The organism is Clostridium sp. AF32-12BH (genome assembly GCF_003477935.1).
GTDB lineage: Bacteria > Bacillota > Clostridia > Lachnospirales > Lachnospiraceae > Brotaphodocola.
Window position 1 is genome coordinate 1 of sequence record NZ_QUEH01000023.1, and the last position, 41,698, is coordinate 41,698.

A 41,698-nucleotide genomic window follows, 5' to 3' on the forward strand; every position below is an offset into this window, starting at 1 on the left:
CATTTTCAAGGTTCATATTGTTGCTGTTCTCAGCGGCAACGGATAATACTTTATCACATTGTTTTCGCTTTGTCAACAACTTTTTCCATCTTTTTTCGAAGATGAAGCGCAGAAGGAGGGATTTGAACCCTCGCGCCGCTATTAACGACCTGCACCCTTTCCAGGGGTGTCCCTTCAGCCTCTTGGGTACTTCTGCAAAGTCCCGATGCCTGAACATCAGTAAATATTATATTGTCATCGGCAAGCCTTTCGCTTGTCCAACGGAGAGAGTGGGATTCGAACCCACGCGCCCTTGCGGACAAACGGTTTTCAAGACCGCCTCGTTATGACCACTTCGATATCTCTCCTCAAACGTGCTTTACTATATTACCAAAAGCTTTCGTTTTTGTCAAGAACTTTTTTAAGTTTTTTATCGGTGTTTCGTTTTATCTTGCTCGTCACACGCGACTTGATGAATTTTAGCATACCTTATTGTTCCTGTCAACCCTATTTTTTACATTTTTTTACTTTTTTCGTTTTCACGCTTTTCACGTTTATATTCCAGTCTATATCAGACCCTTGAACAACAAAAGTTTCACCGGACGCAATTTCCTATGAAATAAAAATATGGCATGCCAGATACTTGCACCGAAATGCATCTGACATGCCATTGATCCTCTAAATATACCAGAGTTCCTGCCTGGTCGTAGAGATTGCGTCCGCTCCTGCTTCAAACAGTTCCATGACTTCTTTCTTTTCTGAGATCAGTCCGCCTGCGATCAGCGGGATACTGGTGCTGCCACGAAGACTTTTTATGATCTTCGGCATAACCCCGGGCATGATCTCAATCATATCCGGGCGAAAGCTCTCCAGCATCTTTCTGGTGTTGTCTACCGCCATGGAATCAATGATAAAAGCACGCAAAATGCCGAACATCTTCAGTTCCTGTGCCCTGCGTACCAGCATCGGCTTCGTGCTGATGATGCCATCGGCCCCTGTCTGCTCTTTTAAAAAGTCGATTGCTACTTCCTTTGAACCAAGTCCCTGGACCAGATCTGCATGTACCATGGCGTACTTTCCATGGCTTTTCAATTCAGAAACAATGTTTTTGATACTGCAGATATTTCCATACAGGATAAATACGACCTGGCATTCCGTATCCAGGCATTTCTTCAGACCGGCATCATCCTTAATCGCTGCGATCACCGGTGATATTTCTAATAAATCGATTGCTTTTATCATTTTTTACTGTCAATCCATCCTTTGCACACACCCGGGTAGTTGCTGATCACGCCTTCAACGCCCCATTCATCCATCTGCTCCAGGGTTCCCATATCGTTGATGGTCCATACATTCAGCGGAATATGGTGTTCCTTACAGCTGAGTACCATATCTTCTGTTAAAGCCTTTACGCCCGGATGATAATACTGAAAATCGAACTTCTCGCAGTAATATCCAGGATTTCCGAGATCATCATACTCTACCAGGGCTCCGCAAGGGATATCTGGTGCCAGCTTCCGGAGCAGGGTAATGGAGGAATGCAGGAAAGAAGAAAATACGATCCGTTTCTCCAGTCCGTACTTTTTCACCAGCTCCAGTGTTTTTTCTTCCAGATTCTCATAATAATAAACACCTGACTTGATTTCAATGTTTGTCACAAGATTCGTGTTCTTTACCCACTGGCAGTATTCTTCCAGGGTCGGGATCGGTTCGAATCCATACTTACCGCTCCAGACTGCTGCCGCATTCAGTTTCTTTAACTCAGCCAGCGTGTAGTCTCTTACCCAGCCGGTTCCGTCCGTGGTACGGTCTACCCGCTCATCATGGATGATCACAACCTCTCCGTCCTTTGTGAGCTGTACGTCCAGTTCAATTCCATAACAGCCGGTTTCTTCTGCCTTTTTGAATGCCAGCATGGTATTCTCCGGGTATCTGCCGCTGTAACCTCTGTGCGCATATACTTTCATCTTCCTGTCCTCCTGTCTGTTTGCTGCTGTGTGACTGGCAGCAAGCCTTTGCCGGTACATCACATTCCAGACCGGCAAAATCTCTCTATCTGTAATTTTGAAGATGCGCATACCGTTTGCGCAAATCACCTGCAAACTGATGTATCATCATCTTCCCGTATCATAGCACAGCCCCACCCGCATGTCTATACGGGCGGGGCCTGTGAAAACATTTTATGTCAAACCAGTTACGCTCTTTCCACGTTTTTGGTCGCAATGACCGGCACTCCGGTACCAGCACAGTCTTCGATCACAATATCTCCGATATGGACCGGCGCTGCAACAAAAACCCTGCGGATTTCCTCCATGCAGGCAAAGATTTTGTCTTTTGGGATATCTTCCTTCGTCTTTACAGATACCATAGGAATCACACCGTCATTTACATGGACAGAAGATGTCACCACGCGGGTCGGGTTCGTCACTTCTTTTTTTGCATAAATTTCTCCACGTTTACAGGTATTTCCGGTTACCGTGATCCCGTTTTCTTCCATCGTTACCGTCAAAGGGCACCCAAGCGGACATCCGATACAGATCAGCTCTCTCTTCTCCATCTTACTCCACCTCCGTACAAATCACGATTTCTTTCAGGTCCGGATACTTCTGCAGTTCTTCCTTCTTCAGGATCACCTGCTCCATCTCGCCCGGTGCCAGAACCTTTTTCTTTCTTGCCTGGACGCGCTCTCCGTCGAGATAAACACAGATGCTGCGATCACGATATACATCGGCTACGCGGAACCGCACAACTACCTGTTCCTTCATGTTGTTCATATCGATTGTCTGTGGAACGGTATAACGTACACCATTCTCGGCCTTTAAGACTGCCTTATGCGGCTTAGCCTGCTCTGCTTTCTCCCCGCGCTGCTTTTCCACATATGCAGCTGCATTGCTTCCTGCAAGCGTTGCCTCCTCGGATACATAGTCAACCAGATCATGCACATGCAGGACATTGCCACACGCAAATACACCCTCCACGCTGGTTTCCAGCTGGTCGTTGACATTCGGTCCGGATGTAACCGGGTTCATTTTTACGCCTGCCTCTTTGGTCAGCTCGTTTTCCGGGATCAGACCAACAGACAGAAGCAGGGTATCGCAGCTGTAATGCTCTTCGGTTCCAGGAATTGGCTTGCGGTCCGGACCCACCTGGGCCAGGGTAATGCCGGTCACACGCTCTTTGCCCTGGATATCCACGACCGTATGGCTGAGCTTTAATGGAATTCCGTAATCATCCAGACACTGGACGATGTTTCTCTTTAACCCGCCGGAATACGGCATCAGCTCTGCTACAACCTTGACTTTTGCGCCTTCCAGGGTCATACGGCGGGCCATGATCAGTCCGATATCACCAGAGCCAAGGATCACAACCTCTTTTCCCACACTATAGCCTTCGATGTTCATCAGACGCTGTGCAGTTCCGGCAGAATAAATACCGGCCGGACGGTATCCAGGAATGTTCAGGGCACCTCTCGGGCGTTCCCGGCAGCCCATGGCAAGGATCACAGCCCCTGCTTCTATGGTTTCCATGCCGTGTTCACGGCTGATCACGGTTACCTCTCGTTTTTCGTTGATATCAATGACCATGGTATTTAAACGGTACGGGATTTTCTTCTCCTCCACCATGGCAATATAGCGCGCTGCGTACTCCGGTCCGGTCAGCTCCTCTTTAAAGGTATGAAGACCGAATCCGTTGTGGATACACTGGTTTAAAATACCTCCAAGACTGCTGTCACGCTCTAAAATGAGGATATCCTGAATGCCGGCTTTTCTTGCTGCTATAGCCGCAGCCAGACCTGCCGGACCGCCTCCGATGATTACAATGTCATGTCTCATGATCGCTCCCCCTTATTTCTGACCGGTCAGCATCTCAGATCCCGGTGCATTCTTGCATACTTCTTCCATACGGATGCCAAGCTCCCTGGAAAGGATTTCCATGGTACGCGGCGTGCAGAACCCTGCCTGGCAGCGTCCCATGCCCTGACGCACGCGGCGCTTGATACCGTCTAAGGACTTCGCCCCCAGCGTTCTGGTAATGGCATCCACGATCTCACCCTCACTGACGCTCTCGCAGCGACAGATGATGGTGCCGTATGCCGGATTTTTGCGGATCAGCTCTGCCCGCTCTTCTTTGCTCAAAAGTTCCGGCCGTACAATGCCCTTTCTGGTTCCATTCCAATCCTCTTTCTGTTTGGCATTCAGTTTCTCTGCTACTTTTTCAGCCAGCCACTGGCCAATTGCCGGTGCGCTGGAAAGTCCCGGTGACTCAATTCCTGCTGCATCGAAAAAGCCTGGTGCATCCGAAACCTCTCCGATCACAAAATCATCTCCGTCCTCATGGGCACGAAGTCCCGCAAAAGAAGTGATAACCTGGCGGAACGGAATTCCTTTCACGCTGAGCGCTGCACGGCTCATCAGGGAATCCAGCTCCTTAGCGTCTGTTGCCGTCTGTTCTTTATCTTCAATGTCGGTTGCCGTTGGTCCGGTCAGCAAATTACCATGTACGGTCGGACTGACCAAAACGCCCTTGCCCATCTTCGTCGGCAACTGGAAAATCGTATGGCTTACCAGGCTTCCTGCCTCTTTGTCTAACAGGCAGTAATCGCCCTTTCTTGCAGTAATATGAAGCTTCTTTTCACTCACAAAATTATGAATCTGATCGGAATAAACACCGGCTGCATTCACCACGCAGGCTGTGTGGATCTCGCCCTTACTAGTTTTCAGCACATAGCCCTCCGCTTCTTTTTCAATCGTTTCCACCTCTGTCAGAAATTGGAATTCCACTCCATTGTCACAGGCATTCTCTGCCAGCGCAATCGTCAGACCGAACGGGCAGACAATGCCGCCGCTCGGAACATCCAGCGCTGCTACCACGGTATCTTCGATATTCGGCTCTCTTTTCCTTACTTCGTCCCCGCTGATGATCGACATACCTTTTACACCGTTCTTTACACCTTTTTCATAAAGCGCCTCCAAGGCAGGCTTATCCTCCTCTGCAAAGCAAAGGACCAGGGAACCATTTCGTTTATAATCGAAATCCAGCTCTTTCGAAAGCTCCTCCATCATCTGACTTCCCAGAATGTTGAACTTTGCCTTTAAAGAACCCGGCTCCGCATCAAATCCGCCATGTACGATGGCACTGTTCGCCTTGGAAGTCCCAGAACACACATCTTCTTCCCGCTCTACGACACAGGCCTTTACCTGATACCGAGAAAGTTCTCTGGCCACCGCACAGCCGATGACTCCGCCGCCGATAACCACTACATCATACTTCATACTGTTCATACTCCTGTCTCCTCTATTTCAAACCTGAGACCAGCATTCCTGCTGTCTTCATATACCAGATTTGTTTGCTGCGTTTCTGTTTTTGAAACACCTTAGTTCTTTCATTACTCGCTGACTGCCAGAACCTCATCCATTTCTACCAGTCTGGCAAGCAATTTTGTTTTCTGATAACCCGGCGGGAATACCACATCGAACTCCAGCTTTACCTCATCCTTTTTGGTCTTGTTGATTTTTACAGAAACTACACTAAGTTTCTCATGCTGGAGATAATTCTCCATAGACTGCACGATTCCTTCCTGTTTTACCAGGGTCATGCGGATCAGCCCCCCGGATGCCACATCAGCGAAATAGGCGATCCGGTGCATCACGAACTGAATCATCAGCACCAGCAGGGCACTGCAGATTCCTACTACATACATGCCTGCACCGAGTGCCAGACCTACCCCCGCAGTCGCCCAGATTCCAGCCGCCGTCGTCAGTCCATTTACGAGATTGTTGCGGACAAAGATAACACCGGCCCCCAGAAAGCCAACACCACTTACAACCTGTGCTGCCACACGGGCGGAATCCACCTTTTCCACATCATTGAATCCGTACTTGGAAACCACCATAATCAAAGCTGCCCCAAGCGCTACAATCACGTGGGTTCGAATCCCCGCTGATTTATTGCGGTTTTTCCGCTCGTTTCCAATCAAAAGTCCAAGAAAAGCTGCTACCACAATACGCATCAGATATTCCGTCTGAACCCAAATTTCCGGAGTTGAAAACTGTTCCAGTACCGGCCAAATCTTCATCATTCCAGACACCCCTTTTTCTCCTGTCAGTCCGCAAATTTTTTCCATGAACTGCAGCTTTTGATTCCCGATCCATACACACTGCGTTTTCCTAAATTACATATTGTCAGATCTGCAGATGCGCCACTGGCATATTCCAGGCTGCAATACAACAAAAAAAGCGTACCCAAAGCAGCACAGATCGGTTCTGTGCCCTTATGGTTACGCTTCCTCTTATGCTCTCGCGCGTATGGATGAAATTGTCATAAAATCATTCTTAAAGTTCGTTTATCCTGGTGCAGGCAACAAAGTGTCCTGGTTCGATCTCACGCAGCTGCGGATTTCCATGCTTACAGCACTCTGCCGCACAGTCACACCGTTTCATAAAACGGCACTCATCCGGCAAATTAACCGGGGAAGTAATTTCGCCGCGGATCAGCTGACGGACTGGTTTCTCCTTTCCAACGATTGGAAGCGGGATTGCAGACAGCAGCGCCTTGGTATACGGATGTGCCGGATTCTGGAACAGTACATCGGACGGTGCTTTTTCCACCATCTGTCCCAGGTACATAACTGCAATGTCGTCAGAGAAATATTTTACAACCGACAGGTCGTGCGTGATAAAAATGTAAGTCAGTCCCAGGTCAGCCTGCAGCTTTTTCAACAGGTTTAAGATCTGTGCCTGAATGGATACGTCCAGTGCAGATACCGGCTCATCGCAGACGATCAGCTTCGGTCTTACAGCCAGTGCACGGGCGATGCCGATACGCTGGCGGCGTCCGCCATCCAGCTCATGCGGATATACGTTCATGTAACGTTCTGCCAGACCTACGGTCCGCATCAGCTCCAGGGTTCTTTCCTCAATGTCGCTCTTGGACTTTAACAGCTTGTGTTCGATGATCGGCTCACTGATGAGCTGCATCACGGTCTGTCTCGGATCAAGCGAGGAGAACGGATCCTGGAATACCATCTGCATCTCCTGACGCAGCGGACGCATCTGTTTGCGGCTGTAATTGGTGATATCCTGTCCGTCGAAAATGATCTTTCCTCCGGTCGGCTCAAGCAGCTTTAAAATGGTTCGTCCGGTGGTGGACTTGCCGCATCCGGATTCTCCTACGATACCAAGAGTCCTTCCTTCTTCGATTTTGAAGCTGACTCCGTCTACTGCATGAAGCTGTCCGCCCGGGGTATTGAAAAATTTTGTGAGGTTATCTACCTCAAGAATTGTCTTACCTGCCATCTTGGTTCCCCCTTAATCTGAATTCCGGATCTTTGTAAGCACTGCAGGCAACAAAATGTGTCTCGCTGCCTTCCACGGATGTCAGCTCCGGAACTGCCTTTGTACATGCTTCGGTCGCATAAGGACAACGCGGTGCAAACGCACATCCTGGCGGCAGATCCGACGGATCCGGCATCAGTCCCTTGATCGGCACCAGTTCCTCGCCGCGCTGCTTTAAGTTCGGCAGGGAATCAAACAGTCCTTCCGTATACGGATGACGCATGTGATTGAACACATCGTCTGCCGTTCCTTTTTCTACGATACGACCGGCGTACATAACTGCCACATCCTCACAGACCTCTGCCACAACACCAAGATCATGCGTGATCATCAGCATGGACATTTCTTTGTCACGAATCAGCTGTTTCATCAATTCCAGCACCTGAGCCTGAATCGTCACATCCAATGCCGTGGTCGGTTCATCTGCGATCAGAAGCTGCGGACTGCAGGCTAAGGCGATCGCAATGACAACACGCTGTTTCATACCGCCAGAGAACTGATGCGGGTAATCGTAGGCACGGGTTTCCGCGATACCTACCATTTTTAACATTTCTTTTGCCTTCTCAAAAGCTTCTTTCTTGGAAATATTCTGATGGAGTGCAATACTCTCACCAATCTGATCTCCAACTGTCATAACCGGATTTAACGCAGTCATCGGATCCTGGAAGATCATGGCAACCTCGTTGCCGCGCATTTTTTCCAGTTCTGCCGGTGTCATTTTTAATACATCTTTTCCATCCAGTTTGATCTCGCCTTCTTTGATGACCCCAGGCGGGTTCGGAACCAGATTCAGAATCGAAAGTGCCGTGGTCGTTTTTCCGGCTCCAGTCTCGCCCACCAGACCTAAGGTCCGCTTTTTCGCGATGGAAAGATCAATGCCATTGACTGCATGGACATTGGCATCCTCCGTCTCGTAGTGGACTACCAGGTTTTTTATATCAAGTACTAACTCTTCAGCCATACCCTATTCCTCCTAACATTTTTCAGCTGCCTATTTTTTCAGCTTCGGATCCAGTGCATCACGCAGACCATCGCCTAACAGGTTCAGTGCCAAAACCGTAAACATAATGGCAAGACCCGGAATGATACACATATAGCTTGCATCACGGATGTGGCTTCGTCCTGCGGAAAGCAGTGCCCCCCACTCCGGTGCCGGTGCCGGAACACCGATTCCAAGGAAGCTTAAGGATGAAGCAGAAATGATGGTGGTGCCGATCAGCAATGTGATCTGTACAATGATCGGGGACAGACAGTTCGGAAGAATATGCTTTACAATGATCTTCCAGGTCGGCAGTCCCATGGCATAAGAGGATTCCACATACTCCTGGTCACGGATCGTCATAACGGAAGCACGGACGATACGTGCAAAGCTGCTGGCACAGGAAAAGGCCAGGGCGATCATTAAGTTTACGGTGCTCGGTCCCAGCAGGGAGACGATAACAACCGCTGTCATAATGTTCGGAATGGAATAGAAAATATCGATGCCGCGCATGATGATGGAATCGGTGATGCCGCCCTTAAATCCTGCCTGAGAACCCAGGATTGTTCCAACGATCAGGCCCAGAAGCACGGAACCAACGCCGATGATCAGGGAATAGCGTGCTCCGTAAATAATACGGGCAAATAAATCACGTCCATATTCATCCGTTCCAAACCAGTGAGCCGCACACGGACCCATGAGACGGTCTTTCATATTCTGTCCGATTACGTCTTTTTCATAATCAAAGATAACCGGGCTGAATGCTGCTGCCAGTACCAGAATTACCAGGAAGGCTAATCCCAGCATAGCACCGCGGTTTTTGATCAGACGCCGCCAGGTCTCCTGGAACAGCGTCCGTTTTTTATACTGTTTTTTGATTTCGCTTGCCTGTGCCATTGTATCACCCCTTCTTACTGTACTGTGCTTTGATTCTCGGGTCAAAGAATGCATAGATTAAATCTACTACCAGGTTGATGATACACATCAGGATGGAACACATAATAATTGCACCCGTAACCATCGGTGTATCACGCTTGGAGATAGAATCATAGACAAGACGTCCGATACCAGGCCAGGAGAATACCGTCTCTGCAAGAACAGAGCCAGTGATAACCAGGGACATCTGAAGACCGATTGCTGTAATGATCGGGATCAGGGCGTTCTTTAAACCGTGCACGGTGATAACCTGTTTCTCAGAACAGCCCTTTGCACGTGCGGTAGTCATGTAATCCTGACGGAGTACGTCCAACATGGAAGAACGTGTTGTTCTGGTGATCAGGGCTGCAAGACCAAAACCGACCGTCACCGCCGGCAGCACCAGACTGCTTATGCCTCCTTTTCCGCCCGTCGGGAACCAGCCCAGCTTCAGCGAGAATATGATGATCAGCATCAGGCCCAGCCAGAAGTTTGGCATGGACGTGCCGAACAGGGCGAATATCATACCCGCTGTATCTTTCCATGTATTTTGGTGTATCGCTGTGTAGATACCGAGCGGCAGGGATACCACTACGGCAATCAGTACGGCAGCTCCGCCCAGCATAAGCGTATTCGGAAGACGCTCCATAAAAGTCTTAAATACATCACGCTTGGTCACATAGGACTTACCCATGTCACCGGTCAGCATGCCTTTCATATAGTTGCCATAACGTACGATAAATGGATCATTCAGTCCAAGGTCTTCGCGGATCTGCTCGATCTGTTCTGGTTTCGCGTTATCGCCTGCAAGCATCAACGCAGGGTCACCGCCGGTCAGGCTCATGGCCCAGAAGATCAGAAATGAGGTTACCAGAATAACCGGGATCAGCATGATCAGTCTTTTCCCAATGTATTTCAGCATTTGCCTGTCGCTCCTTTTTGTGTGATAAAAGGCTTATATAGGTTACTCCTATATGGAAACTTGCGGGGCTTTTGAAGCACCCGCAAGTCTTTTCAGCCATTATGTTTTTGTTATAGAAGGATCCGGTTAGAGATCCTGTTTCACCGCACTTCTCTTTACTCTGCGATGTATGCGTGACGCCAGTCATGGTTGCCGCCGCCATAGAAGTACTGTCCCTGAAGGTTCTTGTTGTATGCAACAACCAGGTTTGCAATGTATAACGGAACCTGCGGACATGCATCTACTAAGTAAGTCTGCAGCTCTTTTGCAGTTTCAAGACGTTTGTCCTGATCTTTCTCGGTTGCTACGATGTCGATCATCTCGTCAGCCTTAGAATCAGAATAGTGATGATAGTTGGAACCGGAACCGGTATAGAACAGGTCACGGTATACAAAGTCAACCTTGGAGTCCTCGTTCCATCTCCACAGGAAGAGCTCCTGTTTTCCATCTACACAGGTGGATTTTAAGGTTGCCGTCTCCATCGGTTCAAGGGTTACGTCAATGCCGATATCTGCCAGGTTTGCCTGGATGATGGTTGCAATCTGCTCATACGGAGCACCGGATGCATAGGTTAAGGTGGTGCTGATACCGCCGTCCGGATAACCGGCCTCTGCCATTAAGGATTTTGCACGGTCTACGTCGTAGTCGAAACCATCCATGTCGTCATAGAATCCCCACAGGCCGCGGTTTAAGATGGTGGTCTGCAGTGTGCCCTTGCCGTATACAGCTGCCTCAAGGACTGCGTCACGGTCGATCGCACATGCAACCGCCTGTCTTAAGGTCTGGTTGTTCCACGGCTCTTTCTCTACGTTAAATGCGAAATAGAAAAGACGGGTACCGGTCTGTTCGTAAACGGTAATATTATCGTCATCCTCTAAATACTGCAGCTCGTTGATCGGCGGGTTTACGCAGACATCGATCTCGCCTGCCTGCAGTGCCATAACACGGGAGGATGCCTCGATGTACGGGCGGAACTCGATGGTCTCAGCTACACCAGGAGCCAGGTTGTCATCTGCCGGGAGATCGTTGCCCCAATAGTCGTCAACCTTAACCAGGCGGCAGTACTCACCCTCTACCCACTCGTCAAACTTGTACGGGCCGGTACCGATGTAGTACGGATCCTCTACACCGTCATCGTAAGCCTTCTTGGACTGGATGGATAACGGAACCGATGCCAGGGACTGGATGAACTCGTTGTTGTATTTCTCAATCTCAATCTCGATGGTGTAGTCATCTACTACGGTACAGCCAACATAGCCTGCCAGAATGGAAGCTACCATGTTGCCGGTTGCCATATCCAGAGTGAATTTTACGTCCTCTGCGGTCATCGGGGTCTTGTCATCATCGTTGAAGTGTACATCGTCACGCAGCTTCATCTCGATGTGGGTGTCATCCTTGAACTCCCATGAAGTAGCCAGACATGGACCGAACCGCTCGTCTCCCTGGGAACCATTGTTAAAGAATACCAGGGTCTGATGGGTATTCTTTAATACGATGTTGTTGATCTGATCCTGCTGCTGCTGAAGATCCAGGTTGTTAATGTCAGCATCGGTACCAATGATCAGGCTATCCTTGTGCCCAACAGCCGTACTCCCGGCTTCCGTTCCTGCTCCTGCCTCAGAACCACCGGCAGTCTGACTTCCTGAATCAGAACCAGAACTGGTTTTTCCGCCTCCGCAGCCCGCTAAGGATACTGCCATCATGGCAACACTGAGCAGCAATGCGATTTTTTTCTTCATACACATTTCCTCCGTTTTCTTATAATCATCCGGTCTGTGCAAACCAGATGTATTCCTGACGCTTCATCAATAAACCTTATATACCAAATTTGAGCATAAAAACAGCGCAGTAGCACGACACCCCACCTTCCAATTGGATTTAAAACGAAATGTCCCACACACCTGCGCCGCTCTTTTTCTCTATGCAATGTGTATATTTGTTTATCAATATAACCAAAGTATATCATCACTTTGTGAAATACACAAGCGTTTTTCTTGTTTTTTCTTCGTTATTTTGTTAACTTTTCCCAAGTGTAACCTCTGTTTTTCATCAATTTTACATTATTCCCACTTTGTAAAATTAAATTTACCTTATATTTTTTGCGTCAGCGCCTTTTCAGCAATGCCTCTGCCAGGATCAGATCCTCCGGTGTTGTCACCTTTAGATTTTCATAGCTGCCTTCCACCAGACGGACCTTCGTGCCGCTTAAATGTTCCACTACCATAGCATCGTCCGTGATTCCTTTTTGAAGGGATTCGTCCGCCATCAGACGGTCGTAAGCCGCACGCACCAGCGGATAGGAAAATGCCTGCGGTGTCTGCACCTGCCAGAGTCTGGAACGGTCCGGGGTAGATTGTGCAAACCCGTCTGGATCGACCACCTTTATGGTATCTTTCACCGGCATCCCCACCACACAGGCTCCATCCTGCATGGCCGCGTAAGCCGCGCGGGAAATAATCTCCCCCGTCACCAACGGTCTGGCTCCATCATGGATCAGCACATAATCGCACTTCTGCAGAGCCTTCAATCCTTCATAGACAGAATGATAGCGTTCTTTTCCGCCTGTCACAATACCGCAAAGCTTTTTCAGGTGCAGGGGCGCCAGGATTTCCTGACGCACATAATCTTCCTCACCGGCACCTGTCACCAGCACCATCGCATCCACAATACTTTGTTCAAATGCTTCCAGTGCATAAGAAATCAGCGGGCGGTCATTTAACAGCATATACTGCTTCTGAATATCACTGTGCATCCTGCTGCCGCGCCCGCCGGCCAGGATCACTGCTCCGATCCGTGCTGTACCGATCATATTCCTGCCTTCCTTCTCCTCTTCGTTGCTGCGTAAGTGCCATTACTGTCATCGTCATTTTGCAGCATGGGAACAGCCGTGTTCCTTCAAAACGATGTATTTTTTCGTCTCTGATACGTTTTTTCGTTATTCTCAGCGCTCTCCCAGCTTCAGATTCGGTACCGCATTTAAATCCCAGCCATGCCGGGTTCCCTTTTTGTATTCGTAATAAGCCGCACAGCCGATCATGGCCGCATTGTCCGTGCAGAAGATCGGGGACGGATGATAGAAATGAATGTGTTCTTTGTCACACGCCGCCTGCATGGCTGCACGAAGAGCCGAGTTGGATGCCACGCCGCCGGCGATCGCCAGCTTGTCATAGCCATACTCTTTTGCAGCCAGAACCGCACGGCTTACCAGTGCCTCTACCACCGCATTCTGGAAGGATGCAACCAGATCCGGCACGCAGATCTCCATTCCGGTCATATGTGCCTTGTTAATGTAATTCAATACTGCCGATTTCAGTCCGCTGAAACTGAAATCGTATGGGGAACCTTCTACCTTTGCGCGCGGGAACTCAATAGCATGCGGATTGCCCTCTTTGGCTGCCTTGTCCACTTTCGGACCACCCGGATAGCCAAGTCCGACGGCTCGCGCCACCTTATCAAAAGCTTCTCCGGCCGCATCATCTCTGGTCCGTCCGATGATCTCGAACTCCCCGTAATCCTTTACGATGACCAGATGCGTATGTCCGCCGGATACGATCAGGCAGACAAACGGCGGCTCCAGATCCGGGTTTTCAATATAGTTTGCAGAGACATGACCTTCAATATGATGCACACCCACAAGTGGTTTTTTCGCCGCAAAGGCAATGGCTTTCGCCTCAGCCACGCCAACAAGCAGCGCACCGACCAGCCCTGGTCCGTAGGTCACGCCGATTGCATCGATGTCATCCAGAGTCACCTTTGCATCTTCCAGCGCCTGGGTTACTACCTGGTTGATCTTCTCAATGTGTTTTCTGGATGCGATCTCCGGCACTACGCCGCCAAACTGGGTATGCAGTGCGATCTGGGAAGAAATGACATTGGAAAGGACCTCCCGGCCATTCTTCACCACAGAAGCTGCAGTCTCATCGCAGGAGCTCTCAATCGCCAGGATCAGAATATCCTTCTCTTCTTCGGTTTTCTTATTTTCTGTCTCCATCATTTGTTTTTATTCCTCCTCAAAGGTCAACTCTCTGGTCCAGCCATCCCGTGCAGTCTTTGCTGCCGGGAAGATTTCCCTCACCTTATCAATAAATTCTTCCGGATGGTTTAAGGAAGGACTGTAATGCGTCAGCCACATTTCTGCCGGCTGCGCTTTCTTTGCCAGGTTTGCTGCCTCGTACATCGTCATATGCTTATATTCCCGGGCCTTGACTTCTTTTCCGTCTTCGCCGTACATGCCCTCACAGATAAACAGATCTGCATGGTCTGCGTACTCCGCGATGACCGGAACCGGTCTGGTATCCGTACAATACGTAACTTTCAGACCCTTGCGGTCCGGTCCCAGGACCATATCCGGCGTATAAGTCACTCCGTCTAAGGTCAGGGTCTCGCCTTTCTGCAGGCGGCTCCATGCCTTCATCGGCACATTCTGCGCTTTCGCCCGCTCCACATCAAAGCGACCTGCACGCGGAATGGAAATGGAATAGCCATAACAGACCACATTATGGTTTACACGGTAAGCATCGATCACATAAGGTCCGATATGAAACTGCTGTCTGTTTTCTTCCAGCTCGATAAACTTTAACTGGAATGGGAGCTCCGGTGCGATGGTGCGGAGCGCATTCACGACCCGCTCTAAGCCCTTGGGACCGATCAGTGTGACCGGCTCCGTACGCTCAGCATTGCCCATCGTGAGAAGAAGCCCTGGAAGTCCACTGATGTGGTCTGCGTGGTAATGGGTAAAACAGATCACATCGATGGGCTTCGGGCTCCATCCTTTTTCTTTCAGCGCCACCTGCGTTCCTTCTCCGCAGTCGATCAAAAGACTGCTGCCGTCACAACGCGCCATCATCGCAGTCAGCCAGCGGTACGGAAGCGGCATCATCCCGCCGGTTCCCAGTAAACAGATATCTAACATAAATCGATTAACCTCATTTCATTTGATGCTGATATCATAGCATAGCGTTTAGATGAATTCAACCGCTTCCTCGATTTCCGGGGCGATCGCAAACTGCCGGATAAGCTGGTCATAGCACTCCTCACACAGATCCCAATGATGGATCTCGCCGTCTTTTTCAGAAAAGTAATCCCAGGAATAATGAACCGAAAAGCTTCCCTCCCGCAGGATGCCTCGCTCCACCACCTGTTTTTTTCCGCAGCCATTGCAGATGACCGATTCCAGGGTTCCGTTTGTCTGATATTTTCTCATGTCTTGTTCCTCACCTTTTCGTTCCTGTTTCTATACAGGTGTGCATTTTTTTATTCTGTCTTTTTAGAATAAAACAGGGGACACGGCACGTCGGCCGCATCCCCTACATTATAATAGAAATATTCGTAATTTTAAGTGGTAATTTTTTCCGGCAGATCCCGTTTCCACATGATCACGGCATCCTCGGCCGGGTTGTGATAATAGGCCTTGCGTACTGCCTCTGCCTGAAAACCATAGGATTCATACAGGTTTCTGGCCGCCAGATTGCTCTCGCGCACCTCCAGGCTGATGGCATAGGCCCGCTCGCGGATAGCATACTCTACCATGGCATCCATCATTTTTCTGCCAAGACCAAGCCTGCGGCTGTCCGGATGCACCGCGATCCGCTGTACTTCTCCCTCGCCTGCGAGGACACGCAGGTTGCAATAACCCAGGATTTTTTCTTCCTGTTCAAACACATAGTAGACATCGTACGGACTGTGGATCCCGGACTCCAGGATATGGTAGGACCAGTGTTCCGAAAAGCAGAGCTTTTCCAGTTCTGCTACCGCCGCAAGATCCCGTTCTTCCATCCGGCGGATCACTGTGCATCTCCTGTTCCGACACTGTGTCCGGCTGCCAGCTCTTCGGTCTTTCCCTGCCGCTTTGCCTCTTCCAGCTCGCGTTCTGCCTGGGCTTTCCGCAGATAATCCGGCGCGTGGTCCATGGCCGATACCGTCTTGCCTTCCGCAAAATATACACTTCCCAGAGCAGCAACACTGGCTCCTCTCTGGCGGTTGCACTGCGCCGGAGCAAAAGAAAACGGAACACGAAGTGTTTCCCGGATCACCTTTTCACTGACCGGAACTCCATCGCCCAAGAAGATCACACGCTCCCCACGGGCATTCAATTCCCCGGTCAGTTCATGAATGTCCATGCCGCACTGCGCTTTTACCACCTCAAATGCATCCTCATAATGATAAAGCCCCGTGTAAACCTGTCCTCTTCTTGCATCCATGACTGGGCAGATGAGCGCAGAAGTTCCGTACAGATTGTACGCCATGGCATCCATCGTCGGCACATGGACCAGCGGCTTATTAAGCGCAAGTCCGAGTCCTTTTGCTGTTGCGGAGCCAATGCGCAGGCCGGTATAAGAGCCCGGCCCTCCGGATACCGCAATCGCGTCCACATCGTTCAGATCCAGTTCCAGTATGCGGGTCACCTCATCGATCATGGGGAGCAGCGTCTGGGAATGGGTCTTTTTTAAGTTTACGGTATATTCTGCCGTTACCAGTCCATCAGTCACCACAGCCACAGAAGCCACCAGCGACGAGCTTTCTATTCCAAGTATTTTCATGACAATCCCTCCACCGTTATCTTCCGGTAATCAAATCCCTGTTCCAGATCCTTCTCAATCCGGATGCGGACCACCTGTTCCGGTAAAATTTCCGGGATCAGCTGGGACCACTCGATCAGGCAGACGCCTTCCCCGTAAAAGCAATCCTCGTAGCCGATCTCATCCATCTCGCTGACATCCCCGATCCGGTATACATCAAAATGATACAGCGGCAGACGCCCGCTGTCATACTGCTGCACGATCGTAAAGGTCGGGCTGTTTACCGGTTCCTCAATACCAAGCCCGGCTGCAAAACCCTGGGTAAAAATCGTCTTGCCCACTCCAAGATCTCCGTCCAGACAGTAAATCTCACCCGCTTTTGCCTGCTCACCCAGGCGTTTTCCAAGGGCAAAGGTTTCCTCCGGGCTGTTGTTTCTATATTCCATCAGATTTTCCTCCGTTTTTCTTTCGGAAGATGCGCCGTTACCAACTCGCGGAATGCCTCTTCCTGATCTCCCAGCGCTGTTTTCGGAAGCAGATAGGCATGGACACGGTCCATATACAGAATATACATGGATCGTTTCGCATCCAGAAGCCCCATCTGTTCCCAGGTAAATTCTGCCTGATTGTCCGTCTGGCTGACCGTCAGTTTTTCATCATCGAATACCAGACGCATCGGATCCTTGACTGCCGGGCGCTTCGCCTGTTTTTTCGCCTTGGTCCACAACAAAAATGGCTGCCAGACCGTAAAGATCAGGGCGCAGATTACAAGCAGACAACGGTATGGAGTGGTTGTGCCGCTCCACCGGAAGATTAAAAGATACAGCGCCGCCAGCGTAAACAGCAGATTAAAGATTCCCATCAGTCCGGCGTTCGCGTGATACATGGAAAACGCCCAAAGATCTTTTGCCGTGACGGTTAAAGTGACATCCACAGTTTTTCCCGTCTGGACTGCTTCGTTTGTCATTCGCACTCACCGTTCCTTTCTATCAACAGTTTTATTTTTTGCAGCTGTAATATTCGGAATCATTCTGTTTTACAGCTTCATGGTCAATGCAATACGCTTCTTATTCAAGTCCACGCTTAAGACCTTCACCTCGACAATATCACCAACACTGACTGCCTCCAGCGGATGCTTGATATAGCGCTCCGTCATCTGGGAAATGTGCACCAGACCATCCTGATGAACGCCGATATCCACAAAGGCACCAAAGTCAATGACATTGCGCACGGTTCCCTTTAATACCATACCCGGCTTCAGGTCCTTCATTTCCAATACATCCGTGCGCAGGATCGGCTTTGGCATCTCCTCGCGCGGGTCTCTCGCCGGTTTTTCCAGTTCTTTTACAATATCCTTTAAGGTGATCTCACCCAGACCCAGCTCCTCTGCCAGCCCCTTGCAGCCACGCACCTTTCTGCCAAGCTCTTTCAGACCGCCAGATACAATATCTTCTGCCTGATAGCCCAGCTTCTGGAGCAACGCCTCAACCGCCTCGTAGCTTTCCGGATGTACGGAGGTCATGTCCAGAGGATTTGTGCCGCCGTTGATGCGCATGAAACCGGCGCACTGTTCAAATGCCTTCGGTCCCAGCTTTGCAACCTTTAACAGCTGCTTCCGGTTTGTGAATACGCCGTTTTCTTCGCGATAAGCTACAATGTTCTTTGCGATGGTTTTGGTCACACCGGAAATGTACTCCAGAAGAGATGCAGATGCGGTATTTAAATCCACACCAACCCGGTTTACACAGTCTTCCACAACGCCCTGCAGCGTTTCACTTAAGTTTTTCTGGTTCATATCGTGCTGGTACTGACCAACACCGATGGATTTTGGATCGATCTTAACCAGCTCTGCCAGCGGGTCCTGCAGTCTTCTTGCGATGGATGCCGCGCTTCGCTGTCCCACATCGAAGTTCGGGAACTCCTCCGTAGCAAGCTTGCTTGCCGAATATACGGATGCGCCTGCCTCATTGACGATCACATACTGCACCTGCTGCGGAATCTCTTTGATCAGGTCTACAATGATCATCTCAGACTCACGGGATGCAGTTCCGTTTCCCACCGAAATCAGGGAAATGTTATATTTTTTGATGAGATCCTTTACCACCTTCTTGGATTCCTCAACCTTATTCTGCGGTGCAGTCGGATAGATCACAGTTGTGTCCAGTACCTTTCCGGTCGCATCCACAACAGCGAGCTTACAGCCGGTACGGAATGCCGGGTCCCAGCCCAGTACCACACGGCCTGCTACCGGCGGCTGCATCAGAAGCTGCTTTAAGTTCTTTCCAAAGACCTTGATCGCGCCTGCCTCTGCATTCTCCGTCAGGAAACTGCGGATCTCACGTTCAATGGCCGGTGCGATCAGACGGTGGTAGCTGTCCTCTGCCACTTCCTTTAATACCGGGGTTGTATACGGGTTCTCCTGCGTGATCACCTGTTTTTCCAGATAGCGCAGAATAGTTTCTTCCGGTGCATCAACCTTGACCGTCAGGACTTTTTCTTTCTCGCCGCGGTTTAAAGCCAGGACACGGTGTCCCGCACACTTTTTCACCGGCTCCTCGTACTGATAATACATCTCGTATACCGATTCCGCTTTTTCATTCTTAGCCTGGGAACGGATCATCCCCTGCTCCATGGTAGCCTGACGAATGTAGGTACGGTAATCCGCCTGGTCGGAGATGCGCTCCGCAATGATATCCTTTGCACCCGCCAGTGCATCGTCTACTGTCGGCACTTCGTTTTCTTCGGACACATAGTCTTCAGCAAGCTTCTCCAGCGGCTCCTTCACCTGCTGAAGCAGGATCAGCTCTGCAAGCGGCTCCAGTCCGCGCTCTTTCGCGATCATGGCACGGGTACGGCGTTTCGGGCGGTACGGACGGTACAGATCCTCGAGCGCCACCATGGTCATCGCATCCTGGATCTGTTTTTCCAGCTCCGGTGTCAGCTTTTCCTGATCACGGATGGAAGAAAGAACCTGGTTCTTCTTTTCCTCCAGATTGCGCAGGTAACGCAGACGTTCATCCAGATTACGAAGCACCTCGTCGTTTAACGATCCGGTTGCCTCTTTCCGGTAGCGGGCAATAAAAGGAATGGTATTTCCCTCATCGATCAGCTGGACGGCTGCCTCCACCTGCTTATATCCGATCTGCAGTTCCTCCTGCAATGTTTTCAAAATATCCATCTAATGTAAAGCTCCTTTGTTTTCAAACTGTAGCAGCTGTTCACACAGGCTTTGCCTGAAAACCGCTGCAAACTGTACCCCTCATTATAATCGATAAGCGGATGGTTCGCAAGTTGTTCTGCCAGAACTGCATCATACTGGATTTCCAGTTCAGAAAATCCCTGCCTGTAAACAGTAACTACTCCGCAGCATCATACCGCAGCATCATAACACAATTCCACCTTGAGGCTTTGTTCTTTTCGTGTTATGATGGGGAATAGCTGTATTTTTATCTATACTTACGGAGGAATTTTACATGGAACAGAATACCGGAGCCAAGCGCCCCGCCCCTAATAGACTCGCCCTGGTCAGCCTTCTGCTGGGTATTTCCGGAATTTTAAGCTGGTTTTACCCACCACTGCAGATCATCTTTGGTGCTTCTGCTGCCCTGACTGCATGGCTCTCCCGGAGAGACCGCCGTTTTACCGGAGCCGGAATTGCAGGATTCGTCATCGGGATCTTCTGCATTTTCCTGAGTTTTTTTATCTTTTTCCAGTATATGCTGGTCTACAATGTCGCTCAAGACCCAGCCAACTCTGAACTCATCCGCCAGGTCTACCACCAGGCGCAGGAAATTCTAAACAGTGTAGCACCTGCGGCACAGTAAACCATATTTTTAACGTATGAGGACCGTGGAAGTTGCCTTCGGCAGCTTCCACGGTCCATTCTTTTACGCCCAAATTATTATTTTTTAAAACTCTGCCCGGATTCTCTGGCGGATCTTCGCGGTCTTTTCCAGCGCTGCAGCACAGTCTGCATATGCTGCTTCACTCATCTCACCGGTCAGGAGTGCAAACTCGTCGCTTAAGCTGTCCAACTTTACGACTTCTGCATTTCCAAATGCAGCAGCGGCAGCTTTCTCGAGTTCTGCTCCAGTTCCCTCTACGCGTACAAAATAACGATGTACAGAGGTTTTCTGGTCTGCAATCGCGAGGCGCTCGCTGCTCCAGCCAAGCACTACATGATGGTCTGCGTTCTCGACTGCTTCCATAATGTCTGCGATGACTGCACTGGCAGTCGGCAGTTTGCCTGCACCACTTCCATAGAACATCGCGGTTCCAAGCATATTTCCTTTTACCATGATTCCGTTGAATACATCATTCACAGCATACAGCGGATGGTCTTTTCCGATCATAACCGGTGCTACCCAGGCATGAACCTCTTCTCCGTCCATGCGGCTGGTTCCAAACAGCTTCACAGAGGTTCCAAGCTTGTCTGCATACTTGAAGTCCACATCGGTGATTTTGGTAATCCCTTCTGTGCTGATGTCCTCGTAGTTTACTTCTTTTCCTGTTGCCATCGCCGTGAGGATCGCGATCTTACGGCAGGTATCGTATCCTTCTACATCTGCTTCCGGGTTACGCTCTGCATAACCAAGCGCCTGAGCCTCTTTTAAGACTGTCTCAAAGGATGCACCCTCTTTGCCCATCTTGGTCAGGATATAGTTGGTAGTACCGTTTAAGATACCGGTGATCTCTACGATCTTCTCACCCTTTAAGCAGCGGTACAGCGGACGGATGATCGGGATGCCTCCGCCGACACTTGCCTCAAAGAAGAAATTTACATTCTTTTCTTTTGCAATGGCAAGAAGCTCGGTTCCGTATGCTGCCACCAGTGCCTTATTGGAAGTTACGACATGTTTGCCTGCTAAAAGACTTGCCTTGACAAACGGGTATGCCGGATTTAATCCACCCATGGTCTCTACTACCACACTGACTTCCGGATCCTGCTCGATCACCTGAAAATCATGCACGATCTTATCTTCTACCGGACTTCCCGGGAAATCTCTTAAATCCAGGACATATTTCAGTGCTACATCCTGTCCGCAGCCTTTTTTGATCTGATCCGCATTTTGATCTAAAATCTCTGTCACGCCGGAACCGATTGTGCCATATCCCATGATTGCTACCTGTACCATTGCTCCGTCCTCACTTTTCTTTTACTTATATTTTAAGACAGTTTCGCATTGCTGTCATCCTCTGCTTTCTGTCCAGCTATCGCTTTTGTGATTCCTGTTCACACGCTGCGCAAACAGCCGCTTTTATTCTCTCGCAAGAATCTTCACATAGTGAATGCCGTCCTGATCCTCGATCTCTTCCACCATCTTGGAAACATTGCCGGTATTGTCTTTTACCTCCACCGACAAGGTTAATGTCGCTACACCATTGACCGGAATACTCTGATGAATCGTCAGGATATTCGCTTTGTAAACCGCCACGATATGAAGCAGGTCCGAAAGCAGTCCCTGTTCATCGTCCATCTGCACCACAAAGGTTACCGTCTTGCCTTTGGTGTTATCATAAAACGGAAAAATGTCTTCTTTGTATTTGTAAAAAGAACTGCGGCTGATGCCTACCCGCTCTGTTGCCTCCTGCACGGTTAACACACGCTCGGACTCCAGAAGCTTCTTGGCCTCCACCACCTTCAGCAGCACCTCCGGTACCGCCTTCTGTTTTACCACAAAATATTTGCTTTTCTCTTCTGGCATAACAACTCCTCCTGCGCACTCTCCATGTTCGTCCACTATGAACATTTGTGCTCATGTGGAAGATATTAGCACAAAAAAAGGCAGAGTGCAAGCATTTTCTCGCATACACTCTGCTTTCCCGTTTTAATTGTTCCTGTTCACGCATGCGTGCCCTGCAACTGGATTTTCTGAACGGAAAATCCCTGCCTGTGAGCCTTAACGCTTAGTCGTCCGCAGATGCCTTACGGTCCGGGCATCCCAGGCTCAGCCAGCGCAGGTAGGCACTGATAAACGGGTCCAGCCCGCCATCCAGGACATTTGCCACGTTTCCGGTTTCTTCCCCAGTACGCAGATCCTTGACCATGGTGTATGGCTGAAGAACATAGGAACGGATCTGGTTGCCCCAGCCGATTTCTTTGACATCACCGCGGATATCAGAAAGCTTCTCTGCATTTTCCTGCTGCTTGAGCATATACAGCTTCGCCTTTAACATCTGCATGGCTTTGTCTTTATTCTGGAACTGGGAACGCTCATTCTGGCACTGTACCACGATTCCGGTCGGAATATGGGTGATACGGATAGCAGAAGAAGTCTTGTTGATGTGCTGTCCACCGGCACCACTGGAACGGTAGGTATCGATCCGCAGATCGTCCGGATTGATCTCAACATCCAGGTCCTCTTCAATATCCGGCATGACATCACAGGATACGAAAGAAGTCTGGCGCTTTCCTGCTGCATTGAACGGAGAAATGCGCACCAGACGGTGTACACCGCGTTCGGATTTCAGGTATCCAAACGCATTCTCGCCATTGATCTGGATGGTCACAGACTTAATGCCCGCTTCATCGCCGTCCAGATAATCCAGGACCTCGGTTTTATACCCCATCTTGTCTGCCCAGCGGCAGTACATCCGGTACAGCATACTGCACCAGTCACAGGACTCCGTTCCGCCTGCACCTGCATTCAGGCGCAGAATGGCATTGTATTTGTCGTATTCCCCTGACAGCAATGTCTCCATACGGAGTTTTTCCAGATTGCGCTGGAACTCATCCAACATTTCCTGGATCTCCGGGATCAGGGAAGGGTCCTCCTCCTCGTAGCCCATCTCGATCATCACCTGGATGTCTTCATACTGCTGTTCCAGACCACGGTAGAGCTCTACGGTATCCTTTAAGTTCTTCGCCTCCTGCACCAGCTTGGTGGCGCGGTCCGCGTCGTCCCAGAACCCCGGCTCCTCCATGGATTTATCTAATTCATCAATTCGTCTGACCTTGTTATCCAGGTCAAAGTGAATCCCTCACTTCCACTAATGGTTTTTCAAAGGTCGATAATGTGTACTTGAACTGATCTAATTCTACCATTGTGTCACCTTCTTTCATATTTATATTTTTTGCAATGACCGGCGCATTCCAAAAAGGAACATCCGCCGGTCATAACGGTTTTTATCTCATTTTCTGCTATCTCGGCATCAGATCACGGCCATGACACTGTTTGAACTTCTTGCCGCTTCCGCACGGGCACGGATCGTTCGGGTAGATTTTCTGTACCTGACGTACCTTCGGTGCACGCGGTGCAGAATCGTCACGGTTGGTTCCGGTTACCTTTGCTGCCGGCTCACGCTCGATTTTCTGCTCAACACGGATGTGGAACAGGATGCGGACGGTCTCCTCGGTGATGGCTGCAGTCATTGCCTCAAACATCTCGTAAGCACTCATCTTGTACTCAACAACCGGATCTCTCTGGCCGTAAGCCTGCAGGCCGATACCCTGACGCAGCTGATCCATATCGTCGATGTGGCTCATCCACTTATTGTCAATGACTTTCAGAAGGACTACGCGCTCCAGCTCACGGATCTGCTCTGCCTCCTGGAACTCAGCCTCTTTCGCCTCGTAAAGCTTGATCGCCTCTTCTTTCAGCATGTGCTTTAATTCATTCTTCTTGGTCACCGGATGATTCTCTGCGGTGATGGTCTCAAGCGGAATGATCGGAAGCAGAAGGCTGTTTAATTCATTCAAATCCCAGTCAGAGGATGCCTGGTCATCGGAGATGGACAGGTCTACGGAATTCTCGACAATGTCGGTGATCATCTTTAAGATCAGGTCACGCATGTTGTCGCCATCCAGAACCTTGCGGCGCTCTGCGTAGATGATCTCACGCTGCTCGTTGTTAACCTCATCATATTTTAAGAGATTCTCACGGATACCGTAGTTGTTGTTCTCGATCTTCATCTGTGCTTTCTCGATCGCGCTGGAAAGCATCTTGTGCTCGATCTGCTCACCCTCCGGAACGCCCAGAGCCTCAAACATAGCCATAAGACGCTCAGAACCGAACAGACGCATCAGATCGTCCTCAAGGGAAATGTAGAAGCGGGACTCACCCGGGTCACCCTGACGTCCGGAACGGCCACGCAGCTGGTTGTCGATACGGCGGGATTCATGACGCTCGGTACCAATGACCTTTAAGCCGCCTGCTGCCTTTGCCTCATCATCCAGCTTGATATCGGTACCACGACCAGCCATGTTGGTCGCAATGGTAACGGCACCGTGAATACCTGCATCTGCCACGATCTCAGCCTCGAGTTCATGGAACTTCGCGTTCAGGACTTTATGCTGGATGCCGCGCTTGGTCAGCATCTTGCTGAGAAGTTCGGAAGTCTCGATGGTGATGGTACCAACCAGCACCGGCTGTCCCTTCTCGTGGGAAGCCACTACATCGTTGACAACTGCCTCGAATTTTTCTTTTTTCGTCTTGTATACAGCATCCTCGTGGTCGATACGCGCAACTGGACGGTTGGTCGGGATTGCGATCGCATCCATGCCGTACGTATTACGGAACTCCTTCTCCTCGGTCAGCGCAGTACCGGTCATACCTGCTTTCTTGCGGAACTTATTGAAGAAGTTCTGGAAAGTGATGGTTGCCAGAGTCTTGCTCTCGCGGCGTACATTGACATGCTCCTTCGCCTCGATTGCCTGGTGCAGACCATCGGAATAACGGCGGCCCGGCATGATACGTCCGGTAAACTCATCGACAATGAGTACCTCGTCGTCTTTTACCACGTAATCCTTATCGCGGAACATCAAGTAATTCGCGCGCAGGGCAAGAATAATATTGTGCTGGATCTCCAGGTTTTCCGGATCTGCCAGGTTCTCAATATGGAAGAACTGCTCTACCTTCTTGACACCCTCTTCGGTTAAGTTTACAACTTTATCTTTTTCATTTACTACGAAATCACCAGTCTCCTCGATGTCCTCACCCATGATCGCGTTCATCTTGGTGAACTCGCCGGATGCCTCACCGCGTACCAGCTGGTGGGCAAGCACGTCGCAGACCTCGTAGAGCTTGGTGGACTTGCCGCTCTGACCGGAAATGATCAGCGGGGTTCTTGCTTCATCGATCAGGACAGAGTCCACCTCATCGATGATGGCATAGTCCAGATTTCTGAGTACCATCTGATCCTTGTAGATGGCCATGTTGTCACGCAGGTAATCAAATCCCAGCTCGTTGTTGGTAACGTAGGTGATGTCGCAGTTGTATGCAGCCTTACGCTCCTCAGAGGTCATCGGGTTTAATACCACGCCGACAGTCAGACCCAGGAAACGGTGAACCTGTCCCATCCACTCTGCATCTCGCTTTGCCAGGTAGTCATTGACCGTTACGATGTGAACGCCCTTTCCTGCCAGTGCATTTAAGTATGCCGGAGAGGTGGAAACCAGAGTCTTACCTTCACCGGTTCTCATCTCAGCGATACGACCCTGATGCAGCACGATACCACCAATGAGCTGCACCGGATAATGCTCCATGTTCAGCACACGCTTTGCAGCCTCACGTACCGTAGCGAATGCCTCCGGAAGAATATCGTCCAGGGTCTCACCGTTTGCCAGGCGCTCCTTGAAGATACGGGTATTGTCGCGCAGTTCCTCATCGCTCTTTGCCTGCATGGTCGGGCGCAGTGCCTCAATCTTGTCCACGATCGGATAGATCATCTTCAGTTCCCGCTCACTGTGGGTACCAAATACTTTTTCTATGAGATTCATATAATTCTTTCTCCTAAACTTTCTTTGTTTCGTCTGTCTCGTTCCTATTATTATAGTCAATCTTTGATATTGTACCACCTTCCCCTGATTTATTCAAGTTTTCCCCTTCTTGTTCACAAAAAATTTACCTTCTGCTTACTTTTTCTTTCGGAATCCTCATAAAATCACCTGGATTGACCTGCTGCGGCGAATCCAGGTCCTGTAAAATTATGGTAAACTTGTCAGGTTGCACAAAAAACATGTTCGATTCACAACTTATCCACTTTATCCACAATATCCACGAAAAATGCATCCACATCTCATTTCCTTGATTTTCAGCCAAAAATGAGTTATGCACCAAGTTATCCACATTATCCACAAAGTTTTCCCACATTTTTCTGTTCTTTTCTGACGGGAAAAAATAGGTTTTTCTTTGTTCATATCTCATAAATCCACTGTTTAAGCCAAAAAATGGAGGAAAACCTCTTGACTTTTCCACATTTCCAAAGGTAGGAATGCAATTTGTATTTTGTGGATAAAGTATTCGTTTTTATATTTCATTCACAATAATTGTCTCAACAATTTCCCGGTTTTAGTTGAAATTTTCGGTTTTATATGTTATACTTAGAACATCTCAAAAGAAGGAGCTGATGACTTATGCGTTATACCATTACAGGCAGAAATATTGATGTGACTCCGGGGCTTCGCGCCGCCATTGAGGAAAAGATTGGAAAACTGGAACGTTACTTCCTTCCGGATACCGAAATCATCGTAACGCTCAGTGTACAGAAAGACAAACAGAAAATCGAAGTTACCATCCCGGTAAAGGGAAATATCATCCGTGCGGAAGAATCCAGCAACGATATGTACGTGTCCATTGATTTGGTAGAGGAAATCATTGAACGCCAGCTTCGCAAATACAAAAACAAACTGATCGACAAAAAACAGTCCGCACAGGCATTCTCAGATCTGTTCATCAGCGAAGAGAGCGAGCCGGATGACGAGATCCAGATTGTGAAAACCAAACGTTTCGCCATGAAACCGATGGATCCGGAAGAGGCTTGTGTCCAGATGGAACTGTTAGGCCATAACTTCTATGTATTCTTAAACGCAGAGACCGAGGAAGTCAATGTTGTTTACAAGAGAAAAGGTCAGACCTACGGACTGATCGAGCCGGAATTCTAAGAGCCAGCAATCATCCTTTCATACAAGGCAATAAAAAAGGAAACGCACCCAAAACTGAGTGCGTTTCCTTTTTTATTGCCTGTAATGTAATTTTTCATAAAGCCAGACGGCGGATGCAGGCTGCAGTTCTGCTGCCAATCGTCAACGATTGTTTTTGCAATGTATAAACAAGCCTGTCAGATCAATTTTCCAAGCCAGGAAAACCGCTCCCGTCCGGAAAGCACCGAAACGATCCAGGCGAACAGGATCATTGGTACCAAGACACATAGTGCAATATTTTTCTCAGTGAGCGGAAGCGGATTCCACTTCACGGTCCAGGAGAAAAAGTAAAAGAAATAGAAATGGGAAAAATAGACCCATTCGCTCATTTTTCGCAGAGTCACAAAGAACCTGGAATATCCACCCTCTGCTCTCATAAAAAGCTCCGTCAAAAAGAAAGCGGCCGGGGCTGCACTAAATACCATGTTCGTATTAAAGCAGGTGGAAACCTCTTTGTACATCAGTGCCAGAGATACCAGGCTTCCGGCAAGCGCCAGAAGAAGCGGCATCCGCCATGTTTTCCGGGAAAACCAGAGTCCCAGAGCCAGATAAAAGCTTCCGTAAAACAGACCATTTCGCATGGTCACAAACTTCGGCGCATACCACCAGACAAACTCCTGGATCTTCATGGGTGCCTGCTGGGTAAAATACCAATTGTCACAGATGCAGCCGAACACAAACAGCGCTCCGGTCAGAATCAGAAGCATCCAGATCTTTAAGCCCACACGGTAACCGGTCCACACGATCAGGCAGGCCAGCGCAAGCGCCGGCAGATACCAGAGCTGGGCAATGGTGCTGGAGACGAAAAAGGAATGGATGTAGGCCTTCACCATTTCTGCGATCGTTGCCGTGCCGTGGTACCAGTTATAAATATCGATGGGCCAGTAGATGACACACCAGATCAGATACAGCTTTACAATGCGCCAGACATAACGCCAGACAACCGACCATCCACCCGTTTTATTTCCACCACCGTATGAATATCCGGCATCCGCATCTTTGCATCTTCTGGGATCCGGAATTTTCCGGAATAGCAGAAAGCCTGCAATGATAAAAAAGATGGGCACTGCCAGGTTCGAAAGCCAGCTGCCGATCACCAGACGCCAGCGGCTTTCTGCAGGATAAAAGACCTGGATCATATGACGCGCCGCCACCAGGAGTGCCATAACAAATTTCAGCAGATCCAGGCCACAGTATTGTTTTTTTTCTTTCATACATGCACCTTTTAATCCAGGAAGGTAACAGCCTTACATGGAGTTCGGTAATTGTACTTCGTAATGGTGATACCCGTTGTCGGATTGCTGGAATGGATGATCTGTCCATTGCCTATGTAGATTGCCACATGGTTGATGTAACTTCCGCTGGCGTAGAATAAAAGGTCACCCGGCTGGATCGCAGACAGGGAAATTTCTTTTCCTTTTGCTGCCTGGTCTCTGGAACTTCGTCCTGTTGTAATGCCAAAGTGCGCAAATACCTCCTGGGTAAATCCGGAACAGTCTGCACCATTGGTCAGGCTGGTTCCACCATATACATACGGGTTTCCTAAGAACTGCTTCGCATATGCCACGATTGCGGTTCTGGTCGCGGATACTACGGCTGCCGAGCTGCCCGGTCCTGCCACCGGAGAGGACCGGGTCGTCGTGGACGGTCCGGAGGAACTGGTCTGGCTGGAACCATTCGGAGCAGAACTGTTCTGCGCAGAGCCAGTCTGGGACGGACTCTTCTGAGATGGAGCTGAAGTTACCGTCTGATTGCCTGCACTGCTCTGGGAAGAACCGCTCTGCCCTGCAGACGGACTCTGTGTCTGACTCTGATCTTTCGATGTGTTTGCAGTCGGCGCGTTGGTCATGGCTGAATCATCGCTCTGTTCCGGATTTGCAGAAATGATCACATCTTTATTTTCTTCGACTTTGATCACCTGCTCTAGATTTGCAAGTGCCGTCTGGGCATCGCGCTTTCTCTGCGCTTCCTCTTCCAGCTTCGCCCGCTCCTCTTCCAGGGACACCGCCTGGTCAAACTCGACCTCAACCTTGCAGTATGACTTTGCGATATAACCAATCAGGTCTGCATCGACCTCAACCTTATAAAAATCACCTTCATCGCCCTGGACAACATAGCGGGAACCGCTGGAGATCATAGTCAGGACATTACTTGTAAGATTCGGCTCCTCGCGCAAACGCAGGTTATCTACGCTGACAGTCACAAACTCCCGGCCGATCGACTGAGCCAGTGTCTCTGCCTCCTGACCAGTAATAAAATACTCCGATTTGATGAAGCCATTCACCGTTCCGGACTGGATCCGGTACCAGCTTCCGCCCTCTCCTTCCACGGTTTCCAGAATGGTTGCAGCACAGTTATTATAGATCTTACCGACGATCTTGCTGTTCGTCGTAGCCTGTTCCCGGATATTCACGTAATCAGTAACCTGGGATACCGCAATATTTTCATAGTCTGCCGGTGCAGCCACTAACATTGCCTCATGAGGAGACTTTGCCGCATCTGCGTAAGCAGAAAACGGACATGCTGCCGCTGCGCAAAGGCAGGATACTGCCAGTACTTTCTTCCATTTTTTCATGCGTCTTCGCCTTTCTTATTTCTGTTTCTCTTCACATGCACTTGCCCGGCAATGGGATTTTGCCGATACTTCGCACTCCAAATCGGCAAAATATGCTGCCAGAACTGTATCACACGGGATTTTTAGTTGCACGCAACACGTTTCCGTAATCTGTCATTCAGTATAACATATCCCTTCTGAAAGTTACAGAGTGTTCGCAAAATTGTAATTTATTTGTAAAATGTAGCTTGCTGTTCGCGCAAAGCGTAAATAGCAACAAATGTAAGGAGTTTTATGATAGAATATGTTTAGAAAACAAGAAACCATAATATGACAAAAGGAGTGATCGTATGGCAAAGAAAGTTGTTCTCGTAACCGGCGCTTCCCGCGGAATCGGAAAAGCCATTGCCGTAAAATTTGCAAAAAAAGGCTATAACGTAATCATCAACTGCGCCCACCGGGAGCAGGAATTGATGCAGACCAAAAAAGAAATTGAGCGTTATCAGGTAACCTGCGCTGCATTTTTAGGGGATATGGGCGATATGGCAGCCTGTGAGCAGCTGTTTTCCATGATCCGCAAACAGTTTGGCTCTCTGGATGTTTTGGTCAACAATGCTGGAATCGATTACATCGGCCTTCTGCAGGATATGACCTCAGAAGAGTGGGACCGCATCCTGCGTACCAACCTGACTTCCGTATTCAACTGCAGCAAGCTGGCCATTCCGCTGATGCTTGCCGCCGGTCACGGAAAGATCATCAACATTTCCTCCGTATGGGGCTGCGTAGGCGCTTCCTGTGAAGTCGCATACTCTGCCACAAAGGGCGGCATCAATGCCTTCACCCAGGCACTGGCCAAAGAACTTGCTCCAAGCAATATCCAGGTCAACGCCGTTGCCTGCGGTGCCATTGACACGGAAATGAACCAGTGGATGGAGGAAGACGAGCTGATCGGGCTGGTCGAGGAAATCCCATCCGGCCGCCTCGGACGTGCGGAGGAAGTCGCTGATTTTGTTTATCATCTCGGCTACAAAGGCTCTTACTTAACCGGTCAGATCATAAAGCTGGATGGAGGCTGGATCTGATCTTCCTGTTTTGCCATGCCCGCTGTCCTTTTCCGGCCGCGGGCAGACAGATTCCCATTCGATAAAGGAGAACACCATGGAGTTCAAACAACTGCAATCCTTTGTGGCTGTTGTCGATTACGGCAGCTTCACGAAAGCTTCGGAAAAGCTCTTTATCTCTCAGCCTACCATCAGTACCCATATCCGTATGCTGGAGGAAGAACTTCAGTCCTGTCTTCTGGTACGTACAACCAAAAGCATCGAACTGACACCGCGCGGGCAGGAATTTTATGAATGTGCCATCAGCATTCTGAGTCTCAAAAACAATCTGCTGGAAAGTTGGAACAATGAGGCTAAAAATACGATCCATCTCGGCGCTTCCACCATTCCATCCACCTATCTGCTGCCAGAGCTTTTGCCCGCCTACAAAAAGCTGCATCCGGAGACATATTATAACATTTATCAGAGTGACAGCCAGGGGATCCTGGAAAAGATTCTGGAAGGTCGTTTTAATCTGGGTCTGGTCGGCATGACCTGCGAAGATGAACGATTTTGTTTTAAACCATTTTACCACGATCAGATGGTGCTGATTACTCCAAAAACTTCTTATTTTGCGCAATTTCAGACGAAACCGATTCCGCTCGATCTCATTTTGAAATCAGAACCGGTCATTTTGCGTGAAGAAGGAAGCGGCCGCCTGCAGCCCCGGTTCTGATCAAAAGCTTTTCGTTTTTGATCTTCCCGTGGTCACAGACAGCCGCAGCCTGTATCTGGTCTATCACAAAAGTTTTGTCTTAAAACCTTATATCCATGCGTTTATGGAATTTGTGCTGCAGTTTTACCAGAATCAGGAACCCTCAAACCGATAAGGAAGCTCCATCAGAACTTCCGGATCGTATCCTCTTCGTCGCCCAGATCTTCAATCTTACGGATCACTGCAAAATAGCTGAAACCATTGTCCGTTGTGATCTCTACCCGGTCGCCTACTTTATGACGCAGGATTGCCTTTCCGAGCGGAGACTCAATGCTGACCATGTTGTGCATGGAATTTCCACGAATGCTGGTCACCAGCTTATAGGTCTCCTCCTCGTCATCGTCTTCCATATAAAGCGTGACGGCCTTGTTCAGTCCGACTTCATCGGCCTTGGAAGCATCCGAGATCACAATGGCATTCTTCAGCATATTCTCCAGATAACGGATCCGGCTCTCGTTCTGATTTTTGTCTTTTTTGGCTGCATGATACTCAAAGTTTTCACTTAGATCCCCATGCGCCCTGGCTTCTTTTACTGCCTCCAGGCATTTCGGACGGATGACAAGCTTCCGTTCTTCAATCTCTGCCTGAATCTTTTCCACATCGGATTTCGTCAGTTTTTCTCTCATACTCACTCTCTCTTTTCGCGTTTTATGCAGTCATCAGCTTTACAAGCAATTCTACCATTTTCTCCATAGCCTGAATGGAAATAAACTCATATTTTCCATGATAATTTGCTCCGCCTGTGCACAGATTCGGACATGGGAGTCCCTTGTAAGAAAGACGCGCGCCATCGGTACCTCCGCGGATTGGAAGGGTCACCGGCTCTACATCCAGTTCTTTCATCAGCTGGCGCACCCGGTCGATCAGATGCATATGTGGCTTAATCTTTTCTTTCATATTGAAATAGGAATCCTTAATTTCAATGTCCACGGTACCGGCTCCATATTTCTGGTTCAGGAACACTGCGATCTGACGCATCTGCTCTTTTTTCTTTTCAAATTTTTCCATATCATGGTCGCGGATCAGGTACTTCATCACAGAAGTTTCCACATCTCCCTGGAAATGATCCAGATGGAAAAATCCCTCATAGCCTTCGGTATACATCGGATTTTCGAAAGTCGGCAGCATCTGCTGGTATTCCATTCCAATCAGCATGGAATTCACCATACCCTTTTTGGCATCTCCGGTATGCATGCTGCATCCATGAATCGTCACTACCGCAGAAGCCGCATTGAAGTTTTCATATTCCACCTCACCGAGCTCACCGCCGTCTACTGTATAGGCAAACTGCGCTCCAAAGCCGGAAACATCAAATTTGTCTGCGCCGCAGCCAATCTCCTCGTCCGGGGTAAATGCAATGCAGATCTTTCCATGTGGAATTTCCTTATGAGAAAGCAGGTAATCTGCTGCCGTCATGATCTCTGCCACACCCGCCTTATCGTCTGCTCCCAGAAGTGTCGTTCCATCGGTCGTGATCAGATCCTGTCCCTGATAACGTGCCAAAAATGGAAATTCCGAAAGGCGCATAAAAATCTGTTTTTCCTGGTTCAGGCAGATGTCTTTTCCATCGTAATTTTTTACGAACTGTGGTTTTACATTGGCTCCGGTCAGAGCCGGTGCGGTATCCATATGGGCAATAAAGCCGAGGGACGGAATCTTTTCAGCCTGCTCTGCTGGAACATTCGCCGGAATTTCTGCATAAATATAGCCATACTCACTGAGACGCACACGCTCGGCACCCATTTCTTCCAGTTCCTGTTTGAGACATTTGGCTAGCTCCCACTGTTTCTCTGTACTTGGCATCTTGCCAGCGTCCTCTTTTGACTGGGTATCGAAGGATACATAATTCAAAAAACGTTCGGTTACCTGTGACATAATGAATACTCCTTTTTCTGATAAATCCTTTATTTTTTAATCCCGCTGAATCTAATTATAGCACAAAAAGACTGCCCCTGCAAAAGAATCACAAGGACAGCCTTTTTCGTAATCTTCCACTGAGAAAGTTCCTGTTCGCCGGTATCTCAGCCAATTCCACCAAGCAGCGCTCCGGCAACCAGCGCCAGAAAAGCTGCCGGAACCAGCACATACTTGCCGAGCAGGACAAATGTTTTGCCAATTTCTTTTTTGGCACCGCGGTTTACAGCCTCCAGGGCAAAATCCGTTCCGGCAACCCAGAAGAACATAATTCCGGCAAGCATCGCCCCAAGCGGGCAAATGTAAATTGACACCACATCCATCCAGCCAGAGACAATTCCCTGAATGAACAGTGCGACACCGCAGCCTGCTGCCGCGATCACGGCTACTGCAGCCGGTCGTTTGAGCCCGCAACGCTCCTGCAGGATCTCCACCGGTGCCTCATAGAGGTTTACCAGAGAACTCATTCCGGCAAATAACACACAGACATAAAAGATCATTCCGCAGATTTTTCCACCCGGCATTCCATTGAACACGTTCAGCAAATAGATAAACATCAGACCAGGACCTCCGGAAGAAAGCTCTGCGCCGCCTGCTGCCATGCCCGGAATAATCACAAAAGCAGCCAAAAGTGCAGCAAGTGTATCAAAAAATGCCACATTTTTTGCAGATGCAGCAATATCCTCGGAATCGCTTAAGTAGGAGCCATAGATCACGGTTCCGTTTCCTGCAATGGACAGCGAGAAAAATGCCTGTCCAAATGCATAGATCCAGAGGCGTATATCCTTCAGTCCCTCCGGATTGATGGTAAAAATATAATGATAGCCTTTTTCTGAGCCTGGAAGTGTAAAGATATAAACACCGAGTCCCAAAAACAGAATAAATAACAGCGGCATCATGATCTTGTTTGCTTTCTCAATTCCGCCCGCAATTCCAAATGCCATGATCACTGCAGTGACAACCACTGTGATGACCAGCCAGTTATTATTGCCAAATCCCGTCGCCGTACCGTCAAACAATCCACCGATCGCTCCCATATCCTGTCCCAGGGCATAAAGGTTTCCCGTCAATGCAAGGAACGCGTACTTAAAGATCCATCCCACTACTACCGTATAGCCGATGGCAAGCGCCATGGACCCCAGTACCGGGATCACACCGATCAGCTCTCCGATCCGTTTCTTTCCGGTCCGTAATTCCGTACACATGCCAAACGCCTTGATCGGTCCGCTCTTTGCGGCACGTCCCAGTGCCATCTCCTCAATCACGCCTGTGGAGGCGATCAGCACAACAAACAACAGATACGGAAGCAGAAATGTCATTCCACCCCAATCAGAAACAATATATGGGAAACGCCAGATATTCCCCATACCAACTGCCGAACCGATGCAAGCAAGCACAAAACCGGTGCGGCTTTTAAACCCATCCCTTTCTTTTGCCATGAAATAAATTCCTTTCCAACACATTACTTTTATTTTGATTGCTTCCCACGCCTTCAATCTGTATGAAAACCCCAAGAAGAAAATACAACAATAAAAAAGTCCGGAAAACCAAAGTTTCTCGAACTTTTCTACATCGTTTCTTTTATTATACTTAACTTTTTCGCAAATATCTATAGAATTTTTCATTCTCTGGGAATTCTTTATCTAATTGCTTGGTTTTTGCAAGTGTAAATTACTCTTTAGGTATTTTTATTATGCAAGAAACAAATTACTGCATAAACTGTATGAAAACTAACACAACTGGTATTGTTAGTGCAGATAACACCGTGGAAGTAAAAATAGCTTTTGCGGCAAGACGAATATTTCCATCATACTCGCTACACAACATAGATACATTTCCCGCAACAGGAAGCGCACATAATAAAACAGCAATAGACCGAAATATGGAATACTACAGCCAATGATAAATCCTATGACGCAACCCATGATAACTTAGAGGGTGACACTCACCAAGTTAGCCACCAAGATTCTACGCCGTCAGCAGTTATATTGCGCCTAATGCTTTTTAGATTTTCTTCGCAATCGTAGACAGCTCCGAAATAATACTAAGAAGATCATTTTTGGCAAGCTCCGTGCGGCAGAATTGGAGCGTGAAAATACGTAGCTACGTCGGAAAGTCCACAGCTATGAGGATGTAATTCAGCGTAATAAAAGGAATTTGAGATTGAAAAGGGACGCTTCTCTTTCCGGCTGAGCGCCCCATACGGAGAGGAACGCCGCAGGGCGGCAAGCGAAGCGGCGAAAAACGCATAAAAGGGTTTTAGGGCTTCGTTGATTGTTGCGTTGGCAACTCCACCGCAATGGTAGTGCCCTTCTCCGAACTTTTCTCCACCCAAACGGAGCCGCCGTGGAGATCGGCGATCTCCCATACCAGTGAGAGCCCCAGTCCTGCGCCACCGTATTCCCGGCTGCGAGACTTGTCCACCCGGAAGAAGGGCTGGAAGATGCTGCGCTGATACACCTCCGGGATGCCGCAGCCGGTGTCGGAGACGCGGAGCAGGAGCTTTTCCAACTCCTGAGTGACAGAAACCCGTACCGAGCCGCCCGGCCGGTTGTACTTGACAGCATTCTCCGTCAGGTTGAAGATCAGCCGGTAGATCAGTGCATCGCTGCCGGTCATAATGCCGTCGCCCTCCGCCGTCAGCGTGACGCCGCGCTTATCTGAGAGCGGCGCAAGATCTGTGAAGATCTCCTCGATCATGGGAGCGAGCTGGATCCGCTCGTTCCGCGCCACCTGCCGCAGATTGCTCATCTCCAGCAGTGTCCTGGTCATCTGTATCAGCCGTTCCGTCTGCTCACGCAAAAGTGTAAGGAACTCCGCCGTCTCCGGTCGCACGTCAGGATGCTCCGCGGAAAACAGCTCCAACTGCGCCTGCATTAGTGCCAGTGGCGTGCGCAGCTCGTGGGCGGCGTTGCCGGTGAACTGCCGCTGGGCGGAAAAGGCGTTGTTCAGCCGCTCCAGCATCTGGTTGAACGAGCGGCTCAGCTGCCGGAACTCCGAAATAGCGTCTTCATCGATCCTCATATCGGCAAGATTGTTCAGCTGCACCTGCTCCACCTGCGAGGTAAAGCTGCGCAGGGGCTTGAGAGCGCGTCCACTGACGAAATAGGCGAGGATGCCGCTGAGCAGCGTTACCGCCGCCGTGATGTACCAGTTGGTGGTGCGGAAGCGCCCCTGCACCCCATCGACGACGATGATCAACTCCTCGTTGGGCGTTATGAGCTGCGGGTCAAAGCTCGCCGCTCCGCCATCATTCAGGATCACCGTGCCGCCGCCTTGTAAACTGTCCGCAATGGTGTCCATATAGTACACACCGGAGGAGCACAGCAGCAAATTCATGGCCACGCAGGTGATGCCGATGAGCAGAACGGACATCAGCGTGATGCGCCACTGCAGGGAAAACCGCTTCATTCCTCCTCGCCTCCCATCAGATAGCCCTCGCCGATGCGGTTGCGGATGGGGTCATAGCCCAGCACGGCGCGGAGCTTTTTGCGCAGGGCGGAGATGTGGACGCGAATGGAATTGCTGAAGCTGTCCACGCTATTGTCCCAAACGTGATCCATCAGCTCCTCCTGACTTACTGGCCTTCCTTGATGCACCATCAGGTATTCCAGGATTCCCGTTTCCTTCCGGGTGAGCGTCAGCGTCTGCCCGTTGACGGTGGCGGTACGGGAGCGGGTGTCAAAGGTCAGGTCTCCGCAGCTTAGCAGCACATCCTGCTGGGTGAACTGCCGCAATGTCAGGCTGCGGATGCGGGCCTCCAGCTCCGCCAAGTGGAAGGGCTTCGCCAGATAGTCGTTCGCCCCGGCATCCAGCCCCTGCACCTTGTCCTCCACTTCGCTGCGGGCGGAGAGGATCAGCACCCGCGTCTCCCGGTCGGTCTGCCGCAGGGTGCGCAGCACCGTCATGCCGTCCTTTTTCGGCAGATTCAGATCAAGAAGCACCAGATCGTATCGTTCCACGCCCAGAAGCGCCAGCGCCTTTTCGCCGTCATAGCAGTAGTCCACGCTGTAGGCCAGCCGCCGCAGGCTGCGAACGATAGTCTCGCACAGGGCGCGTTCATCTTCAATTACTAAAAGGTGCATGAGAGTCCTCCTTTTTATTTCTTCATTTTTGTGTTGCTTTCATTATAGCAAAAACAGATAAGGTTTGCGTTAAGTTTTCGTTCTTAACAGAGACTTTAACTCTCCCGCGCTATGATGGGGGCAGAAAATCGGAAAGGGTGATGAAAAATGAGCTGCAAGAAAAAGGCCGCAGCGCAGGTCGTGCTGCTGATGGCCGGAGCCGCCATGCTGTGCTTCGGTGTCTGGCGGGGCGAGGCGGCGACAGTGCTGAGCAAAGCAATCAAATTATGTCTGGAGTGTGTGGGCATTGGGTAAAAAGTTTTCAGGCGTTTCACAGACCATGTCCCGCTTCCGGGGCTGGATTCAGGCGGGGGCGACGCTGCTGACCAACCTGCATCTGCCGAACTTTCTCAAGGGCGGACTGTATCAGGGGGCGGGGAAGACCGTCTGCGTGCCGGGGCTGAACTGCTACTCCTGTCCGGCGGCGTCCGGGGCCTGCCCCATTGGGGCGTTTCAGGCAGTGGTGGGGTCTTCCAAGTTCAGCTTCTCCTACTATATCACAGGCTTTCTCATTTTGCTGGGAGTCCTGCTGGGACGCTTTATCTGCGGCTTTCTATGCCCCTTCGGCTGGTTTCAGGAGCTGCTGCACAAAATCCCCACGAAGAAGCTTTCCACAAAAAGGCTGAAGCCGCTGACATACCTGAAATACGCTGTCCTGCTGGTGATGGTTTTCCTGCTACCAGTGTTCCTTGTGAACGATGTTGGCATGGGAGACCCGTTCTTCTGCAAATACCTCTGCCCCCAAGGCGTACTGGAGGGAGCCATCCCGCTGTCCCTTGCCAATTCCGGCATCCGGGCGGCGCTGGGCAAGCTGTTTACATGGAAATTCAGCATCCTGCTGTCGGTGATCGCGCTGAGCGTGCTGTTCTACCGACCGTTCTGCAAGTGGCTTTGCCCGCTTGGCGCGTTCTATGCGCTGTTCAACCGGGTGTCCCTCTTCCAGATGAAGGTGGACAAGAGTAAGTGCGTCTCCTGTGGGAAATGTGCCAGAGCCTGCAAGATGGATGTGGATGTGACGAAAACGCCCAACCATACCGAGTGCATCCGCTGCGGAATGTGCATCCGCGCCTGTCCAACGAACGCCGTGTGCTTCCGCTACGGCTTCGGCAACGGGAAAGAAACAACAAAGAAAACAACGATGGAGGAATCAAAATGAACAGGAAGAGAATTTTTGCACTGGCTTTTGCCGTGCTGATGGTGCTGGCCTTGGCGGCCTGCGGTACGAAGAACAATGACAAGATGGGCGACATGAGCGGCAACGGCTCCGCCATGACTGGCGAGCCGAAAAACGCCGAGGAGGCGCTCGCCCTGCACAAGGAGCTGCTAGAGCAGGAGAACGCGATCCTGTCGGAAAATACCGAGCTGTGGGAAAATGTCTTTATGGAGGCTGAGAAGGGCATGGCCATGATCGAGGACGGGAAAAACTACGGCGACTTCCTGCTGGATACCGTCGAGGCCGCTAAAGAGCAGTTCACCAACAAGGAGTATGAGTGGCTGAAGGAGTCAGCCACGGAGATCAGCAATATTGAAAACAGGCTGACCGAGTTGGAAGAGAAGTATCCCGAGCTCATGCAGAAATCCATGGACGGCGATATGAACATGCCCGCAGGCAGCGACACGAGCAACTCTCCCGACGACGGCAGTATGCAGAAGTTCCCCGCCTTTGAAGGGAAAGATCTGGACGGCAACACGGTGAAGAGCGACGAGCTGTTCTCCGCCAACGCCGTCACCGTAGTGAATTTCTGGTTCACCACCTGCAATCCCTGCGTGGGTGAGCTTGGCGAGCTGGACGCGCTGAACAAGGAACTGGCGAACAAGGGCGGCGCGCTCATCGGCATCAACTCCTTTACGCTCGACGGCGACGAGAAGGCCATCGCCGAGGCGAAGGAGGTGCTTGCCAAGAAGGGCGCGACCTATCAAAACATCTATTTCGGCTCCGGCGGCGATGCCGGTAAGTTTGTGGAGAATGTCTTCGCCTATCCCACCACCTATGTGGTCGACCGCAGCGGCAATATCGTGGGTGAGCCCATCGTAGGCGCTGTTACCGGCAAGACGCAGGCTGAGGCGCTGCAAGCCCAGATCGACAAGGCGCTCGCCGCCGATATGGGCTGACCTGAGATTTAAAAAGTGCCTGCTGCGCGCCATTGCATTGCCCTCGGCGGGCAAGGGGCGGAGTGAGCTCTGATTCCCCTGAAAGGAGGAAACGCGATGTATCGAAGTGTATTGGCCCTGCTTTTCGCCGCAGTGCTGCTGGGCGGCTGCGCCGCCGGGAAGCAGACTGTGCCGAAGGAAAAGAGCGGACAGGAAACAAACATGGACGGAGCGGCTTTTGACCGGTCCGACGAGGAGGTCACCTATATGGATACCACAGACAATGTCATCTATCTGGCGGGCGGCTGCTTCTGGGGCATGGAACAGCTGATGCAGTCCATCCCCGGCGTCATCGATGCCGAGAGCGGCTATGCCAACGGCACCTGCGAGGCGGACGCCGATTACAAGACCGTCTGCCAAGGGAACACCGGCTTCCGGGAGGCCGTGCGGGTGGAGTATGACCCCGGGCAGGTGAGTCTCGACGCCCTGCTGCTGGCCTACTTCTATGTGATCGATCCCACGGTGGAGAACCGACAGGGCAACGACCGGGGCAGCCAGTATCAGACCGGTGTCTATTACACCAACGAAAGCGCGAAGGAAACGGTGGAGCGCATCGCGGAGATCGAGCGGGGACGCAGTGAAAAGTTCTTCGTGGAGATAGGTCCACTCAAGAACTATTATCCTGCCGAGGAGTACCACCAGAACTACCTCGAAAAGAACCCGAACGGCTACTGCCACATCCCGCGCGCGGAGATGGAGCTGTTTTCCCGGCTGCGCATCGATCCGGGCGACTATCAGAAGCCCGCGGCGGAATCCATCCGGGACAAGCTGACGGCGGAGCAGTACCGTGTTACGCAGGAGAGCGGCACGGAGCGCGCTTTCACAGGCGAGTTCTGGGATAAGTTTGAAAAGGGCATCTATGTGGATGTCGTCACCGGCGAGCCGCTCTTTTCCTCCACGGATAAGTACGAGAGCGGCTGCGGCTGGCCGGCTTTCACAAAGCCCATTGAAGAGCCTGCCGTGGTGGAACTGGAGGACCTGAGCCACGGCATGCGCCGTACAGAGGTCAGAAGCCGTGCCGGAGATTCTCACCTTGGTCATGTGTTCACCGGCGATCCGGAGTCCCCCAATGGCGTGCGCTACTGCATCAACAGTGCGGCCCTGCGCTTTGTGCCTTACGCAAAGATGAAAGCAGAGGGTTACGGATATCTTCTGTATCTGTTCGAGGAATGAGTTCGCATAATACAATGATATAATAAGCAGCGGTCCAATCATTATGAACCGGGCCGCTGTCGTTTATGCTCATGTCGGTTTATTCAAACAGGACGTTCAGCTTGCTGTTCAGAATCAGATCGGCATAAGCAAGCGGGTCGTTGTAGATCAGATAATCCAGCTCTGACCACTGGAAGCGGTTATCGGCAACTTCGTTTTCAACGGCGGTGAAGTCAATGGAAATCCGGCTTCCATCGTCAAAAACCAGTTCTACGCTGGCTGTGTCGATGTTGAATTGACAGAAAATAAGTTTACTCATAGTCATATCTCCACGATGTTTTTTAGGATAACAAGCGGGAATCCTCGGTTATTCAATTGCCG

Annotated in this window: 41 protein-coding genes and 2 tRNA genes; 8 read left to right on the top strand and 35 right to left on the bottom strand. The window is 50.2% G+C overall.

The annotated features are described in order from the left end of the window. Positions 1–107: 107 nt before the first annotated feature. The 22 genes from DWZ40_RS17550 to DWZ40_RS17655 all read right to left on the bottom strand — a co-directional run bounded on the left by DWZ40_RS17550 (position 108) and on the right by DWZ40_RS17655 (position 19,864). Positions 108–196, bottom strand: a tRNA-Ser gene (locus DWZ40_RS17550). Positions 197–261: 65 nt separating this feature from the next. Next, positions 262–347 (bottom strand) — tRNA-Ser (locus DWZ40_RS17555). A 310-nt stretch (positions 348–657) separates the two neighbouring features. Further along, positions 658–1,221 (bottom strand): glycerol-3-phosphate responsive antiterminator, encoded by a 564-nt coding sequence (locus DWZ40_RS17560; RefSeq protein ID WP_118544152.1) that lies wholly within the window; start codon positions 1,219–1,221, stop codon positions 658–660. Then, entirely contained in the window at positions 1,218–1,946 is a 729-nt protein-coding gene (locus tag DWZ40_RS17565; RefSeq protein ID WP_118544153.1) for a glycerophosphodiester phosphodiesterase, read from the bottom strand. The genes DWZ40_RS17560 and DWZ40_RS17565 overlap by 4 nt, the downstream gene beginning before the upstream one ends. A 227-nt stretch (positions 1,947–2,173) precedes the next feature. Continuing rightward, positions 2,174–2,536, bottom strand: coding sequence for a DUF1667 domain-containing protein (locus DWZ40_RS17570; RefSeq protein ID WP_118544154.1), 363 nt, complete (start codon positions 2,534–2,536; stop codon positions 2,174–2,176). Position 2,537: 1 nt separating this feature from the next. Then, on the bottom strand, positions 2,538–3,815 hold the full coding sequence (locus tag DWZ40_RS17575) for an FAD-dependent oxidoreductase (RefSeq protein ID WP_118544155.1): 1,278 nt from the start codon (positions 3,813–3,815) through the stop codon (positions 2,538–2,540). 9 nt (positions 3,816–3,824) lie between these two features. Beyond that, the gene (locus DWZ40_RS17580; protein ID WP_118544156.1) at positions 3,825–5,261 is read right to left on the bottom strand and encodes an NAD(P)/FAD-dependent oxidoreductase; all 1,437 of its coding nucleotides are present in this window, start codon (positions 5,259–5,261) and stop codon (positions 3,825–3,827) included. A 104-nt stretch (positions 5,262–5,365) separates the two neighbouring features. After that, positions 5,366–6,058, bottom strand: coding sequence for an MgtC/SapB family protein (locus tag DWZ40_RS17585; RefSeq protein WP_243035383.1), 693 nt, complete (start codon positions 6,056–6,058; stop codon positions 5,366–5,368). A 253-nt stretch (positions 6,059–6,311) separates the two neighbouring features. Next, positions 6,312–7,274 (bottom strand): ABC transporter ATP-binding protein, encoded by a 963-nt coding sequence (locus DWZ40_RS17590; RefSeq protein ID WP_118544157.1) that lies wholly within the window; start codon positions 7,272–7,274, stop codon positions 6,312–6,314. Then, the gene (locus DWZ40_RS17595; protein WP_118544158.1) at positions 7,264–8,274 is read right to left on the bottom strand and encodes an ABC transporter ATP-binding protein; all 1,011 of its coding nucleotides are present in this window, start codon (positions 8,272–8,274) and stop codon (positions 7,264–7,266) included. Before DWZ40_RS17595 ends, DWZ40_RS17590 begins: the two co-directional genes overlap by 11 nt. 30 nt (positions 8,275–8,304) lie before the next feature. Then, positions 8,305–9,189 (bottom strand): ABC transporter permease, encoded by an 885-nt coding sequence (locus tag DWZ40_RS17600; protein ID WP_118544159.1) that lies wholly within the window; start codon positions 9,187–9,189, stop codon positions 8,305–8,307. 4 nt (positions 9,190–9,193) lie between these two features. Then, a complete protein-coding gene (locus DWZ40_RS17605; protein WP_118544160.1) occupies positions 9,194–10,129 on the bottom strand; it encodes an ABC transporter permease in 936 nt (311 codons plus the stop codon). 155 nt (positions 10,130–10,284) lie between these two features. Next, entirely contained in the window at positions 10,285–11,907 is a 1,623-nt protein-coding gene (locus DWZ40_RS17610) for an ABC transporter substrate-binding protein (protein WP_118544161.1), read from the bottom strand. A gap of 365 nt (positions 11,908–12,272) precedes the next feature. Then, positions 12,273–12,977 (bottom strand): 2-C-methyl-D-erythritol 4-phosphate cytidylyltransferase, encoded by a 705-nt coding sequence (gene ispD / locus DWZ40_RS17615; RefSeq protein WP_118544162.1) that lies wholly within the window; start codon positions 12,975–12,977, stop codon positions 12,273–12,275. Between the two features lie 132 nt (positions 12,978–13,109). Continuing rightward, a complete protein-coding gene (gene tsaD, locus DWZ40_RS17620) occupies positions 13,110–14,159 on the bottom strand; it encodes a tRNA (adenosine(37)-N6)-threonylcarbamoyltransferase complex transferase subunit TsaD (protein WP_118544188.1) in 1,050 nt (349 codons plus the stop codon). Positions 14,160–14,168: 9 nt separating this feature from the next. Continuing rightward, positions 14,169–15,080 (bottom strand): ribonuclease Z, encoded by a 912-nt coding sequence (locus DWZ40_RS17625; protein ID WP_118544163.1) that lies wholly within the window; start codon positions 15,078–15,080, stop codon positions 14,169–14,171. Positions 15,081–15,128: 48 nt separating this feature from the next. Beyond that, positions 15,129–15,371, bottom strand: a complete 243-nt coding sequence (locus tag DWZ40_RS17630; RefSeq protein WP_118544164.1) for a hypothetical protein — start codon at positions 15,369–15,371, stop codon at positions 15,129–15,131. 131 nt (positions 15,372–15,502) lie between these two features. Then, positions 15,503–15,955 carry a ribosomal protein S18-alanine N-acetyltransferase gene (gene rimI / locus DWZ40_RS17635; protein ID WP_347560123.1) on the bottom strand — a complete coding sequence of 151 codons (453 nt, stop codon included), beginning with the start codon at positions 15,953–15,955 and terminating at the stop codon, positions 15,503–15,505. Further along, the gene (gene tsaB, locus DWZ40_RS17640; RefSeq protein ID WP_118544165.1) at positions 15,952–16,707 is read right to left on the bottom strand and encodes a tRNA (adenosine(37)-N6)-threonylcarbamoyltransferase complex dimerization subunit type 1 TsaB; all 756 of its coding nucleotides are present in this window, start codon (positions 16,705–16,707) and stop codon (positions 15,952–15,954) included. The genes rimI and tsaB overlap by 4 nt, the downstream gene beginning before the upstream one ends. Further along, positions 16,704–17,132, bottom strand: coding sequence for a tRNA (adenosine(37)-N6)-threonylcarbamoyltransferase complex ATPase subunit type 1 TsaE (tsaE, locus tag DWZ40_RS17645; RefSeq protein ID WP_118544166.1), 429 nt, complete (start codon positions 17,130–17,132; stop codon positions 16,704–16,706). Before tsaE ends, tsaB begins: the two co-directional genes overlap by 4 nt. After that, a complete protein-coding gene (locus tag DWZ40_RS17650; RefSeq protein ID WP_118544167.1) occupies positions 17,132–17,653 on the bottom strand; it encodes a YcxB family protein in 522 nt (173 codons plus the stop codon). Before DWZ40_RS17650 ends, tsaE begins: the two co-directional genes overlap by 1 nt. A gap of 69 nt (positions 17,654–17,722) precedes the next feature. After that, entirely contained in the window at positions 17,723–19,864 is a 2,142-nt protein-coding gene (locus DWZ40_RS17655) for a Tex family protein (RefSeq protein WP_118544168.1), read from the bottom strand. Positions 19,865–20,159: 295 nt separating this feature from the next. On the opposite strand from DWZ40_RS17655, the gene DWZ40_RS19680 reads away from it, so the two are divergent. Then, positions 20,160–20,510, top strand: coding sequence for a hypothetical protein (locus tag DWZ40_RS19680; protein WP_182430604.1), 351 nt, complete (start codon positions 20,160–20,162; stop codon positions 20,508–20,510). Between the two features lie 84 nt (positions 20,511–20,594). On the opposite strand, the gene DWZ40_RS17665 is transcribed toward DWZ40_RS19680, so the two are convergent. The 5 genes from DWZ40_RS17665 to DWZ40_RS19875 form a co-directional block, all read right to left on the bottom strand. Next, complete coding sequence (locus DWZ40_RS17665; protein WP_118544169.1) at positions 20,595–21,821, bottom strand: homoserine dehydrogenase; 1,227 nt, start codon at positions 21,819–21,821, stop codon at positions 20,595–20,597. Between the two features lie 123 nt (positions 21,822–21,944). Then, positions 21,945–22,391, bottom strand: coding sequence for an ACT domain-containing protein (locus DWZ40_RS17670; protein ID WP_118544170.1), 447 nt, complete (start codon positions 22,389–22,391; stop codon positions 21,945–21,947). A gap of 202 nt (positions 22,392–22,593) precedes the next feature. Beyond that, positions 22,594–23,731 (bottom strand): peptide chain release factor 2 gene (prfB, locus tag DWZ40_RS17675; protein ID WP_118544171.1). Its coding sequence is split into 2 segments (ribosomal slippage): positions 22,594–23,655 and positions 23,657–23,731, totalling 1,137 coding nucleotides; the frame shifts between segments, so codons are not numbered across the junction. A 96-nt stretch (positions 23,732–23,827) separates the two neighbouring features. Then, positions 23,828–26,404 carry a preprotein translocase subunit SecA gene (secA, locus tag DWZ40_RS17680; protein WP_118544172.1) on the bottom strand — a complete coding sequence of 859 codons (2,577 nt, stop codon included), beginning with the start codon at positions 26,402–26,404 and terminating at the stop codon, positions 23,828–23,830. A gap of 124 nt (positions 26,405–26,528) precedes the next feature. Continuing rightward, a complete protein-coding gene (locus DWZ40_RS19875; protein WP_118544173.1) occupies positions 26,529–26,831 on the bottom strand; it encodes a hypothetical protein in 303 nt (100 codons plus the stop codon). A 209-nt stretch (positions 26,832–27,040) separates the two neighbouring features. On the opposite strand from DWZ40_RS19875, the gene raiA reads away from it, so the two are divergent. After that, positions 27,041–27,568, top strand: coding sequence for a ribosome-associated translation inhibitor RaiA (raiA, locus tag DWZ40_RS17690; protein ID WP_118544174.1), 528 nt, complete (start codon positions 27,041–27,043; stop codon positions 27,566–27,568). 176 nt (positions 27,569–27,744) lie between these two features. On the opposite strand, the gene DWZ40_RS17695 is transcribed toward raiA, so the two are convergent. Together DWZ40_RS17695 and DWZ40_RS17700 are read right to left on the bottom strand one after the other, a co-directional pair. After that, positions 27,745–28,821, bottom strand: a complete 1,077-nt coding sequence (locus tag DWZ40_RS17695) for an acyltransferase family protein (RefSeq protein WP_118544175.1) — start codon at positions 28,819–28,821, stop codon at positions 27,745–27,747. An 11-nt stretch (positions 28,822–28,832) separates the two neighbouring features. Next, on the bottom strand, positions 28,833–30,182 hold the full coding sequence (locus tag DWZ40_RS17700; RefSeq protein WP_118544176.1) for an NlpC/P60 family protein: 1,350 nt from the start codon (positions 30,180–30,182) through the stop codon (positions 28,833–28,835). Between the two features lie 329 nt (positions 30,183–30,511). Between DWZ40_RS17700 and fabG the strand changes: the two genes are divergently transcribed. Both fabG and DWZ40_RS17710 read left to right on the top strand, forming a co-directional pair. Next, positions 30,512–31,243, top strand: coding sequence for a 3-oxoacyl-ACP reductase FabG (gene fabG, locus DWZ40_RS17705; RefSeq protein ID WP_118544177.1), 732 nt, complete (start codon positions 30,512–30,514; stop codon positions 31,241–31,243). A 76-nt stretch (positions 31,244–31,319) separates the two neighbouring features. Then, positions 31,320–31,937 (top strand): LysR family transcriptional regulator, encoded by a 618-nt coding sequence (locus tag DWZ40_RS17710; RefSeq protein WP_207664529.1) that lies wholly within the window; start codon positions 31,320–31,322, stop codon positions 31,935–31,937. Positions 31,938–32,101: 164 nt separating this feature from the next. Here DWZ40_RS17710 and greA read toward each other — a convergent pair whose 3' ends face one another. The 5 genes from greA to DWZ40_RS17735 form a co-directional block, all read right to left on the bottom strand. Then, positions 32,102–32,602, bottom strand: a complete 501-nt coding sequence (gene greA / locus DWZ40_RS17715) for a transcription elongation factor GreA (protein ID WP_118544178.1) — start codon at positions 32,600–32,602, stop codon at positions 32,102–32,104. Between the two features lie 22 nt (positions 32,603–32,624). Next, complete coding sequence (pepT, locus tag DWZ40_RS17720) at positions 32,625–33,851, bottom strand: peptidase T (RefSeq protein ID WP_118544179.1); 1,227 nt, start codon at positions 33,849–33,851, stop codon at positions 32,625–32,627. A gap of 146 nt (positions 33,852–33,997) precedes the next feature. Further along, positions 33,998–35,329: a sodium-dependent transporter gene (locus tag DWZ40_RS17725; RefSeq protein ID WP_118544180.1), complete on the bottom strand. Its 1,332-nt coding sequence runs from the start codon at positions 35,327–35,329 to the stop codon at positions 33,998–34,000. A gap of 820 nt (positions 35,330–36,149) precedes the next feature. After that, on the bottom strand, positions 36,150–37,301 hold the full coding sequence (locus tag DWZ40_RS17730; protein WP_118544181.1) for a HAMP domain-containing sensor histidine kinase: 1,152 nt from the start codon (positions 37,299–37,301) through the stop codon (positions 36,150–36,152). Then, positions 37,298–37,975: a response regulator transcription factor gene (locus DWZ40_RS17735; RefSeq protein WP_118544182.1), complete on the bottom strand. Its 678-nt coding sequence runs from the start codon at positions 37,973–37,975 to the stop codon at positions 37,298–37,300. The genes DWZ40_RS17730 and DWZ40_RS17735 overlap by 4 nt, the downstream gene beginning before the upstream one ends. A 147-nt stretch (positions 37,976–38,122) precedes the next feature. Here DWZ40_RS17735 and DWZ40_RS19685 point away from each other — a divergent pair, with 147 nt between their 5' ends. From DWZ40_RS19685 to msrB, 4 genes are all read left to right on the top strand, one after another. Next, a complete protein-coding gene (locus DWZ40_RS19685) occupies positions 38,123–38,269 on the top strand; it encodes a CD1871A family CXXC motif-containing protein (RefSeq protein ID WP_182430605.1) in 147 nt (48 codons plus the stop codon). 25 nt (positions 38,270–38,294) lie between these two features. Beyond that, on the top strand, positions 38,295–39,170 hold the full coding sequence (locus DWZ40_RS17740; protein WP_182430606.1) for a 4Fe-4S binding protein: 876 nt from the start codon (positions 38,295–38,297) through the stop codon (positions 39,168–39,170). Next, positions 39,167–40,126 (top strand): TlpA disulfide reductase family protein, encoded by a 960-nt coding sequence (locus tag DWZ40_RS17745; RefSeq protein WP_118544184.1) that lies wholly within the window; start codon positions 39,167–39,169, stop codon positions 40,124–40,126. The genes DWZ40_RS17740 and DWZ40_RS17745 overlap by 4 nt, the downstream gene beginning before the upstream one ends. Before the next feature lie 96 nt (positions 40,127–40,222). Then, positions 40,223–41,338, top strand: a complete 1,116-nt coding sequence (msrB, locus tag DWZ40_RS17750; RefSeq protein WP_118544185.1) for a peptide-methionine (R)-S-oxide reductase MsrB — start codon at positions 40,223–40,225, stop codon at positions 41,336–41,338. Between the two features lie 79 nt (positions 41,339–41,417). Here msrB and DWZ40_RS17755 read toward each other — a convergent pair whose 3' ends face one another. After that, positions 41,418–41,636, bottom strand: a complete 219-nt coding sequence (locus DWZ40_RS17755; RefSeq protein ID WP_118544186.1) for a DUF6061 family protein — start codon at positions 41,634–41,636, stop codon at positions 41,418–41,420. Positions 41,637–41,698: the final 62 nt, after the last annotated feature.

Bases quoted from the DNA above. Each gene is read 5' to 3' on its own strand.
- DWZ40_RS17560 (WP_118544152.1), bottom strand. From the start codon at position 1,221: ATGATAAAAGCAATCGATTTATTAGAAATATCACCGGTGATCGCAGCG.
- DWZ40_RS17565 (WP_118544153.1), bottom strand. From the start codon at position 1,946: ATGAAAGTATATGCGCACAGAGGTTACAGCGGCAGATACCCGGAGAAT.
- DWZ40_RS17570 (WP_118544154.1), bottom strand. From the start codon at position 2,536: ATGGAGAAGAGAGAGCTGATCTGTATCGGATGTCCGCTTGGGTGCCCT.
- DWZ40_RS17580 (WP_118544156.1), bottom strand. From the start codon at position 5,261: ATGAACAGTATGAAGTATGATGTAGTGGTTATCGGCGGCGGAGTCATC.
- DWZ40_RS17585 (WP_243035383.1), bottom strand. From the start codon at position 6,058: ATGATGAAGATTTGGCCGGTACTGGAACAGTTTTCAACTCCGGAAATT.
- DWZ40_RS17590 (WP_118544157.1), bottom strand. From the start codon at position 7,274: ATGGCAGGTAAGACAATTCTTGAGGTAGATAACCTCACAAAATTTTTC.
- DWZ40_RS17595 (WP_118544158.1), bottom strand. From the start codon at position 8,274: ATGGCTGAAGAGTTAGTACTTGATATAAAAAACCTGGTAGTCCACTAC.
- DWZ40_RS17600 (WP_118544159.1), bottom strand. From the start codon at position 9,189: ATGGCACAGGCAAGCGAAATCAAAAAACAGTATAAAAAACGGACGCTG.
- DWZ40_RS17605 (WP_118544160.1), bottom strand. From the start codon at position 10,129: ATGCTGAAATACATTGGGAAAAGACTGATCATGCTGATCCCGGTTATT.
- DWZ40_RS17610 (WP_118544161.1), bottom strand. From the start codon at position 11,907: ATGAAGAAAAAAATCGCATTGCTGCTCAGTGTTGCCATGATGGCAGTA.
- ispD (WP_118544162.1), bottom strand. From the start codon at position 12,977: ATGATCGGTACAGCACGGATCGGAGCAGTGATCCTGGCCGGCGGGCGC.
- tsaD (WP_118544188.1), bottom strand. From the start codon at position 14,159: ATGGAGACAGAAAATAAGAAAACCGAAGAAGAGAAGGATATTCTGATC.
- DWZ40_RS17625 (WP_118544163.1), bottom strand. From the start codon at position 15,080: ATGTTAGATATCTGTTTACTGGGAACCGGCGGGATGATGCCGCTTCCG.
- DWZ40_RS17630 (WP_118544164.1), bottom strand. From the start codon at position 15,371: ATGAGAAAATATCAGACAAACGGAACCCTGGAATCGGTCATCTGCAAT.
- tsaB (WP_118544165.1), bottom strand. From the start codon at position 16,707: ATGAAAATACTTGGAATAGAAAGCTCGTCGCTGGTGGCTTCTGTGGCT.
- tsaE (WP_118544166.1), bottom strand. From the start codon at position 17,132: ATGGAATATAGAAACAACAGCCCGGAGGAAACCTTTGCCCTTGGAAAA.
- DWZ40_RS17650 (WP_118544167.1), bottom strand. From the start codon at position 17,653: ATGACAAACGAAGCAGTCCAGACGGGAAAAACTGTGGATGTCACTTTA.
- DWZ40_RS17655 (WP_118544168.1), bottom strand. From the start codon at position 19,864: ATGGATATTTTGAAAACATTGCAGGAGGAACTGCAGATCGGATATAAG.
- DWZ40_RS19680 (WP_182430604.1), top strand. From the start codon at position 20,160: ATGGAACAGAATACCGGAGCCAAGCGCCCCGCCCCTAATAGACTCGCC.
- DWZ40_RS17665 (WP_118544169.1), bottom strand. From the start codon at position 21,821: ATGGTACAGGTAGCAATCATGGGATATGGCACAATCGGTTCCGGCGTG.
- DWZ40_RS17670 (WP_118544170.1), bottom strand. From the start codon at position 22,391: ATGCCAGAAGAGAAAAGCAAATATTTTGTGGTAAAACAGAAGGCGGTA.
- secA (WP_118544172.1), bottom strand. From the start codon at position 26,404: ATGAATCTCATAGAAAAAGTATTTGGTACCCACAGTGAGCGGGAACTG.
- DWZ40_RS19875 (WP_118544173.1), bottom strand. From the start codon at position 26,831: ATGAGATATGAACAAAGAAAAACCTATTTTTTCCCGTCAGAAAAGAAC.
- raiA (WP_118544174.1), top strand. From the start codon at position 27,041: ATGCGTTATACCATTACAGGCAGAAATATTGATGTGACTCCGGGGCTT.
- DWZ40_RS17695 (WP_118544175.1), bottom strand. From the start codon at position 28,821: ATGAAAGAAAAAAAACAATACTGTGGCCTGGATCTGCTGAAATTTGTT.
- DWZ40_RS17700 (WP_118544176.1), bottom strand. From the start codon at position 30,182: ATGAAAAAATGGAAGAAAGTACTGGCAGTATCCTGCCTTTGCGCAGCG.
- fabG (WP_118544177.1), top strand. From the start codon at position 30,512: ATGGCAAAGAAAGTTGTTCTCGTAACCGGCGCTTCCCGCGGAATCGGA.
- DWZ40_RS17710 (WP_207664529.1), top strand. From the start codon at position 31,320: ATGGAGTTCAAACAACTGCAATCCTTTGTGGCTGTTGTCGATTACGGC.
- greA (WP_118544178.1), bottom strand. From the start codon at position 32,602: ATGAGAGAAAAACTGACGAAATCCGATGTGGAAAAGATTCAGGCAGAG.
- pepT (WP_118544179.1), bottom strand. From the start codon at position 33,851: ATGTCACAGGTAACCGAACGTTTTTTGAATTATGTATCCTTCGATACC.
- DWZ40_RS17725 (WP_118544180.1), bottom strand. From the start codon at position 35,329: ATGGCAAAAGAAAGGGATGGGTTTAAAAGCCGCACCGGTTTTGTGCTT.
- DWZ40_RS17730 (WP_118544181.1), bottom strand. From the start codon at position 37,301: ATGAAGCGGTTTTCCCTGCAGTGGCGCATCACGCTGATGTCCGTTCTG.
- DWZ40_RS17735 (WP_118544182.1), bottom strand. From the start codon at position 37,975: ATGCACCTTTTAGTAATTGAAGATGAACGCGCCCTGTGCGAGACTATC.
- DWZ40_RS19685 (WP_182430605.1), top strand. From the start codon at position 38,123: ATGAGCTGCAAGAAAAAGGCCGCAGCGCAGGTCGTGCTGCTGATGGCC.
- DWZ40_RS17740 (WP_182430606.1), top strand. From the start codon at position 38,295: ATGTCCCGCTTCCGGGGCTGGATTCAGGCGGGGGCGACGCTGCTGACC.
- DWZ40_RS17745 (WP_118544184.1), top strand. From the start codon at position 39,167: ATGAACAGGAAGAGAATTTTTGCACTGGCTTTTGCCGTGCTGATGGTG.
- msrB (WP_118544185.1), top strand. From the start codon at position 40,223: ATGTATCGAAGTGTATTGGCCCTGCTTTTCGCCGCAGTGCTGCTGGGC.
- DWZ40_RS17755 (WP_118544186.1), bottom strand. From the start codon at position 41,636: ATGAGTAAACTTATTTTCTGTCAATTCAACATCGACACAGCCAGCGTA.